This is a genomic window from Paenibacillus ottowii (assembly GCF_050516475.1).
Lineage (GTDB): Bacteria > Bacillota > Bacilli > Paenibacillales > Paenibacillaceae > Paenibacillus > Paenibacillus ottowii.
In genome coordinates this window covers 4,805,726-4,863,396 of the sequence record NZ_CP191577.1, presented here as the reverse complement: position 1 = coordinate 4,863,396, position 57,671 = coordinate 4,805,726, and the positions used below count along the sequence as shown (strand labels likewise).

The following is a 57,671-nucleotide window of genomic DNA, read 5'->3' as shown; positions in this document are numbered from 1 at the left end:
ATTTATCTTTCACCATCGCCGTCAGGTTTTGAAATTTATCGTTTATAGGTTTACCTATATCTGTAGGGACATGATTGGAGAATTGTTCCATAATATGATTAAATGATTCCTTTGACTGGGCAAAAGAAGTACAAGAGTTAATTGCAGGAAGCTTAAGAATTTGAGCAAGCAAACGTCCACAACCAAACATGGAATCATGGATGATGTAATCAAAAGGCTCTCCTTTAATCTGTTCGAGAACGCTCGGAATGACGATATCTGCTGTAAGTAAAAGACCGTTGATTCTTTCCAGCAAATAATCTCTTCCACCTGAGATAAAAGCTTTTATAAATTTTTGATCATCAAATGTTCGTACTGAAGCTCCCGTTCTCTCCATACGCTCCCTAAAAGCTTCAATAGAAAAGTACACTACCTCTTCTCCACGCGAAATAAGCTCTTGCACAACTCTAATGGTTGGATTGATATGTCCCTCTGATCCACCATTAATAAATAAAACACGCGCCATTTCTTCCACTCCTTAGTTCATTTTCTTCAGTAAAATTAGCCGCTTCTGGTTCTAATATGTTCTGTTAAATCCGGGTGCTTAGGGTGCTCCTTCTCTAATGAACATTGTAGCTTCTTTTTCAACTTAGTATACTTTTAGCCGTCTCCATAACAAACAAAGCCGCCAATTTAGCGGCTTTGTTTACAGCAAAAAAAGCTTGTTTTCATACTGGACATCGTTGACTATGTTTAATAAATCACGGGTTACTGGATGACTGTTTTTTGTATGAACCATTAAAAACTGTGCTTAATCTCGATGTAGCCCTAATACCATTAGGACCCTCGATGATAATACGACCTTGTTCCGTAAAGCTTGATCCTTGCCAGTCGGTAGCCATATCCAGATAATCGAGACCCGGGCTGTTTCCTTTCCATGACCATGCTAGATAACCTACACCTTTTTGTTCAGCGTAACTCATAATAGTAGCCTCATCCACATCGCCACTCGTATGTTTGATGCCGAATTCTCCAATCACTAGAGCCAGATTTTTATTCAGTACATTATCCATATTGCTTTTTACTGTGGCGGCATTCCCACCGGCATATTCATACATATGAATGGAAAACATCGTATTTTTAAGCGGATCTGCATTAAAAACTTCTGTTCCGTAGTCAAAAATAGATTGCGGATATTGTCCCCATCCTGCACTGTCAACCATGATCGTATTTTTGATGCCAGCATTTCTGAGCTTAGGTATAACGGACTTATAACCTTGCGCCCAACCTCCGCCATCCCATGTTCCATACCATTCGTTCGCGATATTGAGGATAACGGTGCTTTCTTTTCCGATAAGTGCGCTTTTCATTTCAATCCAGTAATTTGAAATATTATTCAATATAGTAGCGCTGTCAGACCCTGTACCATCATGGACTTCAAGAACAACGACTAATTTGTTTTGCTCTGATAAAGTGATTAAATTTTGAATCACTGACAGATCATCTTTCGTCCATTGCTGACCATCCGACAGTACGATTCTAATGGTATTTGCCCCCGTTTTCGCAATGGCAGGGATCGCCACTGACTCTTGTCCCTTATACCATGTATAAGCGTGATTGATTCCCCTCATAACGAACGGATTTCCTTTGGCATCGTAGAGCGTTGTTCCGTTAATATAAAAACCTCTATTTTCAGAAGTAGAATTTGTCGTAATTTTTACGATATTGCTTGCTGCTGAAATGTTTCCTGCTGCATCCCTGGCTTTGACAGTGAAGCTGTACGTTGTATTGGCGGTAAGCCCCGTCACCGTGTAACTTGTCGTGGTGGTTGAACCGACCAATGTTGTTCCATTATACACATCGTAGCTGATAACATCTACATCGTCGGTTGATGCTGTCCATACAAGGCTTACTGAAGTATTTGTTTTAGAGTAGCTTTCCAGGTTCGCTGGTGCTGTTGGAGCCGTCGTATCTGGGCTTGAGTCAACAAGCGTAAACTTCCATTTCTGCTGGTCGTTTCCGTTATCTGTCCATTGCTGTACATTTGCCCCGTCATTAGTATAACCTCCGATTACATCCAGCGCTTTACCGCTAGATTGTACAAGCAACTTATAATATCCACCGCCGACGTCAATGATTTTCCATTTTTGATTGGACGAATCGTTGTCTGTCCATTGCTGTACATCGGCACCATCTTCTAAAGAGCCTCCGGCTACTGTTAATGTTTTACCGCTGGATTGCACAATCAATTTATAATATCCGTTGCCAACGTCAATCACTTTCCATTTCTGCCGAGCGCTGCCGCTGTTCGTCCACTGCTGCACTTTCGCTCCATCAGCAGTGAAGTCTCCTGCCTCCAGATTTTTCCCACTATGCTGTGCCGTTAGTTTATAGGTTTCACCTGAAACAATACTTGTGTCAGCGGCGCTGGTAGTAACATCAATCACATTGCTTGCATCTGACACGTTGCCTGCGACATCTCTGGCTTTCACGTAAAAGCTATATGCCGTGTTGGCTGTTAAGCCAGTAACGATGAAGGATGTCGATGCACTGGACCCTATGAGATCTGATCCTTTGTAGATGTCATAACTGGAGACACCTACATTGTCTGTAGATTCCGTCCACTGCAAGCTTACCGTCGTATCCGATACTGAAGAACTAGTCAGATTGGAGGGGGCTGTTGGAGGTGAGTTATCCTCCGGTTCGTCAGCTGAATGCACTTCCAATTCCCAGAGGGAATATCCGTAATTGGTAGCCCTTTCAATGCCGTTCATTCTTACATATCTTGCGTCTGTTGCTTCGAAAGATATCTTATCGATTCCTCCGTCTCCAGTCGTGGTGGAATAGATGGTAGTCCAATGCTCATTATCGGTCGCTTTACTCAAATCTTCAATGGAGCTTGCAGTTGCCGACTGGTTGAGCCTGGAATTTTCGGAAGCGCTCACATTTTTGATCGGCAACATACTTATAAGCAATCCAAACAAGATCAAGCATGTTATAGTTTTTTTCATTTCCAAACCTCCTATTGAACATAATAAATAACTAATTGGTTAAGTCTTCTCCTTTCCGGTTATAATTGGGTGAAAAACATACAAACATGGAGCAATCCTCAAGAAACCGCTTTCTTGTACGGCCGCAAAATTAAATCGCTTTAATAAATTTTCTGCATCGTTTCCCGCGATGAAAATTTATCAAAGCGACCTAAGGCATATATATTTTTGTTTTTCAGTACTATTCCTTGATGAGTAAAAAGTTTTAAAATCTGTTTTCCTAACTTCACGGCATAGGTCCTAAAAATGCAAAACAAGACAACTTTCTGCTATCAGTTGTCTTGTCTAACTTTGTTTTATTTATGTAGCTGTCGATTAAACTCGTCAAACAAACAATCCTCTACTTATTCGGTAGAGGATTGTTGCTTTTCAGGCTTCCTATTATGTATCTGTGCGTATATCATCCCACTCCTGTCCCATGTAACCAGTGAGCCATTTTAGCACACGATGACGTTCATACACTACACCATCATCCAGATTTCCAGGGGCGGGCTGTTTATGAATACGGCTATCCACACACAACCAGTCATAACGCCAAATTAAATCGGCTTCATCTAAAATTTCCTTGCTGCTGCGCAGCCTTGAGCTTGACAGAAAAGCTTCAAATGAGTCAAATTGCTGCAGCTTTGAAACAGACAAGGGCACGTCGCAAATCCCAGTTGGGTCACCTAGCTGATCAAGATGGCCCAAAGCCCATAACAGAACCCAAAATCCTTCATAACGCCAAGAGAACTGGATACCTTCCGACTCATCGACGTAATCATTGAATAGGAATCTTTTTTCTTCTGGTGAAAAGAAACGGTCCGCGCCATACTGATCAGTCACTTGATTTATCATCCGTTTCGTGTCTTCCATGCTTTCACCCGCACCGATACACTCGCCTTTCAATGCCACAATACACAAGGCAACGGCTCGGCCAGCCACTTCCTTAAGAGAACGGATGCTGTCCGCGGCTTCATCTCCTAGCCTGCCTGGGATCGGCGGCATTTGCGTAAAGCCTTGATCGACCAATTTCTTTTCCGATTGCAGCTTTCGCTCCATCCCAGATTCGCTAATTCGGTCCTCTCCATGCAAATAACTGACATGAGCAGTAATTGTATAATCTTCCACTTCCGAACGGCCATTGACATCTAATAACAGACTTCCATCAGGTGCAAGCAAACTACCGCCACCCCAGAACATTAGCCCATCCAGCGATTTTATGAAATCAAGCAATTCGGCAAAGAAGGCTTCGGATATATCTTCCTCGGTCTCCACACCAATCACCATATTCAGCGTACTTATCTTGATCAGCAGCTTTTGCTGCAGTTGTTCGTTCTCAGCAGGAATCTGGCTGAAAAAATTTATCATTCCGTTAAGCATGGAGGCAAACTCCTCCGGATTCGTTTTGCTGGTCATTATGTTAAACCCTTTGACCTTCTTATTAAACCAGCCCTTGCTTTTGACCTCAAACCTAGTGTTACTTTCATTCACATGTATCTTGTTATTGGGATAAATCGACTTTAATAGTCTCTCAACCTGACCCAAATCGAAGGTGGAGCTGTATAGCGCACAATTTCTCATGGTGACCTCCTTATGACCACACTACGAATAGTCCATGTTTGTTACTTACACGGTTCAATTAACTCTGCAAAAGCCGATGCAGCAATGCCTCTCCCTCATTCTCAAACCTTCGCTGCGCATTCAGGAATTCAGGAACCTCTTGCAGCCGGGAAGGTCTGTACCCAGGACCGCCACAACCGCAGGAATGGTATGTATATCTATTTTGGTACAGAAGCTCTATCTTTTTCCACTGCTTGATATCCGTTTGCTTCGGGGCTTGAAAATCATGCCCCATGTCATGCATAGGCGCCTGGCATTGCGGACAGACATGGACAATCCCCTCATATTTTTCCTTTGGAATCTCAAAACGGGATGTTTGTTTATATACCTTCCTACATACAAAGCAGGCAAAGATATCTTTGTATGGGCCGTACATTGCGTATCTACACATATTTTCACCCTCTTTAAAAATTATAATTGCGATATTATTCTTTGCTCACATATTAGCAATCTATCAATCTATTATTTTTGAACAATCAAAAATACATTCACAGTGCCGCAGTATTAAGAGTACATAGATGTCGAGCGGGTGTTTCTTTTATATTAGAGCGACATCATAAAAATAATCAAGTTAAACAGTCCTTTCTAGCGCATTCCTCGTGGTGATGCTACTATTTTTTTTTAGCATTAAGATTTTGTTCAAAGGGGGAATTATGTAGCATGTTGTTCTTAACAGTTAACTAAGAAGACTCCAAAGCCGCAGTCAAAGCGGAACTGGAGCCTTCTTTTTAACAGCACTGAAACATCTAGAGCAGAATAAGCAAATCCCAGGCCTGCTATTGGGGCAACCCTCAGTCTTGTAATTTTTATATGCTGCGAATCAGCTTCAGGCTGGTACTCGTCTACACATCTAATGTATATAAGGGTAGATTTTCTGGTAAAGCCGCCGGGCGCTGACATGTACTCTGCATCTGATAAAAGGTCTGCTGATCGGAAGAATCATGAAATGCCCACATCGCCTCCAGCACATGGTAGGCCAGTTCCCCGCTAGCGCGGTGAGGGCGTCCATTCCGGATAGCGTAGGCCATATCAGCAACACCGATACCTCGTGTATTCTCCTGGTAACCTGGCAGCAGCGGGACCTCGGTCCAATTTTGCTCGCCTACCAGCCTGAAGCGAACTGGCCCTCCGAATGTATTCGGGTCAGGTACCTGCAATGTACCATGCGTACCATATACCTCGATCGGTGGCAGAGTACTTCCACCAAAGATGTCAAAGCTGGTAATCAGCGTACCAACAGCTCCCTGCTTGAAACGCAACAATCCAGCCACATGGGTTGGAATATCGACTGAGATGGTCTGGCCTCTCTTTTTCTCGCTCGTAATTGTTCGCTGATCCATCGCTTTGCTAGTCATGCCCGAAATGGCGGCAATCGGTCCCAACAATTGCACCAGAGCCGTCAAATAATAAGGTCCCATATCAAACATCGGACCACCACCAGCTGCATAATAAAATTCAGGATCAGGATGCCAATGTTCGTGTCCACGAATCATCATAAAAGCCGTAGCAGCAACCGGATTCCCAATGACTCCGTCTTCAATCAGTTTCAATGATGTCTGTATACCGGAACCAAAGAAGGTCTCCGGTGCGCAGCCGACAAGCAGTCCTTTTTGTTGAGCAAGATCCAAGACTGCCTGGCCCTGCTCTCGGGTGACAGCAAGTGGCTTCTCCACATAGACATGCTTGCCAGCCTCAAGTGCTCTTAGACACACATCAGCGTGAACGCCCGGGATGGTCAAATTAATGATGAGTTCGATCTGCGGATCAGCCAAAATCTCATCTACCGTATATACGTTTGGAACGTTGAACGTTTTTGCCTGCTCCTCTGCCCGACCTTGGTCCAGATCCGCTACTGCGAACAGCTCCAGAATGTCGAAACGATGGCAATTTTCCATGTAAATTCCGCTAATTTTACCGCAACCGATGATACCCACTTTCATTTTTTTCATGCCTGAACTCCCTTCTCCTTCAGAAAAAATGGATAATGGCATTCTTTTATTGCATCGGATATCCTTTCACGCTACTGCTGCTGGCTGTCTGCCATCCCCGTATATGCCTCTGTCAGGGAGCTATGACGGTTGACCGCCGCCTGTTTGCCAGCTGCAGTCCACAGGAACCCGCTACGCATCATCTCGGTCACTTGAGGTATATCTATGATATCTGCGTGATGACCTAGCGAATTGTAGAACACGCGTCCGTTCCCCCATCGTTTTGTCCATACAACAGGCATATCCACTGGTCCATTGGCCGAATGAGGTCCCGGAACGACTGGGAAGCGTGTGGTTGCTAGCACCTCAACCGCAGGGTCTACATGGAGGTAGTACTGCTCGCTTTTGACTTGAAAATCCTCAATGTGGTCCAGCAACGGGCTGGAGCCTCGCTTAATATTCACACTATATTCCACCCCGTCATTGCCGGGATGTGCAACCCACTGCCCACCTGTCATGAATTGCCAGTCTACGTTGTTCCGAAATGCATCGCACATGCCACCGTGGCAGCCTGCCAGACCTACGCCGCTTTGAACTGCTGCTGATACGTGATTGACCAATTCCTGCTCAATCTGGCCCATAGTCCACATGGGAACGATCAGGTCGAGGCCAAGCAGTTTCTCCGCATCCTGGTAGGCGTCAAGGTTATTAGATACCTCTACCTCGAACTGTTCTTCCTTTAAAATACGTTCAAAAATAGCTGCCACCTGCTCCGGTTCATGTCCGTCCCATCCACCCCATACAATCAGTGCCTTGCGCATCTGTAATCCACTCACCTTTCGGAATGTGTTGTTAACCTACATTTCTTCAATGGATACCCAGCGGCGTTCCTTTATAGATCGTTCTACTGCTTCAAGCACGGCCTGGCAAGCGACCCCGTCATGAAAGTTCGGTGAAGGTTGCCGTCCTTCGGAGATAGCACTCAACATCTCTAGCATCTCGTGGGTGAAGGTATGCTCGAATCCAATTGTATGTCCTGAAGGCCACCAGGCTTCGGAATACTTGTGTGCCGGATCGGTGGCGAGCACGCGGCGGAAGCCTTGAACACCTTCCTCATCCTGTGTGAAATACACTTCCAGCTCATTCATCCGCTCAAAGTCAAACCGTACACTGCCTAGACTACCGTTGATTTCGAATGAATTTGTGCTCCGATGTCCAGCAGCAAAGCGTGTGGCCTCAAAGCTGCCCAGCGCACCTCCGGCAAAACGTGCTAGAAATAACGTGGCATCATCGACCGTTACTTCTCCCATCGGTGCATTGGCCTCAGCACTCCTTTTGGAGCTTAATCCACTCATCTCCAAAGCCAGCGGGCGCTGTTTGATGAACGTCTCGCTCATGCCGATGACTTCGTGAAATTCGCCAACGAGGAACCGAGCGAGGTCAATCAAATGGGCGCCAAGATCGCCATGAGAGCCAGAACCGGCCACTTCTTTTTGCAACCGCCATACCAGCGGGAAGGATGGGTCCATGATCCAATCCTGAAGGAAAAAGGCACGGAAATGATAAATCTTGCCTAGGCGGCCGCTTTCGACTAGCTGTTTCGCCAGTTGGACAGCCGGAGAAAAGCGATAATTGAAGCCAATCATATGACTGACTCCCGCTTTCTCTGCTGCCTCCAGCATGTCACGGGAATCTGCCAGGGAAAGTGCAAGCGGCTTCTCACAAAACAGATGCTTGCCATGGAGGGCAGCTTCCATGACAATTTCCTTATGGGCATTACTCGGGGCGTTAATGTCAATAAGATCAATATCGTTACGTTTCACTAGATCACGCCAATTCGTAACACTCTCGCTCCAGCCGAACTGGTGAGCAGCTGCTTGAACCCCCTGCTCGTTACGTCCACAGATGACGGACATCTCTGGCTGCAGCGGGGCGTCTGGGAAGAACATGGGTAGACTACGATAAGCGTTGCTGTGAGCCTTGCCCATAAATTTGTAGCCAACCATTCCAATACGAAGACGATTAGACATGTCGTGATCCTCCTTATGGGTATGAGTTTCAACGAATTATTGACGAATGTTATTATTGACGAATGGATGACGCCCTGACAATCAGCGCTGTGGATAGGAGTTCTCTGATCGAGTCGCTCCCCGCCAGTTCCAGTGCCGGAATAAGATCCTGAGAACCTGGTATAAGCTTCGAGGCTGCAAGCTCCCCCATCTCATAAAAAGGTACGCGGACACTGCTTAGCGGCGGAACAGCCATCTCAGCTGCATCCGAATCGTCATAGCCCACAAACGCTGGGAATTGCTCAACTGCCAGCCCGCGTTCACGGAGACCCTGCATTACACCGAGGGCCATCCGGTCGTTCGCTGCAAATACGGCATCAATATCATCTAATTTATCTAGAATTGTAGTCGACGCTTCGAACCCACTTCGACGACTGTAATTCCCTTCCAGAACCAACTCGTGGTCATATTCAATATCAGCCTCCTGAAGCGCGATGAGATAACCTTTCAATCGCTCAGTACTGTTGGAATAGGTATCCGGACCGTTGAGAAAGGCTATACGCCTGTACCCCTGTTCAATGAGGTGATTTACAGCCGCTCGGCTTCCTTCTACATGGTCTGCATCCACTTCACAGAACGACTGTCCTTCAAAATGGTGATTCATGACACAGAACGGTCGCCCCTCTTCCTGAAGTTTCCTAAGAGCCTCCACCTCATCGTGGTCATCTTTTGCTCCAAGAATGATACAACTGTCGACCCTTTGCTGGCGGAAAAGACTGCTGTAGTCCATCCGTTCCCCTGGCTTTCGGAACAATAATAGCAGATCGAGCCCGCTGTCTCTGGCCTTGTTGCCAATACCGCTCAGCATCTCGGAGAAAAAATAGGCAGAGAACAGGTGCGCCTTCGGGATATAAGGCATAACCACACCAAGATGGCCGCTTTTGCTTCGGGCAAAGTTGCGGGCCAATGCACTGGGAACATATCCAAGTTGATTGGCAACGTCCAGGACCCTTTTCCGCGTATCTTCCTTGATCGGACCGGTCGCGTTCAATACCCGAGACACCGTCGCTTCTGATACGCCGGCGAGTTCTGCTACTTCCTTGCGCGAAACGATATTGCTCACCTCCAATCATTTTATGTACGCGCGTACATTTTCTCATGCAACCCTACCTCTGTCAATCCCGGAAAGCGTGTCACATTGAAGTTTAAGCTCTTTTTTACTAAGTATTGCTAAATTTACGATCGTTCAATAAAGCAGCGACATTCGTAAGACATTACTTTCTCGTCCATGACCGCCGTCGTTTTCGAATCCCCCTCTAAGGCTTGAGCAAGCTGATCATTCCTACTCCTAACATCAGCACCGTAACTCCCATAAGTATAGCTATCCATCCCTGAGGGCTTTTCTTCTCCTTAACTATTAAAATGCTACCGACACAAGCAATCGCAATGCTTGCTTGAGAGATCGGAAAACTAGCCGCCATGCCAATCCGACTGTTGGAAATAAGTAGTGCTAGATTAGCAATGCTCCAGACCAATCCTGTAGACAAATTGCGAAGCACTGGAGAGAACCGCAGCCGATGCTTGCCTGTCAGAATTATGACCAGGGCCGAGCATATCATTCCGAGCGATTGCGGTAGAATGACGGACAGTCCAGTTGTATGAAAGTACTGATTAATAAATACATAACTACTTAACGCTAACCCCGAGCAAACCATCATCAAGATAATGGGTACCGACAAAGGCTTAGATAGCCCAGCAGACTTGACCTGATAGCTGGTTAATAGAACTCCCGCCAATATACATAGAAGAGAACCAACACCCATCACATATTGGTATCCTGTTATCCATTCACCCAAGATCAGTGTGGCAAATAGCGTCGTCCCTATCAACTGTAGACCGAAAATGACAGGAATGGTGATGGATATGTCCACTTTTTGAAAATAATAAAAATGGAGCAATTGTCCAGTGGTCCAGAAAATACCGAATATAAAACTTACCACAAAAGGAACCAGTGCTATTGAGGCTGGCTGAATGATATACAAGCCCAGGGAAATCAGAACAGCACCAATAACGGTACCTGTCAGTTGTTCCCAGGGACTGGCTTTAGTCATATGCGCCAAAATCGGCATGACTCCCCAGCCGATGGCTGGAATAAAAGCGATTATAAAATCCACGCACGGTTTCTCCTCCCGTAAAGGTAGTCTTCTTACATTCGTTAAAAATACCATGCAGGAAAAAAGCAACAATTTTACAATAGCAAAAAAAATCGCTTTCATATACTAAGATTTTCATAGATTAATATAGCAAAATCAAAGAAATTGTTCCCTTTATATGTTTGCAGTTACGCCCAGCGCTAACTCCCCGTACTTTCCTAATTTATAATCCATGTTTGTTAATTGATCAGTATAGTATAAGTTAAGAATGATAAATATTTAGAAAAAAGATAGAACCTAACTAAAACTTTTTTTAAAAGGTTCTTTGTTTTCCCCATAATTCACTTAAAAAAAGTAATGTATTTTCTATCACTGGCTTTGTTATGCTGAGTTCAATAATAACGCTTTCAACAGGTTTGTCATATTTTGAAAGGGGCTATGTACATGGCTAGTATACAAGTTAACCCAAAAGAACGTACATTTCACTTAACGAACAAATATTGCAGTTATCTTTTCCGTGTCATGGAGAACGGACAATTGGAGCATTTATATTATGGCAAAAAAATAGAGTACCTGGGTCAATATGACCGTTTCATTGAACGAAGCTACCGCTCCGTGTCTGTCGGTGAGTTTGATGGCGACTTGGTCACATCATTGGAAAGCATTAAGCAGGAGTTCCCTTCTTCAGGAAGTGGAGACTATAGAGAACCAGCAGTTGAGATCATACAGGAGAACGGTTCTCATGTAATGGAGTTCATCTTTGACCGTTACGAAGTCGTCACGGGGAAACCTAAAATCCCCCACCTCCCTGCTACGTTTTGTAAGGAAGCAGATGAAGCAGAGACACTCATGATCACGCTGACCGATTCCCTTACAGGAGCGGTTGCCGTGCTTGCTTACACCATCTTTAGTGAACTGCCTGTAATCACGAGATCCGTATCCATTACGAATTCCGGAAATCGTATTCTGAAAGTCAACCGTCTAATGAGCATGAGCCTTGATCTTCCAGACTCTGAATATGAGATTATTCATTTGTCCGGGGCATGGGGCAGGGAACGACATGTAGAACGTACACCACTCAGACCAGGCGTTCAGTCCATTGGGAGCACACGGGGAATTAGTAGTCATATTCATAATCCATTCCTTGCGCTTGCCAAACGAGGGTCTCAGGAACACCATGGAGAAGTTTATGCAGTTAATCTCGTCTACAGTGGGAACTTTCTTGCCCAGGCGGAAGTGGACAGCTACTCAATTACCCGACTGAGCCTCGGTATTCATCCTGATAAATTTTGCTGGACTCTGAAGCCTGGAGAATGTTTTTATTCGCCTGAAGCAGTTATGGTCTATTCACAGAGCGGTTTGAACGGCATGAGCCAGGCATTCCATCGCCTGTACAATAAACACTTAATTCGTAGTAGCTGGGCCGACCGAGAAAGACCTGTATTGATCAATAACTGGGAGGGAACCTACTTTGATTTTACCGAGCAGAAAATAGTGGATATGGCTACAAAAGCAAGTGAACTAGGGATTGAACTCTTTGTCTTGGATGACGGTTGGTTCGGCCAAAGAAACAATGATACCACCTCGCTCGGTGACTGGTTTGAAAACCGTGAAAAGCTACCGAACGGAATCTCGAATTTGGCAAACAAAATCAATGAGCTCGGTATGAAATTCGGTCTTTGGTTCGAACCAGAAATGGTTAACTTCGACTCTCATATTATGAAGGAACATCCGGACTGGGTTGTGGGAACACCCGGTCGCAAGCGCAAGCATGGACGGCATCAGTATGTTCTTGATTATTCCCAACCGCCTGTTGTGGATTACCTGTTCAAGCTAATGGATGACGTGCTCTCTTCTGCTCAAATCGAATACGTAAAATGGGATATGAATCGCTGCATTTCAGAAGCCTATTCATTATCTTTAGGTAAGGAAAGACAGGGCGAGTTTTTCCACCGTTATGTCTTAGGCGTGTATGCTTTGTATGAGAAGCTGATTGCCAAACACCCTGATATTTTGTTTGAGTCCTGTGCTTCCGGTGGGGGACGGTTTGATCCAGGGATGCTTTATTATGCTCCGCAAACATGGACAAGCGACGATAGCGAAGCAATTGAACGTCTCAAGATTCAGTATGGTACTTCCATGGCCTATCCGCTAAGCAGTATGGGTGCTCATGTGTCAACCATTCCAAACCACCAGGTAGGCAGAACTGCACCGCTGCATACCAGATCAAATGTCGCCTACTTCGGTGTATTCGGTTATGAACTTGATCCATTGGCTTTGACCGAGGAAGAGTGCAGTATTATCAAAAAGCAAATACAAGTATACAAACGCTACCGTCGATTAATTACCCAGGGAACGTTTTACCGTCTGCTAAGTCCCTTTGAAAAAAATGAGACAGCTTGGATGACCATTGATGCAGAGCGCGAGCATGCTCTCGTCGGCTGGTACCAGGTGCTATCACGTCCCAATGCGGCTTATGAACGGTTAAAGCTCATTGGACTGGACGAAACGGCAGTATATTTCGTGGAAGAACTGGGTCGACGTTTTACAGGCAGCGAGTTAATGAACATCGGACTTATACTCACCCCACCATGTAGGGTCGACCTGGATTTTAATATTGCGGAGAAATATGATTTCTCATCTCAATTATTTACTTTAACCAAAGAGACTTCCTCGTGATTGAGATATAAGTTTCATTAGGGGATAGACTTTAGTTAGAACGCTATGATTGATGCTATTGATCTTAAATACGTCATACCGGGTAAAATCATTTTCGTATAAATTCGATGATTTTACCTGGTATGACTCTCTGAAAATAAAGTATCCCATCAATTCTTGACTGCATGCCTAATCGCGCAATATACAGTGCCGCCTGGGTAGACATTATCTCCAGCAATAGAAGTCAATTAATGATGTGTCCAGATTTCTTTTTCCGCATCGCAAGCAAAACAACTGCAATTCCTTACAAAATCCCTCTGATGTTAATATCAATCATCATTTCCATTCATCAATTTTCTCCCCCAACTATTCGAATCAGACCATTGAGAATTCTAATCTCAAATCGCATTTGCCTAGGTTCAATTATTTTGTGTCGGCATATGTTGTAACAAATAAAAAAAATTCAATAGAGGAGTGCTACTTATGTACTACAATCTGGTGCCTACGCTAACTCATTCAGCGGATAATGGTATGATATGCCCCGTGGAACGAACAGGGGTAGCGGTATCTTGGGCTTTTCTGTACGATTTGGTGCGAATATTTTGAGGAAAATATCATAGTTGATTAAGGGCACCCGAAAACAGGTCCTTTTACGTTTAACAAAGAAGTAGTTATCCGTTATGCAGCGTCAGCCCGTGGCGGGGCTTATGGAGTGGTGGTTTATGAACGAAAAACCTCTCCCACCGGTCAAGATGGCCGAACAAATCGGCATGCTTTTGGAGCGCAAATTGTGATTCCGGGTCAAATTAGAGTAGCAGACTTATCTATCCGCTACTCTCACATCCATGAGTCAGAAGCAGCTCAAGCGGGTTGCTTCCTCAATTTCAGCTAAAAGCATTAAAGATCGTGTCTATCGGGACCAAATACGAGATTCGCCGACTGTTTGGCCTCCTCAATGACCTTCATAACCTTTTCGCTATGCTCAAGCATATCCGAGACTTTTTCCAAATCATTTTCTCGGATGATACGGTCGAATTCAACAAACTCGTCATACATACGGTGCGAATGATCTTTCAGGTCCACCCGGATGGGCGTTTCCTTTGTAGGCGTGTATTCAAAATAGTCGCATACATTAGCTGAACTCGCCATATGGATATAGCCTTTATTGCCTTGAATGTTCACAGCATTGGGTGCCGTACTATCTTTTGAACCTATGCAAACACACTTGAAATCGCCGTAATCCAGCAGCAGTATACCTGAAGTGTCGATCTCACGCTCCATGTTCGCCCAATACTCCACCTTCTTAGGGCTCCCGAAGAGGCCAACAACAAAATGAATATTGTACAAATTGATATCCATCAAGGCTCCGCCAGACATTTCCGGATTAAACGCAGGCTGGACTACCCCCGATTTAAAAGCCTCATACCGGGATGAATATTGAGAATAGTTGCATTCCACGATTTTAATCTCGCCAAGTTTAGGTAGATGCTCCTTCATGGACAAATAATTTTTCAAATATTGATTCGTAATGGCTTCCACTAATACCAGTTTTCTTTGCTGAGAAATTTCTTTTAGTTCTAGAAATTCTTGCAAATTGGATGTAAACGGCTTCTCACAAATGACATGTTTACCACTCAATAAAGCTTCTTTGACATATGAATAATGAAGATGATTAGGCAACCCAATGTAGACAGTGTCCACGTCATTATTCATCAGCATTTTGCTGTAATCCGAATAAATCTGAGAGATTCCATATCTATGTTGCCAATCCAATAACTTCTCTTCATGACTAGGTCTAGAACAAATAGCCTTTAATAAAATAGTCGGGATTTCCTGAATAAAGCTCAATAGATCCCCTACGATCATTCCTGCTCCGACAATTCCCAAGTTCATTCTAGCTACACTCCTCTATACCCTTCTCAAGTATTTCCATTGAAGTTATGGTTTCTTCATCTTTAATCACTTTTTCTTTGCCATGTATAATCGATTGATAGAGATCGTCATACACCCGGGCATAATCCCCTTTTTCAGAAACGACTTTTTCTTCATGGTACTGACCATCATCACCCAGGTATGTTAAGATGCCATAATGCTTAGGCTGGTCAAGGCCGAAATCAGGGTGTCCCGTAGGCAGATAGAACAATTTAAGATGCTCCTCCTGACGATCCTTTGTCTGCTTTATAAAAACACCTTTTTTGCCGTATACAACAAAACTCGGCCGCTCTTTTAAACGAAAAAAGCTGGATTTGATGGATACCTTGAGTGAGGAATAATAAAAATCCAGATCAAAATAGTCATTCATTCTTCCAGAACCGAGCAATTGGCGAACATCGTAGTGGATCGTGTCAGGCTTCCCAAAATAGGAAAGAACCTGGTCAATGGTATGAGCGCCGTGTCCATACAGGTAACTGTTATGTTTGGAAAAATGAGAGGTGGAGTTAGGAGTCTCAGGGCGATAATAATCGAAATGCATCTCTACCTCCAACAAATCACCGAGTTTTCCTGATTCAATAATCTTCTTAGTAGTGAGGAAATCCGAATCATAACGTCTATTTTGATAGCACTGTATGATCAGATTTTTCTCTTTGGCATATTGGAAGATGGACACAGCTTCTTCTTTCGTCAACATAAAGGGCTTCTCAACAAGTACATTTTTTCCGTGGTCGAGTGCCATTTTCGCATACGTGTAGTGCGATTCTACAGGTGTACAGATAGCAATCAACTGAATTTCCTTATCGTTCATTAGAGATTCAAGATGATCTGTATACTGCACGCCAGGGATTTTCTCCCACTCCCCTTTATCTGGATTACGGGCGTAGATCGTCTTTACCTTCAAATAATCTCTGCTCAATGAAAAAGGAAGATGATACCGATTGGTGCTTTTGCCATTCCCAATGTAACCGATGGTAAGCATATTAATTCCCCCTAGGCTCTTTTTCATTTATTATAGTAAAAGAACGTCGATCGTAAAGAATTTGCCATCAAAATGGTACATTCAACCGAATAATTGTAAGCAAGACGGTTTGTTTTTAAACAAAATGTTCACTTTACATCTTTTGTAAAATGCTATTTCTATTGAACCGGGGGGAACCTGTTGAAAATACTGATGCAATTGTCTGAAATGAAAAACTTTACACCAAACGAAAGAAGCATTGCTTCCTATATTTTGGCCCATAAGGAAAAGATTCTGCATTTAAATATTCAGGAGCTTGCCAAAGCTACGTATACTTCACACTCAGCCATTAATCGATTAATTCATAAACTTGGGCTATCCGGCTTCAAGGAGTTTACAATTAAACTTGCTCTGGAATTTCAGCAGGATACCCAGAATATTTCCAATGTAGACCCCAACTATCCATTCGGATTTGATGAAACCCCACTACAAGTGGCCAAAGAAATTGCAGAGTTAATGAAGGAAACGATTGAAAAAAACTTTACCTTCATGGATGATAACTTGCTGTCACAAACGGCCCATTTGCTGAATCAAGCGGATAGGATCTTTATATATGCGTTAGGCGATTCACAAATCCGAGCGAAAAGTTTTCAGAATAAATTAATAAAAATCAACAAATACGTGGTTATAGCCACGGAGCTGTCTGAATGGGCTTACCATACGGCTAATCTAACGTCGCAGGATTGCGCTATTTTTTTAACTTATCATGGCAAGTCACCGATTTTCTTAAAAGCGGCACGACATTTTGCGCGGGAGAATATCCCATTTATCACAATTACAGCTACCAATCAAAGTGAATTGGCCAAACTAAGCCATATCTGTATCCAGGTGCCTAATGACGAAGTAAAGCATGCCAAGATTGGTACATTTTCGTCGCAAATTGCCTTTGACTATGTATTAAATGTGATATACTCCTGTATCTATAAAATCGACTACTTGAAAAATATGAAAACCCTAACACAATCGTTGGAGAATTCGCATCTCAATGACATGATGAATGACGTATAGAAGGACTAGCTTCCCTCTAGCTACAAAATAAGCGTGTAGGGTTGTCCTTCAACAAATAAGGTCTAGTTAGTATTATGCTAACTAGACCTTTGTCTTTTATCGCTTCAAGCCCGTCAGTACAGCCGACAGCAAGCTAGGAAAGCGTTCATTCAAATCATTGTAACGGATAGAGATAAAGCGTTGGGTTCCCTCTATTCTCGTATGAATAACCCCTGATTCCCGAAGAACCTTGAAATGATGAGACAAGGTTGACTTTGGGGCTGAAATATCTATCGAGCTACAGGATTGCTCCCCTTTTTCGTCTAAAATCTGGATGATATTAAGCCGAATGGGGTCACTTAGAGCATATAAAACTGTAGGTAGAGTAATTTCAATTACGTTAGGATGATACAGCGTTCTCAAGATCCGTTCACCTGCCTAATAAAGAATTATAGTTGCATTATAGCATATTGGAATGCTATATTTCTATTATTCGAAAATATTCGAACAATAGAACAAATGGAGGGTTTCGTTTTGAATAAAATCATCACCTTGTTTTTCTTGATTATGTTTTTCATTGGTACGGATACATTCATTGTGTCGCCTCTTCTACCTATTCTTCGTGAAAGCTTCGGCATTTCTATCGAACAATCGGGCTGGATCGTTTCAGCCTATGCTTTAGGGTATGCTCTGTTTGCCTTAATTGCAGGTCCGTTGTCAGATGCATGGAATCGAAAAAAAGTACTGCTGTTCGGTTTGCTTGGTTTCGGTATCTTCACTCTACTTTGCGGCTTTGCCGTTGATTTTTGGACCATGTTTGCTTTTCGCTTATTGGCTGGCATTAGTGCCGCTTTTGCCTCACCTCAAGTTTGGGCAGCCATTCCTCAGTTAGTTCAACCACATAAAGTGTTAAAAGCCATGGGAGTTGCCACCGCAGGATTAGCCTTTTCCCAAATGCTAGGCGTCCCCATTGGCAGCTATCTCGCAACCGCCGGGTGGCATACACCCTTTATTGTGATTGGTTGCTGCACCTTCCTGATCGTTATTTGGACTGCTGTTCTCTTGCCCGCCTTGCCTCCTTCTATGCAGAAGCAAAAGGCTCCCTCGATTAGGAACAGATATCGTTCATTGCTGCAGGGGTCAACACCTAAGGTCGCTTTTCTGGCCTACTTCCTGTTCCAACTCGGAAATTTTGCTGCCTTCTCTTTTATTGGCACATGGCTGTCCGACAAATTCAGCCTCAATGTTGCAAATATTGGTACGGTGATATTGTTCCTTGGTTTAGGAAATACGATCAGCAGCTTATTTGGGAGCAGCCTAGTTAACAAAGTGGGGCCTAAGCACTCTTTGATCTATGGCGTAATTTTCATCGGCCTGCTTTATTTGCTTCTGCCCTATTTACCTAGTGTGACCTATGTCGAAATTACATATTTTCTGATCTTCCTTATCCTTGGAATGATTTTTCCGCTTATGATGAGTATGCTTCAAACCTTGTCTGCCACAGCACGCGGAACAGTTTCATCACTTGCCAATTCTTCTATGTATTTTGGAACGATGATTGGCTCTTTCACAGCAGGATTGCTATACGCGCACAGCGGTGGTTTTATTTCCGTTAGCCTGTTTTCTGTGATTTGTTTCGGTGTGTCACTGATCTTGTTCCTACGCAGCGGGGTTTTACTAGGTCTAAGACTAAAATAGAAACGAGTAACCTTAAAAATTGACATAAGTGCTATCTTTCGGCCAGGAAAAGAAACTTATATTATTAGAAAAGCCGCCAGTATGGCGGCTTCTTATGCTATCTAATGTTGTCTACCTTGGAGAATCAATTTTCATCAATAGTATTTCGAATATCATAATCATCGATGTTGATATCCAAAGCCATCCCAAGTGCTAACTTTGCCAGTTGGCTTCCAATAAAGGGCCCCATGGTCAGCCCGGATGCTCCAAGCCCATTGGCAGCTATAAGGCCGTTCCAGCCAGGAACAGCTCCAAGCACCGGTAGAAACCCGGGTGTAAAAGGACGGAAACCAACTCTTACCTCCTGAAAAGTACTATTTGCTAAATCAGGTGCTAATTCTAAACCTTTATTTAGGATTTCCTGCATCCCGCCTGCTGTTACTCTTGTATCGTATCCTTCGATTTCATTTTCGTGAGTCGCCCCTATGACGATCTTCTGTTGATCAAACGCCAACAAATATTGGTCAGAAGGTGGCATGATTACAGGCCAGGTGCCTGTATCTTGCCCAGCAGGGATCTGCAAATGCATGATTTGTGCTTTTTGAAAGCTAACCTTAAAGCGAATGCCCAAAGGCAGCATCAGTTGATTTGCCCATGCACCAGCACAAACAATGACTACGTCAGACGAAAAGCTGTTTCCACCAACCGTTACTCCGGTTACATGATCGGAATCATATTGAAGCACAGCATCCCCATGGATAAGGGTTGCCCCATTTCTTTGTGCTGATCGGATCAACGCATCACGCAGCGCACGACCATCTATACGTGCGGCACCGCTAATATGAACAGAATGATATCGATCTACTAATAAAGGAAAACGTTCATGGGTTTCCTTTTCATTGAGTTGCGTAATTTCACCGATTTCCGGTGCATCTGTATGTCGTAAGTGTGCCCGTTCCTGCATTTTTTGGATTTTCTCTATATCATCATGAATACTGAGAGCCCCAACTTGAGCATAGCCAGTTTCTGTTTCTCCCTCGCTTTTGAGTTCTTCAATCAGCTCGGGGTAAAAACGTGCGCCCGCTTTGGCTAGCTGGTACCAAGCTTTATTACGTCGCTGTGATAGCCAGGGACAGATAATGCCAGCAGCTGCATCCGTAGCCTGTCCTTTATCTTTGCGGTCTACCAGAATGACATTAGCTCCCATTTTTGCTAACTGATATGCTGTCGATGCCCCCAGAATTCCTGCTCCGATTACGATAACCTTTTTCATGATTACATTCCTTTCCTACATCACTGTATCCATTATAGCGAATACTGCTTGAATGCATAAAGTTTGAAACATTAATATTTCAATCCTTATAAAGTTCTTAGAATTGATCTGTAAAGTAGTTGTCAGAACGAATGAAAAGGATGAAATGATATGGATAACATTATTTTACAGACAAAAAATCTCTGCAAAACCTTTGGACGACAGCAGGCAGTGAACAACGTCGCGTTGTCTATTCAAGAGAATTCCGTTTATGGACTGCTCGGTCCAAATGGGGCAGGAAAATCAACCACCTTAAAAATGCTAACCGGCATGCTGCGCCCGACAGCTGGTGAGATTTTTTTTCAAGGAAAACCTTGGTCGCGGAAAGATCTCGCTCAGATCGGCGCGCTGATCGAATCCCCTCCACTCTATGAGAATTTGACAGCTAGAGAGAATCTTAAGGTTCGTACAACATTGCTGGGATTGCCTGATTCACGGATTGATGAAGTATTGAGTATTGTTGATTTGACCCATACCGGAAAAAAGCGTTCTGGTCAGTTCTCGATGGGGATGAAACAGCGACTAGGCATTGCCATTGCGCTCCTCAATCATCCCAAGCTATTGATCCTAGATGAGCCAACCAACGGACTAGACCCTATCGGCATTCAGGAGCAACGCGAGCTGATTCGCTCCTTCCCGAAGCAAGGAATTACCGTAATTCTTTCCAGTCATATCCTATCCGAAGTCGAACAAATTGTTGATCATGTCGGTATCATTGCCGGCGGCGTATTAGCTTATCAAGAGGCCGTCACTCCTGGGCAAGACCTGGAATCATTGTTCATGCAGATTGCACAGGAATACCGAAAAGGAGGTGAGTAGGATGCAGCAATACATAGCCGCTGAACATCTCAAATTAAAGCGCACCTTTACGAAAAAGCTGGTCTGGCTGGCCCCCATCGTTACTCTTCTTCTATGTACCGGACTCATGGGAGGACATATGTTCCAAAGCGCCAGCTACAATTGGTGGTATATCATGCTACTACCAGGTGCCCTAACCTTAATGTGTTCAGGAGTAATTCAAAAGGATGGCAAGAAGTTGAAATACCATGCTATCCTCGGAATGTCTGTGGATTCAGCTCAGGTATGGTACGGTAAAATCGGAGTTTGTGTAAGACTCTTAATGTTTTCTTTTATTATCCTATTTATAGGCATAACTCTCGGCGGATTCGTGTTTTCAACTTCCGTGACACTAGCAGGAAGCGTCGCTGCAACTCTGATACTCTTCATCACCTTTTTGTGGCAAATTCCGCTTTGCCTGTTTCTAACGGACCGAATAGGCATGTTTGCCACTCTTATCATCAATATGCTGGGTAACGTAGCTTGCACGATCTTGTTCGCAACATCTTCTGTATGGTGGGCCGTGCCCTATGCTATTCCAGCGCGATTGATGTGCGCCGTCATTCAAGTGCTGCCTAACGGGCTTGCTGTGCCTTCAGGAGATCCACTTTTGGATCGAGGCGTAATTGCGCCCGGACTAGTGATCACAGTTTGTCTATTCATGATTCTGTCCGCACTGACGGCCATGTCTTTCCGCAAACGGGAGGCTAAATAAGATGATATCTTTCTTCCGCAATCTGAAATCTGATGTACTTAAACTAAGAAGGCAGCCCTTATTGCTGGTACAGCTGCTTGTGCCGCTTTTAGGCATAGCAATCTTTCTAGCCTATTATTCCTTTACTCCGTACTCACCGATTTCGAAGGTGGAGGGCTATTTGCAAATCCTGGCAGTGGCTCTTCCTACCATGATCGGTATTGTCTGCTCCATTGCTGTTGAGCAGGAATCAGTCGCTGGGAACTTCCAGCAGCTCTTGACCTCGCCAATGAAGCTGTTACCTTTTTTGAGTAAGCTTATCCTGCTACTGATCTTGGGATTTGGTAGTGTGCTGCTTGCCTCCGGCGGCTTTGGGGCTGGCTATATCTATTTTATGAGAGAGTCGCCGTATGGCTTGAAATTTTATGTGTTGGCTGCCTGCATTCTGTTTATGTCCAGTGTATTCCTTTATATTCTGCATTTTTTCATTAGTTTGCGGTTTGGCAAGGGAGCTTCCATCGGTCTGGGCATCATGGAGAGTCTATTGTCCGCTTTGCTTCTTACAGGGCTGGGTGATCATAATTGGATATTCATTCCCTCTGCTTGGGCGGCCCGGTTCATTACGATTTGGGTGCAATACGGTGTAAGCTCAACAGAATTTATTCCTGAAGCTATACAGCTTGATTGGGGAATCAGATATTGCGTAGTAGGGACCTTAGTCATCATGGTATTATTAGGGTTATGGATTTGTCGTTGGGAAGGACAAAATTCGTCGGAATAAAGATTAGAGTAAAGAAAGCAAGGGAAGTGAACTAAACATGGCAAACTTGTTGGCCGTTGATGATGAACCCGCCGTTTTGGCACTCCTTCAAAATATTTTGCAGAAAGATGGCCATGTTGTCACGGTGGTCTCCAACTCCCCACAGGTTCTCACCATGCAGCTTGGAGCCTTTGACCTCATACTGCTTGACGTGATGATGCCTACCATGGATGGGTACGTACTCTGTCGGGAAATTCGCAGCAAGGTAGACTGTCCCATCCTGTTCCTCACAGCAAAATCCATGGAAAACGATGTGATGTTGGGTCTTGGGGAAGGAGCAGACGATTATATTGTCAAGCCGTTTGGGGCTGGAGAGCTGCGCGCAAGAATCAATGCCCATCTCAGACGGGAGAATCGCGAACGACGTAATGTATTCTGCATTGGGGAAGTTCATTTCAACCTGTCCGGCAAGGAAATCACTGTTCAAAATGTAGTAGTCCCATTTACCAAAAGTGAATATGAAATATGTAAATTTCTAGCTTTGAACTGGGGCCAGGTATTCTCTAAAGAACAAATTTACGAAGCCGTCTTCGGCTTTGATGGGGACAGCGATTCCGCCACCATCGTGGAGCATATCAAAAATATCCGGGCCAAGCTTGGCAAAGTAGGGGTTTCGCCAGTGGAGACAGTTTGGGGGATCGGGTACCGATGGAAGTAACCAAAGTACAGCAAGCACGCAAAACAACCAAACTGCGAAACATTTTCCTGGGTTATTTAGTTATGTTTTGTACTGGCACGATTGCACTCGCACTCATCCTGGTCCTCATCTTCTATGTCCTGATGTCTTGTGGGATCATTCTCCCCGCAAACTATGCTGAGAATCAGGTGCGTGAGGACAAGACAATCATTGAAGCCGGGAAAACCCTGCAGCCGGATTCTCGGCAGAAACTATATAAATACGCATTATTTACTTCAAAAGGCCGCCTCGTTGAGGGTAATCTTTCTGAAAAACAGGCTCAAGCCGCTTGGAATGTGACGCAGCAAAAGGATACTACTTATCAATTTCCCTATAACTATGTAAAAGTCTCACATCATGATAAAGTTACTGTGATGCGCTATTCGGTCTCGGCTCAGTTTGAACCTCCTATCCTGCGTCAATATCTGCCGAACGCGGAATTGTCCTTTTTTGCCGTGTTCTGCATCGCCTTCCTGGGAGGAGGTGTCTTACTGGCTTCCAACTTCGGACGAAAGCTGACACACAAAATGAATGGATTGCAGCAGGCTACAAAGCAAATTCAAGCGCAGGATCTGGACTTTTCAATTCAGCTCAGTGGCGTGATGGAGATCGATCAGGTCCTTCATTCCATGGATACAATGAAAGAAACATTAAAGACTTCGCTTCAGAAACAATGGAATCTCGAAAGATCACGTCGTGAGCAAATATCCGCCCTGGCACACGATATCAAAACACCTCTCACTATCGTTCGCGGAAACGTAGAGCTTCTGACCGAAACCGAGCAATCTGAGGAGCAGAAGAACTATACTGATTATATAGCGGAGAGCATCAGGCAAATGGAGCAGTATATCAAGACGCTTATTGAAATGTCAAAAGCGGAAACAGTGGCCACTCTGCAGACGGAAACAATAGATACTGACTTCTATCTAACGAAGATAAAAGATCAGGTAATGGCTCTGGCTGCTGTCAAAAAAATTTCTGTCGTATTTGCTGCATTTAACCTTCCTAAGACGCTGTATATAGACCCAGTTCTGCTTGAGCGGGCCATCATGAATGTTGCTTCTAATGCGGTGGATCAAACGCCAGAATATAGCGAGATCCGGCTGACTGTGGAGTCTGTGGGAGACTGTATTCAGTTCAGCATCGTAGACGAAGGCCCAGGTTTCTCTGCGGAAGGCCTTAAGCAAGCAGCCGAGCAATTTTATATGGGCGACTCGTCCAGAAGATTAACTGGACATTACGGTATGGGCTTGTACATAACAAAATCCATTGTGAACCTGCACGGCGGAAAGCTGATCACTACCAACTCCACCCGGACAGGCGGCGGACAAGTAAGTATTGAGATACCAATCCGTGTATCATCGACGTCATGATAAATTCCTAACAAAAAGAGTTCTAAAGTTTTTTACTTTAGAACTCTTTTTTTACAGAATATTTACTTGGTAATCGTAATCTGTTTGGATGCTGCATTATAGTTTACCTGATAACCCGAAAGCTCGCTGATGACTCGTAATGGAACCAGCGTATAGCCGTTAACAATAACCGGAGCAGTGATGCTCGTCGAATAATTCCGAGAGTTGTTTAACTCATATACAGCAAGGGTTGAATTCTTGACTTGAAGTACTATTTGTTTGCCGTCTGTAGGACGATTCAGAATGATCTTTTTGGTCCCTTTTTCATAGTTTACATCATAACCCACCCGTTCACTGATAAAGCGTAACGGGACCATCGTTACCCCATTTATGATTTTTGGCGCCTGAGCTATCGTTGTAGCCCGACCATCAACATAAGCTGTTCTAGCTCCTTGTGTCAGGGTGAACGATGTTGAATATGAAGCCACCGCATTGTTCGTGTAACTCGTCGTAGTGCCTGAAGTCGTTGTAGTTGAACTCGTCCCGGACGATGTACTACTGGTGCCTAATGCTCTATTGCGAATAGCCTCTAGTCGGTCCAGCAGATCGCTTTTACGTGTACCAGTTGGCAGATCACTAATCGCATCTCTGGCAGAACGCCAGTCGGACGCATTTAGACTGTTTTCCGCAATTCGCATTAAATCTCTCGCTTTCTCATAGTTTGATGAACTAGAGGACGAAGAGTAGTAACCATCCGAATTCGTGCGCTCAGATATCTTTACACCACTTGATTCCCTTCCACTACTATTTACGGTTATGACCTTAATCTCATACCAGCGTCCTTCTCGTAAATCCGTTATTTTATAGGATTCTGAGGTTGTAGTTCCTTTATAATCACCATCAACATAGATTTTTACCCTCTCTGCTCGACTTGGCATATCATAGGTAATTTTGATCCAGGTGTCGCTTTTGCTATCGACTTCAAGATTGGACACTTCTGACGAATTGGAGGATGTACTGTTCGTTGTGGCGGTCAACTTCACACCGGAGGACAACGCACCTGTGCTTCGCTTGGATTTTATCGTGAACGTGTATGTCTGGCTTGCCGAAAGATTATTAAATGTATAGGATGATCCTGTTGAATCAGTTACCAGCTGCCCATCCTTATACAGACTGACCGTACTAATTCCGCTAGGTTTTGTCCAGGATACAGTAACGCTATAGTTATTTACTGATGTCACTGAAGCACCTGTCACCTCGGGCACGATATCGGTAGAGACTGAAGACGTTGTAACCGGAATACTAACTCCTTGAGATATGTTTCCGGATTTGTCTATCGTTTTGACCATTACAGTGTAGGCTGTAGCAGCATTTAAGACATTAAACGTGTAAGACGTGCCTGTGGTTTTCTGAATTTCTGTACCATTTAAATAAATAATCGCTTGGCTTAAGTCAGCATCTTTAGGCAATATGTAATTGATGGTAAATCCATTATATCCTATATTCGTCGCTGCCAGCCCGCTTACTTCTCCTGGGGGTGTCTTATCTACAGGAACATCAGTAGAGGCTGTTTTTACAGTTATTGGCTTACCTTGAGATTCGTTGCCGCTCTTATTCACCGTTTTCACGAGAAAGGTATATGTCGTATTCGGCTGTAAACCGCTCATCATATAAGAGTTGCTTCGAATGTTATCTTCATATACAGCGTTAGTGACATTAACCACTTTTACGTGGTCAAAATTGATGTCCGTTGGATTGGTCCATGACAAATTCACTTTTGTTGTTTCTGTAGGAATCGCTGTCAGATTGCTTACCTCTACTGGCGCAATATTCGCAGTAACCAATTGGGTCGACATTAATTTCATCACTTGGTTAATATTAGGCTTCTGACCGGTTAATGTAGTCAATTTCGTGCTAGAAGTGATCGGTATATGGCGTCCTTGAACGGTCGCTAATTTGGTATGTGATTGTGGTATGTTCAAACCTGTCAGATTTGAGTTATGCCTTTCAGTCGGCAACGCGCTAGCTACTGTATCGGGTACCAAAATGCCATACCCCGTATTCAAAATCAGCGTAGCCGTTGCGAACGGAGCCATCCATTGACGCAAACGTTTTTTATTCATGTTTTATGCTCTCCTTGATACCAGTATTGAAATTTTATGTTGTCAAAATAAATAAGTAAACTCACAAACCCTTCTGCTGTAATCCAGCTTTTAAAATAAATACCATAACGTACAGACGTTCATTTAACTGTTATCGGAATTTCCATACAAAATGTTTAGACCTGACACTAGCATTCTTTAGTAATTGGGTACATGTTAACCTAGAAATGTCCATATACACAAAGCCTTTGAGCTTGGCTAACTAGACATTTTTTTCTTACGCTAAGCCATACAAACCAAACGTTGTTGCCCTAGTATTAGAGGAAATATTAAAAGCTAGCTGTAAATATTCGATATATCGTAACTTTCTACCGTTCAATAGTATTACATTATAGGATATATTAAATTTTAAGTAATAAAAAAGGAGATGTACCTATGTTCAAAAATGCTTTTAAGACGTTTGGGTTCATTGGTAATGTTGAAGCGATTTCTTATCTGCTGCTTGTATGTATTGCCATGCCACTTAAATACGCAGCTGGAATGCCGCAAATGGTAAGCTGGGTCGGTATGATCCATGGGGTGCTGTTTGTGGCTTATGTGGTTGCAATTGCAGTCATGCTGATTTTACGTAAAATTACACTATTACAAGGTCTTACAGCCTTGATTGCCTCGCTGTTGCCGTTCGGCCCCTTCATTTTCGATCGTAAGGTGCTTAAGAAAGCCGAAGCACGTGCCAGTCATGCCAGCCCGATCAAAGCAACATAAACAGATACGAGGCCCAGGTCGATGCATCAATGCGGCGCTCTTTCACCACTTATACTGCAAAATATTAAAAAAAACAACCGAGTGGTTTACAACCATCGGTTGTTTTTTATTCACAAATAATAATTTTTAGTTCCCGATATTTTCCAAAAATTCATAATAGCCATCATTTGACGGGTCATCCTGGCTGGTACGTTTGAGATATCCTACTATAGCTAAATAAGCAAAAAGTCCGTAAAAATACCGATTGTAAGGGAGACGCCTAACTTTGACATTCATTCCATCCCCTTTTGCTATATTTATGTAATCACAACTAATCTCTCGGGTAATTTACACTCATGATATCCATAAAAGGAACTTTATCCGTTTCTCCATTACTCTCTACATGAACCTTGCCTGTTCTCGGGTCCATTTTAACGATTTGTCCACGGGTTGTTTCTTCGCGTCCCCATACGGTCAATACAACTTCGGATTGCTCTTGTTGTGCTTCTACAAGCTGATTCCCGATTTCCTCCAGTACAAATTCATCCCGAGTAGGCCGTTTGGGTACCTTCGCTTTTGCCACTTGCTATCACTCTTCCTTTCGTGCAAAATCAAATTCATTCTATTTTACCATACTTTTCATCATTTGGAACTGGTAATGCGAGTAAAATTATGTCCGGGGATGCACCAAAAAGCCGAGTTTTCAAAAATGAAAACATCGACTTTCTAAAGTCACTGTTGGTGGCTTATTAAGGTGCTTGAAAACAGAAAGCTAAAATGATTTGACCAACTGTGGAATGTAATCCACGATATTGTAAATAGGAGCGCTACTCTGTTGTGTAACGGCTAAAATTAATGCCCCTTCGAGCATCGAAATGATCAGTACCGCCAGACTGTGTGCCTTTTCCTCGTTCAAACCCGATTCCTGAAGGCGCTCCATATAGATATGCTGCCAATCTGTAAACGTATTCACACAGGCATGACGTAGTGATTCACTAATACAGGAAGTTTCCGCAGCAGCCCAGAAGCCAATCGGCATGAAGCTGTCAAAGCCGAGACGGTCTGCCTCCTCAGCTGTATGACGAATAAAATCCTGAATGGCTAGTACAGGATTTTCGTTTCCGTTCAGTGCCTGTTTCAATTTTTGCTTAATAAACTCATTTCCTCTTTTTATACACTCCAAAGCCAACTCTTCTTTACCCTGCGGAAAATAATAATAAAGTGATCCCTTCGGTGATCCACTCTCCGCAAGAATCTGATTCAGTCCGGTCGCATGATACCCCTGGTGAAAAAAGAGCCTCGACGCCGTTTGTACGATATTCTCATATGATTCGGGTTTAGCAGCCATATACAGCATCCTTCATTATATAATATTTAAACATTTACTTTGACAAAAAAATAATAGCATGTTTATTATATATAGACCGATCGCTATAATTCAATACCCATTAATTTATTGGAGGAACAAAAACAACATGAGTACAATGAGTCAAACAAGTTCACCCTCTGAACCCAAAACGTTCAAGGTGCTACCTATTATGATTGCCCTGCTCCTTAGTGGCTTTATTGGGATGTTCAGTGAAACGGCACTTAACATTGCGTTGAATGATTTAATGCAGATTTTGCATATCACCACAGCGACAGCTCAATGGCTGACCACCGCTTATCTGCTAACACTCGGTATTTTAGTGCCTGTATCGGGATTGCTGCTTCAAACCTTTACAACAAGACAGTTGTTTGTTACATCGTTGCTGTTCTCAATAGCTGGTTGTCTCGTTGCGGCCCTTGCCCCTACCTTTTCGGTGTTATTGATTGCACGCATTTTGCAGGCTATGGGTACAGCGCTGTTATTGCCATTGATGTTTAATACGATTTTAATTATCTTCCCGGCTGAAAAGAGAGGCGCGGCTATGGGAATCATCGGACTGGTTATAATGTTTGCACCTGCGGTAGGGCCTACCATTGCTGGACTGGTACTGCAAAATTTATCTTGGCACTGGATCTTCTGGATCTCCCTGCCGTTCCTGGTTCTCTCTCTGATCTGTGGTATTTTATTTATGCAGAATGTCTCAGAACCAACCAAGCCCAAGATTGATCTTTTATCTATTGTTCTGTCTTCCATTGGCTTCGGCGGTGTCGTGTTTGGTTTCAGTAAATCCGGTGAAGGTGGCGAAGGCTGGACCAGCCTGATTGTTTTGCTTCCTGTGATCATCGGTGGGTTATCGTTAATTCTGTTCTCTGTACGACAGTTGAAAATGAAAGCACCTATGCTGAATTTGCGTGTATTTAAATATCCAATGTTTGTGATCGGCGTTATCATGGTGTTCTTATGTATGATGACGATCCTTTCTACCATGCTGATTCTTCCACTCTTTTTGCAAAAAGGGCTGGCCTTATCTGCTCTAACAGCAGGTTTGGTGCTTCTGCCAGGTGGGATTATCAACGGTCTCTTGTCGCCTGTTATGGGCTCCTTATTCGATAAATTCGGTCCCAAATGGCTTGTGATTCCAGGACTTGTGATCGTGGCGGCTGTGTTGTTTTTCCTGTCCGGCATTACAACGACATCCACGCTTGTACTCATTATTGTGCTGCATAGCTGCTTGATGATCGGTATTTCCATGATTATGATGCCAGCTCAAACGAACGGCCTCAACCAGCTTCCTATGGATTTATACCCAGATGGAACGGCTATTATGAGTACCCTCCAGCAAGTCGCTGGTGCAATCGGTACTGCCGTAGCGGTAAGTATTCTCTCCAAAGGCATGGATAGCTATTTGAGCCAATCCAGCATGCCTCAGTCCGTAAATGAAGTGGCCAATGCCATGGTAATCGGATCTCAGCATTCATTTTTCTTTGCGATGATCATCAGCGTGGTCGGTCTGATTCTTGCGTTTTTCATCCGCAGAGTTCATGTTGAACATGGCACTGCCAAAGCACCGATGCATTAATTCATAAAGATGTGTCATCCGAAATTACAAATATCTGAATAAAACTAAAAGGCTGCTAACCATTTTATTTATGGTCAAGCAGCCTTTTGGTTTAAGCTGGAAAATAAATCTATTCGCCTTGCGGAACAGTCAAGCCCAGACCTTCAGCTACACGGCGTCCGTATTCAGGATCCGCTTTATAGAAATGACCGATCTGACGCAGTTTGATTTCATCACTTTCTACGGGCTTCATCGCATTTACAATGTTTCGAACCAGACGTGAGCGCTCTTCTTCACTAAGCAAGCGGTACAGATCACCTGGCTGTGTATAGTGATCGTTATGATCGTAAGCTACACTTTGTGCCTCGCCAGCCACCTCAAATGGAGCGATTTTGTGAGCTGGTGTTTCTTTCGGTCCACCGAGACTATTCGGCTCGTAATAGACAGATCCCCCACCATTACCGTCACTGCGCAATGCGCCGTCGCGTTGATAGTTGTGTACTTCCGCATGCGGACGGTTGATCGGCAACGAATTATGATTTGCACCTACACGGTAGCGATGCGCGTCGCCGTAGGCAAACAGGCGTCCTTGCAGCATCTTATCTGGGGATGCCTCAATACCAGGAACAAATGAACCCGGCGAGAATGTCGCCTGCTCTACCTCAGCAAAGTAGTTTTCAGGATTGCGATTCAGCACCATACGCCCTACCTCAATCAGCGGGTAATCCTTTTGAGACCATACTTTGGTCACATCGAACGGATCAAAACGGTACGTATCTGCGTCTTCTAAGGGCATAATCTGCACATAAAGCTTCCATGCCGGAAAATCACCCTTTTTAATCGCATTAAACAAATCTTCTATATGATAATCCGGGTTTTCACCGGCAATTTTCGCAGCTAAATCTACATCAAGATTTTGTATGCCTTGTTCTGTTTTAAAATGATATTTCACCCATACGGCCTGCCCCTCAGCATTTATCCACTTGAACGTATGGCTGCCGAAACCATGCATATGTCTCAGTGTAGCGGGAATACCGCGGTCAGACATCAGGATACTTACCTGATGCAGCGATTCAGGAGACAAGGACCAGAAATCCCAGACTGCATTCGGGTTTTTTAGATGCGTTTGGGGATGACGTTTTTGCGTATGAATAAAGTCAGGAAATTTAATGGCATCTCGAATAAAGAAAACAGGCGTATTATTGCCCACGAGATCATAGTTCCCTTCTTCTGTATAAAATTTCACCGCAAAACCACGTGGATCACGTACAGTATCAGATGAACCTAGCTCACCGGCCACAGTAGAAAAACGGATAAACATCGGAGTACGCTTGCCTACTTCAGACAAAAAACTTGCTTTTGTATATGAAGACAAATCATTAGTGACTTCAAAATATCCGTGTGCCCCCGCACCTTTGGCATGAACAACGCGTTCCGGCACACGCTCCCGGTTAAAATGCGCCAATTTTTCTAGCAGATGCACATCCTGAATTAGTACAGGCCCCCGTGAGCCAGCTGTAATCGAATTCTGATTATCTCCAACAGGAGCGCCCCAGCTTGTAGTCAGGTTCGTTGGTTGGTTACTCATAATTGAAATCACCTCTTGATTGAATTGGTTGACCATGTGCCTTTCACTATAAATTGCCCACAAACAAAAATCAATACTTTTTTATAATAATTATAATTTAGGATTTAGAATTAGTTTAAATTAAAACAAAAAAGCAAGCCCAATAAGGCTTGCCATAGTACAGTACTGTAATTATTTACAATAAAATCACTTCAATTTTTACGTTCTATAATGATTTTATTGATACTTCTTCAGGTTTGGCTATAAAGGCTTTCAGACAATATTCATCTGGATTTCATCATAAAATCATAATAGCAACTGCTTCCTATCGAGAAAATCCAGAATATCCTGTACCGACTGACTCACCTCCCGGTCTTCAGTCGATACGATTAAATCAGGTTCCAGTGGCGCTTCATATGGAGCATCAATCCCCGTGAAATGTTGAATTTCCCCGGCTCGTGCTTTTTTGTACATTCCTTTTGGATCACGTCGCTCACATTCCTCCAGACTGCACTGTATATAAATCTCGTAGTAGCCTTCCTGTTGTAAAATATCCTTTACCATTTCACGATCCTCACGATATGGCGAAATGGTAGCGCAAATCGTTAGAATACCCGCATGGGCCATCAGCTTGGACACTTCTGCAATGCGACGAATATTTTCTTTGCGGTCAGTGGGCAGGAAACCCAAATTGCGATTTAAACCATGCCGAACATTATCCCCATCCAAAATAAACGTACGTATGCCTCGTGCATATAACGCTTTTTCGAGAGTAGAGGATACCGTTGACTTTCCCGAGCCAGACAGCCCCGTAAACCAAAGCACCGGGCTTTTATGTCCGTTCAGAAGCTGCCGAGCTTGCTTATCAACTTCTGATACATGCCAAGTAATATTGGAAGATGGCTTCATTCAGCACTCTCCTATTTTATTTTAATTGGTCTCTAGTATCAGGATAAAGCATTTTTAAAACTGTTTAAAGTACGCTGCTCTGCTTTGTGGTCCAATACTGCAAAGACAATCCGCTCAAACAGCAGTCCATATCCTTCAGCCACAAGCACTTGCTTAAACCATTCTGCAACCTCTTCCGGCTTATTACGAAATACCCCGCAGCCATAAGCACCAAGCACAAGATGTTGTACACCGTTTTGCATGGCCATTCCCAATATGTAACGAATGCGTTCCAACATGACTTGTCCAATCCGGTGCACTTGCTCTGGCTCACGCTCACGCACGATTCCAGCATTTACAGCAGGCGCAGTCAGGAAATCGACTAGATACGGATTTTCCAGCAATGCTCCCTGATCATCACGAAAAACAGGAACCTGCGGAGAATAAATCATATAATCTGAATAAAAGCAGCTGCGCAGCTTCCGATTATGTTGGTACATTTCCTCCATTTGTGAAATACACGGATACAGCGCTGATGAACGAGCCAAGCTTTCCTCTTGAGCCTGACTGCCTCCAAGGAATCCGCCCCCTGGGTTTTTGGCTGATGCAAAATTTAAACATGCTACATATCCCCGCTTCTCCTCAACCTGGAGTCTATGTGCGGCCTGCAACGTACTTTCTCCCGTAACTTCCATCTTTCCAATGATCGCCTGTTCGCCTACATGGGAGGAAGCCCCCCATATATTTTTTATTTTTTGCTCTGCCTCTTGCTTTATAGCCACCAGTTGAGCAGGCTTGTATAATTTCGAGCCTGTGACCGCATTCTCTACCTCTTTTGCTATATTTACTTGTACCTGTTTGGTATTCGTATAATGCCCATTCTCCAAAATGGACAGTGTTTCATGCGCCATATGTGACCTGGTATCCCGATTACTTCGGGAAGTCATTGTATTTTTCATGACGAAGAGTCCTCCTTTTGCAATAAATCCTCACGTAAATTCGTTAATATTTCCCCCAGCCAGTTCGTACCACGCCATAACTTACGGTGCTGTATACGTGCATCGTTTTCCGCTAAGCCTACCCCCCAAATGGTGTCTGTTGGACTAGCCTCAACTAGGGTAGTTCCTTTCGTTTTAAGCAGGTGCTTGAGCAAATTCACATTTTGGGTGAACTTGGCATAATTGCCGGCATACACGAATTGCCGGCAATTTGCTTCCCACAAGGATTGGTCAAAGCCACGCACACTGCGACCACGGGCTTTTTGCTCCCTTGGGGTGGAGGCTTGCAAAATTTTCTGTGCTACCTCTTCATCCCCAAAAAGCTGTGCTTTTTTTAGCATCATATACTGCTCGGCACAGTTAAACTCCAATCCGTCCACGACAAATTCACAAGGGTACCATTGTGAAAAGGGCGAATGACTGCGATAAAAAAATGTAAACTTTTCCACGAATAATCCTCATTTCTTCTTCCTTATATGCTATATAAAACGTGACCGTGGTTTAAATCGGTATAACTTGGACGGACGATGTCCGGCCGCTTTCCTGTACTCATTGGTTTCTTCCACGAGATCTGCTATTTTACGACGAAAAGCTGCGGCTAACAGCTCCTTACCTAAAATAATTTCATACACTTGCTGAAGCTCACTCAGTGTAAATAGAGCCGGCATCAGGTGAAACGCGATATCTGTATATTCAATTTTGCTGCGTAGACGCTCAATACCGTACGCGATAATTTTGGCATGATCAAAAGCAATTCCCTGTGAATCCAGCACTTCTCGCTTCATTTCTATGGTTTTCCCCTTAAGAATTTCAGTTACTTTCACTTTGGCTGACAGAAGGATGTCCGCATGCTTCAATGTAATGTTAATGCTCTGCTCCCATGTGTAACCTTCCGGTTGATTCGTCCGCGTCTCCTGAGCCACAGTGTAATCCAGTTCAAACCATTGAGCATCTGCTGCATCATCCCCTGCCTGTACCTCCAAGGATTCATGGTCGACTAGTGCCATGTAAGCACAGCTGATTACCCGCATACGCGGATCACGTGCCACATCTCCCCAAGTATACAGCTGCTCCATATAAATCTGATCCACATTGGTTTCGGTTTTAAGCTCGCGTCGTGCAGCTTCTTCCAGGCTTTCATTCATACCCACAAAACCGCCAGGTAATGCCCATTGCCCTATAAAAGGGTGCTCTCCTCTTTGGATCAATAGGAGTTGAAGTGTTTTCTCCGGCAGCTTGCGGTAATTCTGCTGGATCTGGTCCATTACAGTAAATAGCAGCATATCCACCGTTACGGACGGACGCTCATATTGATTCGCATCATAAAGGGCCAAAAATTGTTCTTCCGTCAAGCCACTGTGGTTGTGTTTCGATCCATCTGTCACTTGTGTCACCTACCTGCTTCTATTTGGGGCATCATCGCTTTTGGTTCAAAAGCAACGAATGCTTTATATATTTTTTAATTTTAATCAATTGATAAAAACAAAATGATAATATCAATACATTAATACATAATCAATGCTTCGTCAATAGGGTGAATAGACCTATTTCAGGTCAAATGATAGTACTATTAGACTGTTTAGTGAATTTTACTTGTTGCTTATTGTCATATCATGTATGATGTTCTGGACAATATAGGAAACACAACATACTAAACACGTAAGGAGAAGATCCAATTGTCTAACTCGTTAAATCCGCAATACAACCAACAAGGAGCACCATCCAGACCAGCGCCTGTTTACCCACCACCTGTTTCATTCAAGGAGTGGATGATCAGTTTACTCCTGATGGCTATACCGGTAGTTGGACTTGTTATGCTGTTTGTGTGGGCTTTTAGTGGCTCGACGAATCCGAGCAAAGCGAACTATGCTAAAGCAGGCCTGCTTTGGGCCGCTATTGTAATTGTTGTCTATATCATTTTGGCTGTCGCTCTATTGCCTGCTATCATAAGCTCTTTGAATTCAAGCAGCTACTATTGATTTCAAGTACATAGCAAAATAACCTTCTGATGAATCCAATTGAACCATCAGAAGGTTTTTAAACTAAAACTGCCGATCCTGTGAACTGCACCCCAGATGTTAGACATATCTAACAGCTGGAGGTGCAGTTTTTTTCACTTCACTTTACTTGTACCAAAGATCATCGGTTTCAAGCTCCTGTAGACTGCTCAAAAACGATTTTGAGTTATCAACATAAAGTTCAGTGTCGATATAGTACAGCTTTTTATCATGTAAGCATTGATCAATATACTCTGCATTCAAAATACTTTTATCTTCCACATTGGCGGCAAATGCTTGCAGTTTGGGAAGTGCTGTTTTCTGATATTCAAGCCACGAATGATGGAATCCGGCTGGCTCCTCCAGACAATAAATATCATCATATAAAGCTTCTGCAATCCCCTTTTTCCTGAGATAATCAGGTGTGAAAGGCATACTTTTGAAGTAGCGTCCGGTCATAGCGAACACGCGATAGCTCCAATGAGGAGCACCATGATTAGATTGGCAAAACAGATTCAGAAAAAATACAGAATAGTGCATTTTTATCGTAATAATATGATGCTTCTTCACTTCCGCAACAATACGATCTGCCATCCGGCTGTCAATGATCTCATCGAAATCAGCCAATATGATCACATCATCATCCTCAACCTTATCCTGCAAAATAGAGGTGCTTCTGTTTCTTTGGCAAGCCTCATTATAAAACGCACTGTTATGACTGAGCAGACGCCAGTACCAGTGGTCAAAGTGATCCGCGCCGCAGCGATCCACATCAAAGTACAACGAATGCTGCTCAGGTTCACGAAACATTTGATCCGCATGAAATGGATGATGAATGACCTTGGAACCAACATAATATGGATTAAAGTTGCGTGGCTTATCCAAATAGCTGAATGTCTTGTTAGCTTCGATCACATGCAGTTCGTCGATCCAGCTGGCATTTTCTTTTATTTTAATCTCTGCAACGCGATTTTCATTGAAAAAGGGGCAAAATTCATATATTTTCATAATCTGAGGTTCCCTCCACTATCATGGTATATGGTCGAACACCGATGCTTCGATACAGATATTCGGATATAAAACGTACTAACTTAGCGATCGTCTGATCCTTATAATGCAGTGAACTATAATAGCAGGTTAAACTTAATCTATCGCGTCTAAGATCTGCCGTCATATTTAACTTGTAAGCAGAGGGGTTGTCCGCAGCATTCGTATTTCCGTAAGAAATCGATAAAGGCTCGTACAAATCATCAGCAATTCCGTTCATTTCCTCTGATTGGTAATGGAAAAGCATATGTGTTCCGTCCCTTAGTGATTTCGTATTTGGATAAATATCCTGTATCATATATCGTAAAAGAAAGTAATCCATGCCTTCAGATGGAAGATGCTGCAACATGTGTATGACATGACCCAGTGCCTTTTCCCAATTGTCCGACTGGTCTTCTTCCGGGATCTGAATACGAAGAGGATATGCTCCAGCAAAAAAACCAATAGTACGATCAATCACAATACCCGGCAAAAAAGACTCACGTTGATAGGACATGACATGCAGCAGCAAATCCAATTGGTTTTTCAATTGAAAACAAGCCTGTGATAGTGCCGTTAGCAGGATGCTCAGTGGTGTCGTTTGATGATTTATAGCCAATGCCTTTAATCGCTGGAGATGCTCTTCTCCTTCAAGTAAATCATGCGTTATAGTTCTCATGTGGCGATGAAGAGGTTCTACCTCAGATTCCGTGTCAACCTGCAAAGATTGCCCGCCTTCTACAACCCTGTTCCAGAAAGTGAATGCTTTAGAAAAAGTGTTTTTCGCCGCATATTGGGTCAACGCGATGCACCAATCCCGATAACTGCTTTCCTCCTCCGCATGTAGCGCCAGATCACTCCCTTGTCCCGGCAAGAGAAGATGTCTCAAATCCTCTAAAAAAATGTTTATGGAGATTCCGTCAAAAATCAAATGATGGAACAGAAGTAATATCACCTGTTGCCTCTCTCCGCAATAGTGATCAAACAACACTACTTTCCATAAAGGGCCTTTCTTGATATCGAATTCATACTGTACTTTCGAGCAGTAGTCCGAAATATAGACATCATGTGAACCCGGGACCATGTGAAGATCTACGTAAGAGACTACCTGTTCTGCACTTATTTGCTGCTCAAACTGATACCATTCTCCATCCTCCAGTTGAGCAAAAGATAGTCGTAACGCCTCATGTTTACTCAATAGTTGTTCAATCGACATGCTCAGTAATTCAGTAGGAATGTAATTTTTGAGCAGGGCCAGGTAAGGAACATTAAACATGTTGCGATTCACAAGATCTCTTTGGAAAAAACGTTTTTGTACAGCAGACAGTGGAAATCCGTCATCCGGATATGCTTTTCTTATAGATTGAATATACGAGTTATCCATATTCGGACAGAGGGCAGGTGCTGTATTCGTCGATGCTTTGCTCAAGGAAATAGCCAAACGTTCGATCGTCTGTTCGCGAAATATCTGATTGACCGTAACTGGATATCCGCTTTTTTGTAGCAAGCTGGCTATGCGAAGCGCATGGAGTGAATGTCCTCCCAACGTGTGAAAGTATTCATTCTTGCCGATGTAATCCAGCTTTAGGACCGTGCTCCAAACTTCTTCTATGGTCTGCTCCAATTCAGTCTTCGGTCCGGCAATTGCTTCTTTCTCGCTAGGGATTTCAGGTAAAGGAAGCCTTTTCCGATTGATTTTCCCGTTAACCGTTAACGGGAACGACTTTAGCCAAATATAACGAAACGGCAGCATATATGATGGAAGGCCATTAGCCATAAAGGTATGAAGCTGCTCCTCTCGTTCTTCCTCTTCCGCTGTATAGTAAGCGAACATCCGTAGATCACCATGAACCTCCCGGACAAGGACCAGGCATTCTTTCACTGTAGGATAGCTGCCAAGACGGAACTCGACTTCTCCGAGTTCGATTCGATAACCACGGAGTTTTATCTGATCGTCAACCCGTCCGATATACTCGATATTCCCGTCTGGGAGCCATCTTACTCGATCACCCGTACGATATAATACTACATTTGTACCTCTTTCACGATCTTTGGCAGAGCGATGTGGATTTGAAATAAACGCCTGCTCTGTCAATTGGTTTTGCTGCCAATATCCCCTCGCCACCCCGTCTCCTCCCACGTATAATTCTCCGACTGCTCCGACAGGCTGAACACGGCCCCGTTTGTCCAAAATGTAACAAGTTGAATTACTTATGGGCTTACCGATAGGAATATTCTGCTCAAATGGCTCTTCGATCCGGTAACTCGTCGAAAAGGTGGTGTTCTCCGTAGGACCATACACATTGAGAATCGAAAGTTCCGGATAGGCGAGCCGGATACGATTGATATGCTTAACCGACAACATTTCCCCACCTACAACCAACCATTGGAGTTCAGCAAATAGCTTTTCATTTTCTTCAATCCATTGATTACACAGTGCGGAACTTAACCATAGGGTATTAATTCCCCACTCCTTCATCCGCTGCTCAATCAGGCGGATATTCAGAAGATCATCTTTGGAAACTACAAACAGCTGACCGCCATTCAGCAACGTTCCCCAAATTTCAAACGTCGAAGCGTCAAAAACAGGCGAACCCGTATAAAGTAATCTGACGTCAGTGGAAAATGGGAAATAACAAGTGTTTTGGACCAAGCGAATGACATTGCGATGTTCCACCATAACGCCTTTCGGTTTTCCCGTCGATCCGGACGTATACATGAGATAAGCAAGGTCATTGGGAGCAACCCTGTTTCTCTTCTCTTCCTGTTGTACAATTCCATCTGGGTCAAAATGCTTTGTATCAATCAAGATTAAACGGATTCCTTTACTGACTTCTGAGATACGTTCCGCTCCTTCCTGTGAAGTGAGGATGGTGTCCAGTCCAGTGTCCTTGATTAATTCACGGGTTCTTTCTGCAGGAAAATCAGGGTCAATAGGAACATAGGCATATCCCGCTTTCATAATCGCCAGAATAGAGACAATGAATTCAAGAGAACGCGGCAAATAAACTCCGATAAACTTTCCATGACGATCATTGGCATTAGCATCATCCGTTAATTTATTGGCAATGTGCTGAGACATGAGGTCCAAGCTTTGGTAGGACATAACCTGATTGTGCGCAATTATTGCCGGCTGTGAAGACCGCTGCTTGGCTTGCTCCTGAAATAAGTCAACAATCGAACGATCTCTGGGATATGCTGTATACGTATTGTTCCATTCATAGACGATTCGATCATATTCATCCCTGTTCATAAAGCAGACATCTGCAGGGGTATGATTCGGATGTTCCAATACATATTGCACCGTATTATGCAGATGCTCTGCTAATCGGCTAACCGTTTCTTTTTTCAGTCGATCTGCATCATATATAAACTTGATGATCATCTGCTCCCCATCATGGGCCACGGTGATCGTCATTGGATAATTCGTTTTTTCTCGTTCCTCCATAGATGACATCTTCAATTCATTTGCAGGCTGCCGATAATCGTTCAAATAATTTTCGAATGCCACGATGCTGTAAAACATGGCATGTCCCTGAATACCAGACCAGCTCCTCAATTCGTTTAGACTCACATAACTGTGGTCGTTAATTTTCTGAATGGTTTGGTGCAGCTGTTGTACATACTCCGTGATGGTTTGCTCCACATTCCAGTGCATGACTAAAGGCAGCGTATTAATCAGCATGCCTGTGATCCGATCCGCTTTTGCAAGATCCGATCCTCTCCCGGACACCACCATGCCAAAAATGGTTGTATCGGCATCATGATAGACTTGTAGCACTTTGCCCCATGCGAACTGTACCAGCGTATTTAGTGAAACTTGTGCTTGCTGTACAAAATCAGCAATTTGCTTGGTTCGTTTTGAATCAAAAATAAGAGTTTCGATCTGCTGGTTCTCGATCGGTTGATGTACATCGGGAAGTGTACCCTTCTCTATCGGCAGTCGTGTTGGCTCCGTTACTTCGGCCAAATACGTCTTCCAGAATGTCTCGGCCTCCGTGCGATCTTTAGAGTTTAACCAATGAATATAAGATTCAAAAGAACGGGTCAAGCTGCGCTGTGGCATCCGATTTTGCAGGCTGCAAGCATAGAGCTCATGTACCCGATTCAGCAGCAGCGGTAGGCTCCAACCGTCCAGCAAAATATGATGGTAACTCCAAATCATCGTCCATTCGTTCGAAGCAATCTGAATCAAGGTTAGGCGAAACGCGGGCTGAGTTAGATCAAAACGGTGATTACGATCCGCTGCCATCCAGCATTCGATATACTCCTGCTGCCGCACTGGTTGCTCTGCTTCAAAATCCAAAAAGGTCCATGCCCATTCTGCATTTCGGACAATACATTGTATGGGCTTGTCCAGCGCCTCCCAAATGTAGCAAGTCCGCAAGCTATCATTTTCGGCAATGACACTGTTCCAGGCTTCACGGTAGTGATCTACCTCTAGCCTGCCATGATATTTCCAACGAACCTGTACGAAATATTGATCGGAGGCGGGATGGTCCAAGTAATGGAACAGTAGTCCTTTCTGTAAGGGAGTTAGATACAGCATTTTATCCAGACCATACTGCAAGTGATATGTCTGTACGATCTGATCGAGCGGTTGCTGTTCCAGGGACACGGATGGAAAATCACTAGGGGTGAATTCTTCGTGTTCAGCCTGGCTGCAATGCTCGATAATAGCAAGCAGACGTGTTACAAAAGCATCTAGCAATTGAGTTATAGTTACTTCTTCATAATGACACTTGCTATATTTCATAAACAGATGCAGCTTGCCATGAACAATGGAACAATTGAGTTCCAATAGGCTTGTTCCATGATTAAGCGGTGAGCTATAATCCTGTGCTGCGTCACGTGTAAACTCTAGCCAACCGTTTGACTCATTCATATTCCCCTGATCAAATTGGCCCAAGTAATTGAAAAGAGCCTGAGGTTCGGAAGCTGCTAACTCGGAACGAACTTCTTCGCGCGGGTGGCAGTATCTTAAAGCACCATAGGACATGCCGCGGTGAGGAATATAGCGCAATTGCTCTTTGACAGATTTAATCGTCGCTCCCAAAGAGCAACCATCCGGAATCTGAATGCAAACTGGAACCATGGAGGTAAACCAACCGATAGTCCTTGTCAGGTCTATATCGGATACAAAGTGCTCACGTCCATGACCTTCTAAGCGAAATGCAATCGTTGTCTGTCCAGACCAATCGGAGAGCGCTAGAGACCAAGCTGTAAGCAGCAAATCGTTGATCTCAGTATGGTAAGCCTGGGAGCAATGGTGCAAAAGCAGCTCCGTCTCGTCCGAAGCAAGTATCGTAACCAATTCTGAAGATTCCCTGCTCTTTTTATGAGCCGGATCATGGTCAACTGGCAGCACAAAAGCTGCAGCTTGGTGCTGTACTTTTTTCCAATGTTCAATATGACTTAAAGTATCCTCATGTACAGAATAACTCATCAATGCAGAATTCCACTTTTTGTATGGATTCAAAACGGGGGGCAGCGCGATCCCCTGATACAATTGATACAATTCCTGAACCAATATTCTCCAGGACACTCCATCAATGACCAGATGATGTATAGTCATAAATAAACGAGCTTTACCGTCAGGATGACCTTGGATTACTCCTGCATACATCATGTTTCCCGTCTCATAATTCAATTGTCTGCTCCATGTATCACATATGCTTGAAATTTCGGAATCAGGATATTCAATTTGTTGAAGGGTATAGCTAGCCAGTTGGATGGAGGCATCCGTTTGGTAGCGCTGCGAATACTCATGTTCCCTGACCACAATCTCCATCGAAAGCTCTGGATGTAATCGAATCAATTGATTAATGGCAGTTTCCAACCTCACAGGATCGAAATCATGGAGCACAAATAGCTGGGATTGATTGAAATAATGCGGCTCTACAAACGGTTGCTCGAAAAACCAGTGTTGGATTGGTGTCAAGCCAAATTCGCCTGTCAAATCAACCATAAGCTCTTCCGTTTGACTACTGTCTATCCAAGCAACTACAGTAGCTAATTTCTTAATGGTTGGATGCTCTGCCACTTGTCTCGGAGTAAGTATCATACCGTGATCTCTGGCCATAGATACGACCTGAATGGCAAGAATTGAATCTCCCCCAACAGCGTAAAAATGGTCGTTAACTCCGATATCTCCCCTTTTTAAAATCTGTCGCCAAATCCAAAGCAAACGCTTTTCGAGATCATCCTCATCTGCTTCCACAGCTTCATCAGCATGAAGAAATAAGGTACTCTTCGGATCGGGGAGAGCCCCACGGTCGACTTTTCCGTTTGTATTTACTGGAAATGAATCCAGATGACAAAAATACGAAGGAATCATATATGCTGGTAACATAGCATTTAAGTGCTGCGCCAGTTCCGCCTCTTTCAGTTCTTCTCCAGCAGTATAATAGGCAACCAGTTTATGGTATGATCCGTCTTTCCAGGCTTGAACGATACATTGGCCGATGTCAGGATGCTGGCGTAGCTGATATTCGATTTCACCCAGTTCGATACGATACCCTCTGATTTTAATCTGTTCATCACTGCGTCCTATAAATACCAGTTCTCCATCCGGCGTCCATTTCACAATATCCCCGGTTTTATATAACCGCTCACTGTGCGACGGATACTCACTGCTGATTGCAATCTCTTTTTGAACGAACCGTTCTCGAGTCAGTTCCTCACGATTCAAATATCCTCTGGCAAGCCCAATGCCCCCTACCCATAATTCGCCGGGAACGCCGACAGGCACAGGATTGCCGAATGAGTTTAAGACGAATAACCGTTTGTTATAGACGGGTTGACCGATCGTAATTTCTTTTCCTGGCCGGCAGACAGAAGTAGCACAAATTATCGTAACTTCGGTCGGCCCGTAAGCGTTCACAAATTGTCTTCCTCTACCCCAATAATCGACAATGTCAGGAGTACAGGGTTCTCCAGCAGATATAAGTGTATGCAATTTCGGCAATTCTCTATGTTTCATTGTTCGAAGCACTGATGGTGTCAGCATGGCAATGTGGATGTTCTTCTCTGCAAGAATATCTGAAATATCAACATAAGGTGGTAGTTCATCATCTGATAGAACAACCAATGTCCCGCCTACTGATAACGTGCCGATCCATTCGTAGACCGAAGCGTCGAAACTCATGGAGGCGAATTGCATGACTCTTGAGTCAGAGGTAATACCAAACTTTTCAACCAGATAAGGGACCAATGCGACCAAGCCAGCATGTTCAATGAGAGTTCCCTTCGGTTTTCCGGTAGAGCCGGAAGTGTAGATAACATAAGCCAGATCATTCTGCTTCAGCCCGATCTGCAAATTTTCGTTGGGATTGCAGTCCTGCTGCACCGAGCATTCATCCACACAAATCAGTGAATGTGGTTTCATACCCAGTTGAGAAATATATGGATGTATCCTGCTTACTAATTGACTGTGCGTTACAATCATTTCAGCCCGTGCATCTTCTAAAATAAATCGCAGCCGCTCCCCAGGATATTGGGGATCAATCGGAAGATAAGCAGCTCCCGCTTTCATAACTCCGAGCATTGAGGGAACCACATCTGCGCTTCTGTCCATAATGATAGCAATCAGCGTACCAGTCGGCAGCGAGCCATGTCCTTGTAGCAAATACGACTCTCTAATCATGTGGCTGATTTGATTTGCCCGGTGATTTAACTCATAATAGGTCAGCCTCTGCTCACCAAACTCCAAGGCAATCGCATGGGGTGTTCGATCAGCCTGCTCCTCGATCAATTGAACCACCGTTTTATCCTTAGGATAGGCTCGTTCTGTATTATTCCATTGTTGCATCTGTGTGCGTTCTTTCGTGGTCAGCATGGGATGAAATAGTACCTTCTTCTTTGGAAGAAGGAGCACATTTTCCAGCAATGTTTGAAAATGGCCTGCGAAGCTAGCGATTTGTCTTTCTCCAAAACGATTTCCATCATACTGGATTGCGCACTCCAATACATCCGCATCATAATGGTAGCAGAGTGCGATTTCTAGCTGATCTATACTGTATAAGAGAGCCGGTGCTCTCACATTGGAACTTGGAGATAAGAAATTATCACACATCTCCTTGATACTCACATTGAAGAAATCCTTCTCTGCCCCTGATCGAGAATCGATTTTAGTTTGCTGCGAAGAATCCTCTCTCCAATCGCTGCTGGTACGTCGTTTATTCCATTCCATTGCAACCCTTTGTATCAAAGAGAAAATATCATCTTCTCTCTGTATATGAATGAGTAGCGGATAATCTAGACGACATTCTTTGGCTTCTTTGTCGGATATCACAGAATATACAACAGGCAAAGCATATTGATTAGCGTAATGGGATAGCAGTACGGACCATATGGATGTTATAAAGGAAGGCATACCTATCTGGTGATTCTGTACAAATTTTAAAATCGCTTGAACCTGCCTTGTCTCCAAACGAATGTTGTAAAGCACTCGGTCATTCCCCGCGGGTTGTTCGATATTTCTACTGTGGTGAGAAAATAAAGGCAAATAACGTTGTGACCTATCGGACCCACTCTGACTAGGTGTAGTGGATGACTCTATCACTTATTGTACCTCCCCAATCCGAGATGCCATACCGGCAGCTTGATAAAAAGCGGCCCTGACTTCCTCTACTTCTATCTCATAACTGCATCGTATAGAAAAAATAAGACCGTCCGTGTAGGAAGTAGCAATGCAATTGAACAGTGAATGGATCGGCAGCGGATTCGGTTGCTTTACAACAGTATCATCATAATAAGTACTGTATTTTGTGCCTGCTTTCGTGCTGTTTCCTAAATAGTTAAACATGAATAAATCTAGTTGCTCATACTGTTTCCCCAATTGTACAAATGTTCTGGTCTGTTCCCACTTGTCTTTATAATCAGGACTTGTAAGAAGATGCATGAAATTGATTGTATGGTGTTTTAGTACATCCAGTCTGCTTCTGATAGACAGCATCATTTCATCTGGGTTTTGCTTCAGATCCAACAGCATAGGCACAAAATCAATAAATTCACCAGCCGTGTTATAGTAAGCCTCCTCGTCGTATCTTCTTCCATCATATAAAAATAACAATGGCAGCTTATCCATACCTAAATAAGTTTGCAGACCCCTTGAATAGACAGAAAGCGCCAGCTCTAAAGAAGGATTCTCAGCGGGGATACATACGTTAAACTGATAGGCTTCTGTGCTCGCTCGTAGCTTTGGTGTTTGTAAGATGTTTTGCTTGCTTTTTTGGAACGCTTCCAAATTAAAAGCTGATATCAATTCTTCTTCCGTGATTCCCTTCGGTCCACTTTGGATTTGTCTGACATACTCCACATAGGGCTTCACTTCATCCGTAGGAAGGGGGCGATTTTGAAGTAGACACCTGTAGCAGGCAAGCAACTGTCGTTCGGATACTTCTGAGGTCACCCGGTCGCATATCGTATGGTGATAAATAGTTATGACATAATGTTCACGCAGGTTTCGTTTCAGCACAAACATGTGGAACATCATATGCTCTCCGGCGAACCTGGTATTTGTAATATAATCATTTATCATTTCCATAAGGGAGCCACATGGATTGTGAGCTGACACGTCAATAATGTTAAGCTTTGACACAGTATTGCTAGGAAGTACGTATTCCCTCCAATAAGTCCATCCATCTCTTGGGGTCGCTACGCTCCTCAGTAATCCTTGACTTTGGACAAAGTGATTGTAAGCCTGATTCAAAAAATCATAATTTACACATTCATCCAGCCTAAATACATCTAAGCTTGGTGGTGTTTGAAACGAAATTTGCATTTGTTGAATTCCACTTAGCGGATATTTTTGAGCCACTTCCCCTCTTTTAAGAAACTGATCTTTTTTCAAATAATCCTCTTCCAGTTGCTTGCGTAAACTTTCCACATGATCCGAATTCATGCTCTTTAAGCCCAGACGCTGGAAGAATTCCTCTTCATCCATCGTCCAGTATTGATCAGCCATTTCCGCTTTTAGTTGCAGTGGTACAATATAATGTGGCAGTAACTCTGGAGCTACTTTTCCGTCCATAATCCGCATGATATGGTTAACGTCAGCCACCATGTCGGAGTAAAGTACCTGAATATCTCTAACTTCGTGAATAAAATCCCTTACTTGGTATTTCACCCACTCAAAAACACCACCCGTTTCTTGGTGAAGCCAAGACATCAACTGTTGTGCTGTTTTAATGATGCCCTGCTGCTTTGGGGACCCTATAGCACTATTCTGTGTTGAATGAAGGTAATCAGCGAGGGCCCGAATCGTTTTATAGTGATAAATGTCTGTTAAAGTGACGTGATATCCCGCACACTCCATCCTTGACATTAAAGTAAGCGCATGAATAGAGTGTCCACCGAGGTCGACAAAGCTATCTAAAACACTGAGCTGCTGTAGTCCCAATACATCCTGCCAGATTTCCATCAGCTTCGTTTCCAGTCCCGGCTCAGGAGACACATATTCTGCTCCAGCATGTATATTTTCACCAAGAGCCAACAGTGCTTTACGATCCAGCTTACCATTCAATGTCAGTGGCAATTGCTCTAATTGAATAAAAAAAGAGGGGATCATGTAGTTCGGCAGCTTGATAGAGAGAGCCGTTTTAATTTCACTTGCTGTCAGATTGGTGGTCGCTGTAAAATACGCTTCCAGCTGCTTCTGACCGGCCTCATTTTCACGAACAACAGCTGCCGCTTCTTGTATATCAATTAATTTTAATAGATGCGACTCTATTTCCCCCAGCTCAATTCGATAGCCCCGTATTTTCACCTGGCCGTCGATTCGGCTAATAAATTCGATGTTTCCATCCGATTGCTCTTGTACCCAATCTCCGGTACGATACAACCTGCCTCCAGGTACCCATGAAGACTGAATAAACCGCTCCGCTGTCAACTCTGGTTGATTCAAATAACCTTTAACTAATCCGTCGCCAGCGATGTACAATTCACCTGCAACTCCCTGCGGCAAAGGATGCTGCTCCTGATCCAGGATATAAACCTTCGTGTTGCTGATTGGTTTGCCGATTGGCACGCTATTTGCATTATCGTCCAAATGATTAATCGGGTAGTACGTAGCAAATATCGTGCTCTCCGTCGGTCCATAGACATGAATTAAACGACCTGGACCCAGATATGCAAGCGCTTTACGTACATGACTGACCGACGCCTTCTCACCACCGAATAGCAACGTTTCAATGGTTGCAAAGCAGCTGGGATCAATATCCACCAATGCATTAAAAAGAGCCGTTGTCACAAAGCATTTTGTAATCTGTTGTGTACGAAGTATATTGGATAGCTCACGTGCATTCACAGTTTGATCTTGAGTGCTCAAAACAAGAGTACCCCCATTAAGCAGAGCCCCATAAATACCAAATGTAGAACCGTCAAACGAAAAGCTGGACACTTGCAATATACGATCTTTTGTCGAGAAATGGATGTAATTTGTCTTTTTAACAACACGTGTAATGTTGTAGTGCATCGTTAAGGTTCCCTTAGGCTCGCCGGTAGAACCAGACGTATACATAATGCATGCTAGCGCATCGGAACTTTGACTAGAAGTGAGATTCCCCGTTTCTTTCCCGTAGTTTCGTTTATCTGTCAAATCCAGTGCAAGATTGTCGAGTTCCATTGAGTTGGGGATTGGAAGCTGGGTCAGCAGGAGAGTTGCGCCAGAATCTGTTAGCATATAGCGTATACGTTCCTCTGGATATTGCGGATCAATCGGCACATAGGCTCCCCCGGCTTTTAATATTCCGAATATCCCGATGATCATTTCTAATGAGCAATCGCCCATGATTCCGACGGGCCTATCTTTATCTACACCTTTGTTCCGCAAAACATGTGCAAGCTGATTGGCCTGTGTGTTCAGATCGGCATACGTCAAGTGCTTGTCCCGAAATACGACCGCTACGTGATCCGGTGTGCGCTCAACCTGCTCTTCAAACAATTGATGAATCGTTTTCTCCCGCGGGTAATCCGCTAACATACCGTGTAACATACTTGACTTCATCTCCTTCTCCTGTCATCCATAATCCAGATATTACAATAGGTTGGGGATTTAACAGGAGAAAAAGAAATGACATGAGAGCTTGTTTTTTGACCGAAAATTTCTTTAAAATAAGTATATAGCTACTTCTTGCTCTACAATAAAATACCACAGATTGGTTACTCGACTGGAGGAAAAGAAATGACATCGGAGTGGCAGAGATTACAGACCAAACTGCCGGAATGGGTAGAACAAAGCCGTCATGAATATATCCATGGCAAGGTAGCAGCATATATTCCCGAACTGTCCAAAGCCCCGGCTGATGCGCTGGGTATTGTGGTAATGAATGGTGCGGGTGAGACCGTGGTAGCCGGAGATACGGAAATTCAATTTACGATGCAAAGCATCTCCAAGGTATTTACACTCATTCTGGCCTTGATGGATAATGGAGAGGATGTTGTCTTCTCTAAGGTGGGGATGGAGCCTACCGGGGATCGATTTAATTCCATGCTCAAGCTAGAACTGGTCGAGCCGGGGATTCCATTTAACCCACTGATTAACGCCGGAGCAATTGCAGTCTCCTCTCTGATTCGCGGAAACAGTCCAGAAGAGAGATTTGCCCGTGTTCTTCAATTTTTCCGCCTGCTTACTCATAATGACAAACTGGAATATGATCAGGATGTCTACGATTCAGAATCAGCCACAGGCCATTTAAATCGTTCCCTTGCTTATTTTCTAATGGAAAAGGGCATTTTAAGAGGTCATGTGGAGGATGTGCTTGACGTCTATTTCAGACATTGCGCTGTCAAATTGAACTGTACAGATTTAGCACGCATGGGACTCGTACTAGCCTTCAACGGCCGTGATCCAATCACAGGTATACCGCTGATTCCCCGTCGCTATGTACAGATCGCCAAAACATTTATGACAACATGTGGTATGTATGACGCCTCCGGTGAATTCGCCATTCAAGTCGGACTCCCTGCCAAAAGCGGCGTATCTGGAAGTATAATGACAATGGTACCCGGACGATATGGTATCGGGCTAGTAGGGCCTTCATTGAATCGTATGGGCAACAGTACAGCGGGTGTGCACTTGCTGGAGACGATGTCTCGGGATATGGATTGGAGCTTGTTTTAGTATATCAAAAAGGGTATTCCCAGCCTGTACGGCTTATAGGAATACCCTTTTCTGTTACGTTCCAAAACATTGCTAAATGGTTTAATCATGAACCAATTTGATTTGAATGCGGAACGGGTCAGTCACATATATGGCACTATCACGTTCTTGCCATCCATAACCTGCCGCAGCCAAACGAGCGGTTATGGCATCCAATTCTTGTTGATCTGGAACAACCAATTCAAAATAATTTAATCCTGCCGCCTGCTCAGGAGCTGGTGGTGCACCTTCACCTGCCCATATGTTCAAGCCCATATGGTGATGGTAACCACCTGCAGAAACGAACAAGGCTGAAGATCCATATCGGCACGTAATGTCAAAGCCAAGCACATCACAATAAAATTGCTGTGCTGTGAGCAGATTAGACACATGGAAGTGAACGTGACCAATTACCGTTCCCTGCGGCAGTCCCTGCCAAGGTAGATTTTCAGAAATGGCAATCAGACCTTCTGCATCCACGGGATCTGTTCCCATCATGTAATAACCATTTGCATCCTTCTTCCATTGATCACGAGGACGATCCGCATAGATTTCAATCCCGTTATTATCGGGATCATGAATGTATAGTGCTTCACTTACATCATGGTCTCCCTGTCCAATTTCAATCTCATGGGCCAGCAGATTGCGTAAAGACAAACCGAGAGCTACACGATTCGGTAGAAGAATAGCAAAGTGATATAGTCCAGCCGCGGATTGGCGCGGCAGAATCACTGCATTTTCAACATAATTAAGGATCAGGAGCGGATGTTTTCCGTCGACAGTCAATTCAGCGGTATCCGCCGTTTGACGCAGAAGCTGCAGACCAACAACCTCAGTGTAAAATTGAATAGAACGCTCCAAGTTACTCACTTTTAATGAAACCTGCCCGATTTTGGTTTTGTCATGAAGATGTGCTGTCATGAGATTTCCCTCTTTCTACATGGATTGGATGACTAAGGTTAAATCAAAATTATTGCTCTGTTGACTTACGACGGCTAAACAAAGAATCCAAAGAAAAGCGAGTAGTAGGCGCAAATACGAGGTGAAGAGCTACCAGAATAAAAGCAATATCCAGTTCATAGCCTGCACCTTGACCATTTCCCATCAACCCGCCAGACAATTTGGCTGTAAAAATGGCACCGATCAACACAATAACAAAAAGGCCAGATACATAACGAGTAAGCAATCCAAGAATCAATGCAATCCCGCCGACCAACTCAATCACCGCAACCACATAACCTAAAAATCCTGGGACGCCAATACTGGAAAACCAGCCTGCTACATTACCCAGCCCCATTTGGAATTTAGCTATTCCATGTGCCAGGAACAAAATCCCCAGCGCCACCCGCATAATTGTAGAAATGTTTCTGCTTGCTGAACTCATATTTATCTCTCCCATTCTGTTTGTTTTATTACACTCATACAAGCGTATATGAATAATTAATTTATATTACTAATAATTTGCTTAAAAAAAGAGACTCGTCTGAATCTATACCGCAGCACATAGGTGTGAATCAAACTCAAATTATTAGTAATAGTAATAATTATTTTGTAATGTGAATTTAGCATAAGAAAGTATAGTCTGTCAACAAACTATTTGGTATGATAAATAATAAATTAGTATAGATTATAATTTTAAAAAGGAGGAATGCTCAATGGGTATAGGATGCAACATTCGCGCGGCTCGTAAACGTAAAAATTTATCCATCCAGCAAATATGCGAACGAACCGGACTATCTCAAGGGTTTATGAGTCAAGTAGAAAATAATAAAACCTCCCCTTCCATCGCTACATTGGACAGCATCGCTAATGCGCTGAACGTCCCCCTTGCTTTCCTGCTTCTTAAAGAAGAGGAACGGATGCAAGTAATTCGCAAGGATGAGCGCCGTAAAACGTTGTATGGTAAAAACAACCTCCAGGTTGATCATTTGGGTGGTCAGGGGAATGTCAAAATGATGCTGGTGGACATGCCGCCAGGCTCATCTACAGAAGAAGAGCATGCTCATGCCGGGGATGAGATTCATTTTATTTTGGAGGGTACTGTATATGTGGAGCAGGGCGAGGATTCAGCTACGCTGGAAGCAGGAGATTCCTTTAGCTGGAGAGCAGCCATCCCCCACTATGCCAAAAACGTAGGAGAAAACAATGCGCGTATTCTGATCGCCGTATTTCTCGAAGCAGATCATGACGTCTAATAAAAGTTTGAGCTCCCTTCAATGTCAAATACTTATTTCATTGCAAAAAGCGTGTACCGGGAAGTTAGATTAACTTCAACGATACACGCTTTTTTGTAGTAGTTGTTTTACTTATTCCACTACCTGTTGGACATCGGTCCTCGATTCCCATGGAAGCTTGAAGGTTTTCATGATCTGCTTGGCATCGGCTCGGAGTCCACTTACCGGATCGCCCGTCGTACCCAGCAGCTCATCTTTTTTATCCATAGTAATACGCCCATAAAAAGTAGTGCTGCTGTCTCCCCATCCTGTAGTATACTCATAGATCAGCGGCTTATTAAGTTTCGGATAGGTTCCCCACTGATCTTTGGCTTTATTGGCCAAAAACAGCTCCAGTGGATCGTATTCCATCGTAAAGGTATTATCAAAGGGAGCTCCCACATACCCTTGGTAGGTGACCATCGGAAAACCGTCCTTCACTTCAACCAGACTCAGCACATCCCCGTTCACTGTAAAATACCGTAATGCTTCACCTTGAGGAAACATGTAGACACTAGACAAAAGCTCAGTGTTGGGACGGTGAACTTCTATATATGGATGAACAGAATGTCTTTCTAAGCGGATGAACGCTTCGCGTGCTGCTACGAGATCCCCCTCATACAATTGTTCTTTTAGTTTACCGTGAATCGGTGGCTCGATCTGAATCTGTGTGTTTGTATTCTCCAACGTATAACCTAATTCAAGCGACACATCTCTAAGAGGTACATATACGTCTTTGCCTACAACCTTAAAGGTCAGTTGATGCTGGTTCTTACGTAATCGCTCTTTAAGTATTAAAGGCTCTGCCCACTTTTGCAGCGTGATCTGCTTTTGTTTAGCGTCCCAATGGTAGCTTGCACCCACAGCTTCAGCGTATGGTTTGAGCGGTACCATCAGCTTACCGTCGATCAATAGCGGTTTGATTTTGTTGTTTAAGGGCTGACCGGCTATAACAATATCGGTTAGCTGCGTTGATTGAGATGCCGGGGTTCCCTGCTTAACTGCTTCAGCTTCTCCTTGGTGCGTTGTTGTCAACAATAATGATAACATGAGCAAGGCGACAAACCATCGCTGAAATCCTGTTCGATCTAGCTTCATTATTAGTCTCCGTTCACTGAATAGACTTGTTCATCCCGGCTTTATCTCTTTTTCGCTGCGTCAATGTTTTCGGGTTTCATTCCTGCCCATATGTTCGGGATACTGACGGTCTCTGGATGCTCAAATACGAGAAACGCAGTCGGCAAATATCGCTCTCCGTATTCAGAGGAAGGCTTGTTGACAATGGTGTTGTCCTTGACGAGTACCGTGGATGAACCTCCATCCAGATTAGCACCGATAACCGCTCCATGTTTAAGTAAAATATTTTGCATATCATACAAGTTGGCACCGATGCTGTACCCAGGCTGGCGACCGTCGACGGTAACGAAAATAATTGCCCCGTCTGCTCTCTGCCCCATTGCAGTACGGGGAGCAATTCCCCATCCCTCGCTCGCATTGCGAATCAGACCTTTTCCATTCACGATTAGCCGTGGTTGGAAAGTAACCGCTTCTTGCACATTCATTTTGGACAACTCGGACAACGAATAGTGACCGGCTATCATTTTTCCCTGTTTATCAATACCTACGATTTGAACCGAGGCATCTTTACCCATATCGTTGTAGTATATCTGGCCCTGAGAAATGACAACACCAATCGGTTTAAAGCCATTCCCGTTCCAGTTGGGATCAGCGAATCCACCGCCATTTACGCCAGCAACAGCCCCTAAACGCTCGACCATGCTTGATACCCGTTCTCCCCGACCGACTTTAGCAGGAACGCCGAGCCTAATTTTAGTGGGGTCATGCACGGTCATAACATAGCCATGATAATTGCGTCCCGACACCTCTTCCACTTCTACCAACGGCGTTTGTTGTACCTTGGTGGGAACCAGATCAGGTAGCTTGATAGTATGTCTGTCCTTCTCCTCGCCCATCTCCTCGAACCGGGCCGAATATTCAGCCACGCGTTTCTTCGCTTCTTCTTCCCCGATAAAATATTTCGCCCAGTGACGATGCTGAGTTGTAATTAGTGTGTCCGCAGCCAAATAGCGCATATCCTTGCCAGATGGGGTTAAAAACAACCATGCGCCACCCCCAATTCCGGCTAATAGGAATACAATAAAAAGTCGCAGCATAAAGCGACCAAATCTTCCTTTTCGTTTCTTTTTCTTATTTTTCTGCCTGCGAGCTGCTGCCCGCTGTGGCAAGACTTCCGGTTTCATTCATCATCTCTCCTGTATGGTGTCTTCTATCGTATTTCATCACTATTGCCCATCAAATGATCCGTAATGATAGGCTGCGACATCTAACGACAATATCATAAACTAATTTTGTAGAATGATAGTGTCAATTTTTTAACAGATTCATCCACTCTGAAAAATAAAATAACAAAAAGCCCTTCACTTAAAATGTGAAGGACTGCAAATATAAGAACAAAACTCATTTAAGGAGCCGCCTCTGGTTCGAGCAGCATGAACAGTTCTTTCATCTGCTGTCGCTTGAGTTTTGGACTAAGCACGTACAAAGTATCGCCAGGTTCAATTACAGTCGTGCCTCTCGGAGCAATAATTTGCTCGTTCCGAATAATAGCTGTGAATAAAATGTCCTCAGGCAGCTGTATATCCTGGATCGCCTTGCCCGCTATCGACATCCCCTTTTGTACCTGAATGTGATTGATTTCCGAAGTGGTTTTTCCCAGAGAAACTAATTCTAGCAGTGAAGGCGACGACGTCTGGTTAGGGTCCATCAAGCCAAGCTTCACTGCTAACCACGAAATCGTAGTACCTTGAATAATCGCAGAAGTGAGCACTACGAAAAATACAACATTAAAAAACAAGGGTCCTACATCCATTTCATCCAGTAATGGATAGGTTGCTAGTACAATGGGTACCGCTCCCCGCAGTCCTGCCCAGGATAACAACGTCTTCTCGCGGACAGAGTATCTGGAAAATAACAAGCCTAGGAACACGCCTATTGGACGAGCCACAAGCATGAGGATGAAGGAGAGCGCCAAGCTTTGCCACGCAATGCCCAGCAATTGGTCGGGAAAAACCAATAGTCCAAGCAGGACAAACATCATGATCTGCACCATCCAGGCGAAACCATTGTTAAAATGAATAATGGATCGCTTGTAGGTCAAATCGGAATTCCCCAATACAATAGCCATGACATACACGGCCAGCAATCCGCTTGCCTCTAATAACGATGCCGCCGCATACGTCAGGACTGCAAAAGCCAATGCCATCACAGGATACAAACCGGATGAATCAAAATTCATTTTATTAATCGCGTATACGCCCAGGCGTCCAAGTACAAAACCAACAACTAAACCAAAACCCATTTCCCATAAAAACAACAAGATATGTATCCAGATGGATTGCTCAGGGTGATGTATTAGCTCAATCAATGTTACTGTGAGAAATACAGCCATCGGATCATTACTGCCGGATTCAGCTTCGAGCGTTGAGGTAATTCGTTTTTTGATATTTTTACCGCCTAAAACGGAAAACACGGCTGCCGCATCCGTCGATCCGACGATAGCGCCGAACAACATCGATTCCATCCAGCCAACGCCTAAAATAAACTTGGCGCATACACCGATGACTACAGTCGTAATGATGACCCCTAGCGTTGATAATGACAATGCAGGTCGAATAACTGGCTTAATATCAGTAAACTTTGTCTGCATCCCACCTTCAAACAGAATGACAATGAGCGCGAGGATGCCCACCAGCTGTGTGATAAAGGCATTATCAAAATAAATAAACTGACTGAGCACCATACCTACAGCAATAAATAAAACAAGCGCAGGCATGCCAAAACGGCTGGAAAATTTGGTAGTCAGCACACCGACCAGCAGCAAGCCGGACAGCAAAAGCACAATCAAATTAATCACGGTTGTCTGTTCCATACGGCTTCTCCTATCTTGAAAATAAATGTTCATTTTTTCGCCTTTTAACTATATACCCTCAAATCACACAGAATACTAATCTTAAGTAAAAAAATTATGGGAAAATTAAAAAATCCAGCTCATGGTCTGTGCTGGATCGGCACTCCACAAGCTGGTTTGTAAATTTTGTAGGTCTTAAGCTACGACCATCGTCATGCTTTATGCTTTAGGATGAATCATATGCGCAGGTACAACATATTGGTCAAACTGCTCTTCCGTCAGCAGTCCACTACGAAGTGCCGCTTCCTTTAGAGACAGTCCTTCTGCATGTGCAAGTTTGGCGATTTTAGCAGCATTTTCATATCCGATATGTGGATTTAATGCTGTCACCAACATCAGTGAATTATTCAAATTGTGCTCAATTTTAGCAAGATCGGGCTCGATGCCAACAGCACAGTTGTCATTAAAAGCAATGATGGAATCGGCCAGCAGATGAACAGATTGCAAAAAATTGTATATGATTACTGGCTTGAAAACATTCAATTCAAAATTGCCTTGACTTGCTGCAAAGCCAATAGCCGCGTCATTACCCATGACTTGCGTAACGACCATCGTCAGTGCTTCACTCTGGGTTGGATTCACCTTACCAGGCATAATGGAGCTCCCCGGCTCGTTAGCTGGAATCGTGATTTCCCCCAAACCGCTCCGCGGACCACTTGCCAACCAGCGAACATCATTGGCGATTTTCATCAAATCTGCAGCTAGTGCTTTGATTGCTCCATGTACAGCCACCACCTCATCGTGACTGGTCAGAGCATGGAATTTATTAGGTGCGGAAGTGAACGTTTTGCCAGTGAAGTCGGAAATTTCTGCAGAGGTTCGTGAGCCAAACTCTGGATGAGCATTAATTCCTGTGCCCACTGCTGTTCCGCCAATCGCCAGTTCCTTCATATATTGAACCGTATCGACGATCATTCGCTTGCTTTTATCCAGCATGGCATACCAGCCGCTAATTTCCTGACCCAGTGTAAGTGGTGTCGCATCCTGTAAATGGGTTCGGCCAATTTTGATGATATCCTTAAATTGTGCTGACTTCTGTTGAAAAGTCTCTTTCAGCTTATCAATGGCAGGCAACAAACGGTCCTCGACGGCAATAACACCCGCTACGTGAAGCGCTGTAGGAAACGTATCATTGGAGCTTTGCGACATATTCACATCGTCATTTGGATGCAGCTTCGCATCTTTTCCCTGTTCTTGTAACCATTGACTGCCCAGATGAGCAATCACTTCATTGACATTCATATTGGACTGCGTACCGCTCCCTGTCTGCCATACAACCAATGGGAAATGGTCATCGACGCGTCCAGCTAGAATCTCGTCCGCTGCATAAATAATGGCGTCCTGCTTCTCCTGAGATAGCTTACCCAACTTATAGTTGCTGATCGCCGCACTC

The 57,671-nt window shown here is 43.9% G+C and carries 44 protein-coding genes (2 of these 44 running past the window's edge); 14 read left to right on the top strand and 30 right to left on the bottom strand.

Annotated elements, in window-relative coordinates; translation table 11 throughout:
• The 9 genes from ACQQ6X_RS22645 to ACQQ6X_RS22605 all read right to left on the bottom strand — a co-directional run.
• Positions 1–505: the beginning of a macrolide family glycosyltransferase gene (locus tag ACQQ6X_RS22645; protein ID WP_305167138.1), read on the bottom strand. The gene continues 698 nt to the left of window position 1, outside the view; only the first 505 of its 1,203 coding nucleotides appear in the window; the start codon lies at positions 503–505; the stop codon falls past the left edge of the window.
• A 235-nt stretch (positions 506–740) separates the two neighbouring features.
• The gene (locus ACQQ6X_RS22640; RefSeq protein WP_305167137.1) at positions 741–2,990 is read right to left on the bottom strand and encodes a cellulase family glycosylhydrolase; all 2,250 of its coding nucleotides are present in this window, start codon (positions 2,988–2,990) and stop codon (positions 741–743) included.
• Between the two features lie 420 nt (positions 2,991–3,410).
• Positions 3,411–4,592 (bottom strand): DUF4272 domain-containing protein, encoded by a 1,182-nt coding sequence (locus tag ACQQ6X_RS22635; protein WP_305167136.1) that lies wholly within the window; start codon positions 4,590–4,592, stop codon positions 3,411–3,413.
• Between the two features lie 58 nt (positions 4,593–4,650).
• Complete coding sequence (locus tag ACQQ6X_RS22630) at positions 4,651–5,022, bottom strand: hypothetical protein (RefSeq protein WP_305167135.1); 372 nt, start codon at positions 5,020–5,022, stop codon at positions 4,651–4,653.
• Between the two features lie 451 nt (positions 5,023–5,473).
• Positions 5,474–6,580: a Gfo/Idh/MocA family protein gene (locus tag ACQQ6X_RS22625; RefSeq protein WP_305167134.1), complete on the bottom strand. Its 1,107-nt coding sequence runs from the start codon at positions 6,578–6,580 to the stop codon at positions 5,474–5,476.
• A 71-nt stretch (positions 6,581–6,651) separates the two neighbouring features.
• Positions 6,652–7,380, bottom strand: coding sequence for a ThuA domain-containing protein (locus ACQQ6X_RS22620; RefSeq protein ID WP_305167133.1), 729 nt, complete (start codon positions 7,378–7,380; stop codon positions 6,652–6,654).
• Between the two features lie 36 nt (positions 7,381–7,416).
• Positions 7,417–8,589 (bottom strand): Gfo/Idh/MocA family protein, encoded by a 1,173-nt coding sequence (locus tag ACQQ6X_RS22615; protein ID WP_305167132.1) that lies wholly within the window; start codon positions 8,587–8,589, stop codon positions 7,417–7,419.
• Between the two features lie 52 nt (positions 8,590–8,641).
• Positions 8,642–9,697, bottom strand: a complete 1,056-nt coding sequence (locus tag ACQQ6X_RS22610) for a LacI family DNA-binding transcriptional regulator (protein WP_305167131.1) — start codon at positions 9,695–9,697, stop codon at positions 8,642–8,644.
• Between the two features lie 187 nt (positions 9,698–9,884).
• Entirely contained in the window at positions 9,885–10,742 is an 858-nt protein-coding gene (locus ACQQ6X_RS22605) for a GRP family sugar transporter (RefSeq protein ID WP_305167130.1), read from the bottom strand.
• A gap of 423 nt (positions 10,743–11,165) precedes the next feature.
• Here ACQQ6X_RS22605 and ACQQ6X_RS22600 point away from each other — a divergent pair, with 423 nt between their 5' ends.
• Entirely contained in the window at positions 11,166–13,400 is a 2,235-nt protein-coding gene (locus ACQQ6X_RS22600) for an alpha-galactosidase (RefSeq protein WP_305167129.1), read from the top strand.
• A 462-nt stretch (positions 13,401–13,862) separates the two neighbouring features.
• On the top strand, positions 13,863–13,985 hold the full coding sequence (locus tag ACQQ6X_RS22595) for a hypothetical protein (RefSeq protein WP_305167128.1): 123 nt from the start codon (positions 13,863–13,865) through the stop codon (positions 13,983–13,985).
• 291 nt (positions 13,986–14,276) lie between these two features.
• Here the strand turns inward: ACQQ6X_RS22595 and ACQQ6X_RS22590 are convergent, their stop codons facing one another.
• Together ACQQ6X_RS22590 and ACQQ6X_RS22585 are read right to left on the bottom strand one after the other, a co-directional pair.
• Positions 14,277–15,272 carry a Gfo/Idh/MocA family protein gene (locus tag ACQQ6X_RS22590; protein WP_305167127.1) on the bottom strand — a complete coding sequence of 332 codons (996 nt, stop codon included), beginning with the start codon at positions 15,270–15,272 and terminating at the stop codon, positions 14,277–14,279.
• A 1-nt stretch (position 15,273) separates the two neighbouring features.
• Positions 15,274–16,293, bottom strand: a complete 1,020-nt coding sequence (locus tag ACQQ6X_RS22585) for a Gfo/Idh/MocA family oxidoreductase (RefSeq protein WP_305167126.1) — start codon at positions 16,291–16,293, stop codon at positions 15,274–15,276.
• Positions 16,294–16,473: 180 nt separating this feature from the next.
• Here ACQQ6X_RS22585 and ACQQ6X_RS22580 point away from each other — a divergent pair, with 180 nt between their 5' ends.
• A complete protein-coding gene (locus ACQQ6X_RS22580) occupies positions 16,474–17,340 on the top strand; it encodes a MurR/RpiR family transcriptional regulator (RefSeq protein ID WP_305167124.1) in 867 nt (288 codons plus the stop codon).
• Between the two features lie 96 nt (positions 17,341–17,436).
• Here ACQQ6X_RS22580 and ACQQ6X_RS22575 read toward each other — a convergent pair whose 3' ends face one another.
• Entirely contained in the window at positions 17,437–17,742 is a 306-nt protein-coding gene (locus ACQQ6X_RS22575; RefSeq protein WP_305167123.1) for an ArsR/SmtB family transcription factor, read from the bottom strand.
• 111 nt (positions 17,743–17,853) lie between these two features.
• On the opposite strand from ACQQ6X_RS22575, the gene ACQQ6X_RS22570 reads away from it, so the two are divergent.
• The gene (locus ACQQ6X_RS22570) at positions 17,854–19,017 is read left to right on the top strand and encodes an MFS transporter (RefSeq protein ID WP_305167122.1); all 1,164 of its coding nucleotides are present in this window, start codon (positions 17,854–17,856) and stop codon (positions 19,015–19,017) included.
• A gap of 124 nt (positions 19,018–19,141) precedes the next feature.
• On the opposite strand, the gene ACQQ6X_RS22565 is transcribed toward ACQQ6X_RS22570, so the two are convergent.
• A complete protein-coding gene (locus ACQQ6X_RS22565; RefSeq protein WP_305167121.1) occupies positions 19,142–20,269 on the bottom strand; it encodes an NAD(P)/FAD-dependent oxidoreductase in 1,128 nt (375 codons plus the stop codon).
• Positions 20,270–20,419: 150 nt separating this feature from the next.
• Between ACQQ6X_RS22565 and ACQQ6X_RS22560 the strand changes: the two genes are divergently transcribed.
• The 5 genes from ACQQ6X_RS22560 to ACQQ6X_RS22540 are packed head-to-tail and all read left to right on the top strand — an operon-like array spanning position 20,420 to position 24,708.
• On the top strand, positions 20,420–21,127 hold the full coding sequence (locus ACQQ6X_RS22560) for a lantibiotic protection ABC transporter ATP-binding protein (protein WP_305167120.1): 708 nt from the start codon (positions 20,420–20,422) through the stop codon (positions 21,125–21,127).
• Between the two features lies 1 nt (position 21,128).
• A complete protein-coding gene (locus tag ACQQ6X_RS22555) occupies positions 21,129–21,860 on the top strand; it encodes a lantibiotic immunity ABC transporter MutE/EpiE family permease subunit (RefSeq protein WP_305167119.1) in 732 nt (243 codons plus the stop codon).
• A 1-nt stretch (position 21,861) separates the two neighbouring features.
• Positions 21,862–22,620 carry a lantibiotic immunity ABC transporter MutG family permease subunit gene (locus tag ACQQ6X_RS22550; protein ID WP_305167118.1) on the top strand — a complete coding sequence of 253 codons (759 nt, stop codon included), beginning with the start codon at positions 21,862–21,864 and terminating at the stop codon, positions 22,618–22,620.
• A gap of 37 nt (positions 22,621–22,657) precedes the next feature.
• The gene (locus ACQQ6X_RS22545) at positions 22,658–23,317 is read left to right on the top strand and encodes a response regulator transcription factor (protein ID WP_305167117.1); all 660 of its coding nucleotides are present in this window, start codon (positions 22,658–22,660) and stop codon (positions 23,315–23,317) included.
• Entirely contained in the window at positions 23,308–24,708 is a 1,401-nt protein-coding gene (locus ACQQ6X_RS22540) for a HAMP domain-containing sensor histidine kinase (RefSeq protein ID WP_305167116.1), read from the top strand. Before ACQQ6X_RS22545 ends, ACQQ6X_RS22540 begins: the two co-directional genes overlap by 10 nt.
• Before the next feature lie 62 nt (positions 24,709–24,770).
• On the opposite strand, the gene ACQQ6X_RS22535 is transcribed toward ACQQ6X_RS22540, so the two are convergent.
• Entirely contained in the window at positions 24,771–26,810 is a 2,040-nt protein-coding gene (locus ACQQ6X_RS22535; protein WP_305167115.1) for a fibronectin type III domain-containing protein, read from the bottom strand.
• Positions 26,811–27,224: 414 nt separating this feature from the next.
• Here ACQQ6X_RS22535 and ACQQ6X_RS22530 point away from each other — a divergent pair, with 414 nt between their 5' ends.
• Entirely contained in the window at positions 27,225–27,554 is a 330-nt protein-coding gene (locus ACQQ6X_RS22530; protein WP_305167114.1) for a DUF3817 domain-containing protein, read from the top strand.
• Positions 27,555–27,864: 310 nt separating this feature from the next.
• Here the strand turns inward: ACQQ6X_RS22530 and ACQQ6X_RS22525 are convergent, their stop codons facing one another.
• Together ACQQ6X_RS22525 and ACQQ6X_RS22520 are read right to left on the bottom strand one after the other, a co-directional pair.
• A complete protein-coding gene (locus ACQQ6X_RS22525) occupies positions 27,865–28,116 on the bottom strand; it encodes a YolD-like family protein (protein WP_063210480.1) in 252 nt (83 codons plus the stop codon).
• 189 nt (positions 28,117–28,305) lie between these two features.
• Positions 28,306–28,881, bottom strand: a complete 576-nt coding sequence (locus ACQQ6X_RS22520) for a TetR/AcrR family transcriptional regulator (RefSeq protein WP_149033205.1) — start codon at positions 28,879–28,881, stop codon at positions 28,306–28,308.
• A gap of 136 nt (positions 28,882–29,017) precedes the next feature.
• Between ACQQ6X_RS22520 and ACQQ6X_RS22515 the strand changes: the two genes are divergently transcribed.
• A complete protein-coding gene (locus ACQQ6X_RS22515; protein WP_305167218.1) occupies positions 29,018–30,481 on the top strand; it encodes a DHA2 family efflux MFS transporter permease subunit in 1,464 nt (487 codons plus the stop codon).
• A gap of 109 nt (positions 30,482–30,590) precedes the next feature.
• On the opposite strand, the gene katA is transcribed toward ACQQ6X_RS22515, so the two are convergent.
• From katA to ACQQ6X_RS22490, 5 genes are all read right to left on the bottom strand, one after another.
• On the bottom strand, positions 30,591–32,048 hold the full coding sequence (gene katA, locus ACQQ6X_RS22510; RefSeq protein WP_305167113.1) for a catalase KatA: 1,458 nt from the start codon (positions 32,046–32,048) through the stop codon (positions 30,591–30,593).
• 285 nt (positions 32,049–32,333) lie between these two features.
• Positions 32,334–32,936 carry an adenylyl-sulfate kinase gene (gene cysC / locus ACQQ6X_RS22505; RefSeq protein ID WP_305167112.1) on the bottom strand — a complete coding sequence of 201 codons (603 nt, stop codon included), beginning with the start codon at positions 32,934–32,936 and terminating at the stop codon, positions 32,334–32,336.
• 38 nt (positions 32,937–32,974) lie between these two features.
• Entirely contained in the window at positions 32,975–33,874 is a 900-nt protein-coding gene (locus tag ACQQ6X_RS22500) for a TIGR02452 family protein (RefSeq protein WP_305167111.1), read from the bottom strand.
• Positions 33,871–34,362, bottom strand: coding sequence for an NADAR family protein (locus ACQQ6X_RS22495; RefSeq protein ID WP_305167110.1), 492 nt, complete (start codon positions 34,360–34,362; stop codon positions 33,871–33,873). The genes ACQQ6X_RS22500 and ACQQ6X_RS22495 overlap by 4 nt, the downstream gene beginning before the upstream one ends.
• Positions 34,363–34,392: 30 nt before the next feature.
• Positions 34,393–35,298, bottom strand: a complete 906-nt coding sequence (locus tag ACQQ6X_RS22490) for an NUDIX hydrolase (protein WP_305167109.1) — start codon at positions 35,296–35,298, stop codon at positions 34,393–34,395.
• A gap of 291 nt (positions 35,299–35,589) precedes the next feature.
• On the opposite strand from ACQQ6X_RS22490, the gene ACQQ6X_RS22485 reads away from it, so the two are divergent.
• Entirely contained in the window at positions 35,590–35,892 is a 303-nt protein-coding gene (locus tag ACQQ6X_RS22485) for a hypothetical protein (RefSeq protein WP_305167108.1), read from the top strand.
• 144 nt (positions 35,893–36,036) lie between these two features.
• Here ACQQ6X_RS22485 and ACQQ6X_RS22480 read toward each other — a convergent pair whose 3' ends face one another.
• From ACQQ6X_RS22480 to ACQQ6X_RS22470, 3 genes are all read right to left on the bottom strand, one after another.
• A complete protein-coding gene (locus tag ACQQ6X_RS22480) occupies positions 36,037–36,918 on the bottom strand; it encodes a hypothetical protein (protein ID WP_305167106.1) in 882 nt (293 codons plus the stop codon).
• Positions 36,905–45,127 (bottom strand): amino acid adenylation domain-containing protein, encoded by an 8,223-nt coding sequence (locus tag ACQQ6X_RS22475; RefSeq protein ID WP_430493496.1) that lies wholly within the window; start codon positions 45,125–45,127, stop codon positions 36,905–36,907. The genes ACQQ6X_RS22480 and ACQQ6X_RS22475 overlap by 14 nt, the downstream gene beginning before the upstream one ends.
• Positions 45,128–45,499: 372 nt before the next feature.
• Positions 45,500–48,943, bottom strand: a complete 3,444-nt coding sequence (locus ACQQ6X_RS22470) for an amino acid adenylation domain-containing protein (RefSeq protein WP_305167104.1) — start codon at positions 48,941–48,943, stop codon at positions 45,500–45,502.
• Positions 48,944–49,120: 177 nt separating this feature from the next.
• Between ACQQ6X_RS22470 and glsA the strand changes: the two genes are divergently transcribed.
• Positions 49,121–50,059 carry a glutaminase A gene (gene glsA, locus ACQQ6X_RS22465; protein ID WP_063210499.1) on the top strand — a complete coding sequence of 313 codons (939 nt, stop codon included), beginning with the start codon at positions 49,121–49,123 and terminating at the stop codon, positions 50,057–50,059.
• A gap of 81 nt (positions 50,060–50,140) precedes the next feature.
• Here glsA and ACQQ6X_RS22460 read toward each other — a convergent pair whose 3' ends face one another.
• Both ACQQ6X_RS22460 and ACQQ6X_RS22455 read right to left on the bottom strand, forming a co-directional pair.
• A complete protein-coding gene (locus ACQQ6X_RS22460; protein WP_305167103.1) occupies positions 50,141–50,998 on the bottom strand; it encodes a VOC family protein in 858 nt (285 codons plus the stop codon).
• 49 nt (positions 50,999–51,047) lie between these two features.
• A complete protein-coding gene (locus ACQQ6X_RS22455; RefSeq protein WP_305167102.1) occupies positions 51,048–51,461 on the bottom strand; it encodes a DoxX family protein in 414 nt (137 codons plus the stop codon).
• Between the two features lie 271 nt (positions 51,462–51,732).
• Between ACQQ6X_RS22455 and ACQQ6X_RS22450 the strand changes: the two genes are divergently transcribed.
• Positions 51,733–52,272, top strand: a complete 540-nt coding sequence (locus ACQQ6X_RS22450) for a helix-turn-helix domain-containing protein (protein ID WP_063210505.1) — start codon at positions 51,733–51,735, stop codon at positions 52,270–52,272.
• Between the two features lie 111 nt (positions 52,273–52,383).
• Here the strand turns inward: ACQQ6X_RS22450 and ACQQ6X_RS22445 are convergent, their stop codons facing one another.
• From ACQQ6X_RS22445 to fumC, 4 genes are all read right to left on the bottom strand, one after another.
• Positions 52,384–53,388, bottom strand: coding sequence for a stalk domain-containing protein (locus tag ACQQ6X_RS22445; protein WP_305167101.1), 1,005 nt, complete (start codon positions 53,386–53,388; stop codon positions 52,384–52,386).
• Positions 53,389–53,429: 41 nt separating this feature from the next.
• Entirely contained in the window at positions 53,430–54,551 is a 1,122-nt protein-coding gene (locus ACQQ6X_RS22440) for a phosphodiester glycosidase family protein (RefSeq protein ID WP_063210507.1), read from the bottom strand.
• A 221-nt stretch (positions 54,552–54,772) separates the two neighbouring features.
• Positions 54,773–56,239, bottom strand: coding sequence for a potassium/proton antiporter (locus ACQQ6X_RS22435; protein WP_305167100.1), 1,467 nt, complete (start codon positions 56,237–56,239; stop codon positions 54,773–54,775).
• 198 nt (positions 56,240–56,437) lie between these two features.
• A protein-coding gene (gene fumC / locus ACQQ6X_RS22430) for a class II fumarate hydratase (RefSeq protein WP_305167099.1) crosses the window boundary here: on the bottom strand, positions 56,438–57,671 show its 3' portion. It continues 155 nt past the right edge of the window; only the last 1,234 of its 1,389 coding nucleotides appear in the window; its start codon lies off the right edge, out of view; the stop codon is at positions 56,438–56,440.

What these genes read in the sequence shown, in the direction of transcription:
- cysC (WP_305167112.1), bottom strand. Translation starts at nt 32,936, where the DNA reads ATGAAGCCATCTTCCAATATTACTTGGCATGTATCAGAAGTTGATAAG.
- ACQQ6X_RS22600 (WP_305167129.1), top strand. Translation starts at nt 11,166, where the DNA reads ATGGCTAGTATACAAGTTAACCCAAAAGAACGTACATTTCACTTAACG.
- ACQQ6X_RS22500 (WP_305167111.1), bottom strand. Translation starts at nt 33,874, where the DNA reads ATGAAAAATACAATGACTTCCCGAAGTAATCGGGATACCAGGTCACAT.
- ACQQ6X_RS22450 (WP_063210505.1), top strand. Translation starts at nt 51,733, where the DNA reads ATGGGTATAGGATGCAACATTCGCGCGGCTCGTAAACGTAAAAATTTA.
- ACQQ6X_RS22470 (WP_305167104.1), bottom strand. Translation starts at nt 48,943, where the DNA reads ATGAAGTCAAGTATGTTACACGGTATGTTAGCGGATTACCCGCGGGAG.
- ACQQ6X_RS22435 (WP_305167100.1), bottom strand. Translation starts at nt 56,239, where the DNA reads ATGGAACAGACAACCGTGATTAATTTGATTGTGCTTTTGCTGTCCGGC.
- ACQQ6X_RS22550 (WP_305167118.1), top strand. Translation starts at nt 21,862, where the DNA reads ATGATATCTTTCTTCCGCAATCTGAAATCTGATGTACTTAAACTAAGA.
- ACQQ6X_RS22445 (WP_305167101.1), bottom strand. Translation starts at nt 53,388, where the DNA reads ATGAAGCTAGATCGAACAGGATTTCAGCGATGGTTTGTCGCCTTGCTC.
- ACQQ6X_RS22515 (WP_305167218.1), top strand. Translation starts at nt 29,018, where the DNA reads ATGAGTCAAACAAGTTCACCCTCTGAACCCAAAACGTTCAAGGTGCTA.
- ACQQ6X_RS22480 (WP_305167106.1), bottom strand. Translation starts at nt 36,918, where the DNA reads ATGAAAATATATGAATTTTGCCCCTTTTTCAATGAAAATCGCGTTGCA.
- katA (WP_305167113.1), bottom strand. Translation starts at nt 32,048, where the DNA reads ATGAGTAACCAACCAACGAACCTGACTACAAGCTGGGGCGCTCCTGTT.
- ACQQ6X_RS22460 (WP_305167103.1), bottom strand. Translation starts at nt 50,998, where the DNA reads ATGACAGCACATCTTCATGACAAAACCAAAATCGGGCAGGTTTCATTA.
- ACQQ6X_RS22540 (WP_305167116.1), top strand. Translation starts at nt 23,308, where the DNA reads ATGGAAGTAACCAAAGTACAGCAAGCACGCAAAACAACCAAACTGCGA.
- ACQQ6X_RS22545 (WP_305167117.1), top strand. Translation starts at nt 22,658, where the DNA reads ATGGCAAACTTGTTGGCCGTTGATGATGAACCCGCCGTTTTGGCACTC.
- ACQQ6X_RS22640 (WP_305167137.1), bottom strand. Translation starts at nt 2,990, where the DNA reads ATGAAAAAAACTATAACATGCTTGATCTTGTTTGGATTGCTTATAAGT.
- ACQQ6X_RS22625 (WP_305167134.1), bottom strand. Translation starts at nt 6,580, where the DNA reads ATGAAAAAAATGAAAGTGGGTATCATCGGTTGCGGTAAAATTAGCGGA.
- ACQQ6X_RS22475 (WP_430493496.1), bottom strand. Translation starts at nt 45,127, where the DNA reads ATGGAATGGAATAAACGACGTACCAGCAGCGATTGGAGAGAGGATTCT.
- ACQQ6X_RS22560 (WP_305167120.1), top strand. Translation starts at nt 20,420, where the DNA reads ATGGATAACATTATTTTACAGACAAAAAATCTCTGCAAAACCTTTGGA.
- ACQQ6X_RS22440 (WP_063210507.1), bottom strand. Translation starts at nt 54,551, where the DNA reads ATGAAACCGGAAGTCTTGCCACAGCGGGCAGCAGCTCGCAGGCAGAAA.
- ACQQ6X_RS22620 (WP_305167133.1), bottom strand. Translation starts at nt 7,380, where the DNA reads ATGCGCAAGGCACTGATTGTATGGGGTGGATGGGACGGACATGAACCG.
- glsA (WP_063210499.1), top strand. Translation starts at nt 49,121, where the DNA reads ATGACATCGGAGTGGCAGAGATTACAGACCAAACTGCCGGAATGGGTA.
- ACQQ6X_RS22455 (WP_305167102.1), bottom strand. Translation starts at nt 51,461, where the DNA reads ATGAGTTCAGCAAGCAGAAACATTTCTACAATTATGCGGGTGGCGCTG.
- ACQQ6X_RS22555 (WP_305167119.1), top strand. Translation starts at nt 21,129, where the DNA reads ATGCAGCAATACATAGCCGCTGAACATCTCAAATTAAAGCGCACCTTT.
- ACQQ6X_RS22520 (WP_149033205.1), bottom strand. Translation starts at nt 28,881, where the DNA reads ATGGCTGCTAAACCCGAATCATATGAGAATATCGTACAAACGGCGTCG.
- ACQQ6X_RS22615 (WP_305167132.1), bottom strand. Translation starts at nt 8,589, where the DNA reads ATGTCTAATCGTCTTCGTATTGGAATGGTTGGCTACAAATTTATGGGC.
- ACQQ6X_RS22530 (WP_305167114.1), top strand. Translation starts at nt 27,225, where the DNA reads ATGTTCAAAAATGCTTTTAAGACGTTTGGGTTCATTGGTAATGTTGAA.
- ACQQ6X_RS22630 (WP_305167135.1), bottom strand. Translation starts at nt 5,022, where the DNA reads ATGTGTAGATACGCAATGTACGGCCCATACAAAGATATCTTTGCCTGC.
- ACQQ6X_RS22565 (WP_305167121.1), bottom strand. Translation starts at nt 20,269, where the DNA reads ATGAAAAAGGTTATCGTAATCGGAGCAGGAATTCTGGGGGCATCGACA.
- ACQQ6X_RS22635 (WP_305167136.1), bottom strand. Translation starts at nt 4,592, where the DNA reads ATGAGAAATTGTGCGCTATACAGCTCCACCTTCGATTTGGGTCAGGTT.
- ACQQ6X_RS22535 (WP_305167115.1), bottom strand. Translation starts at nt 26,810, where the DNA reads ATGAATAAAAAACGTTTGCGTCAATGGATGGCTCCGTTCGCAACGGCT.
- ACQQ6X_RS22595 (WP_305167128.1), top strand. Translation starts at nt 13,863, where the DNA reads ATGTACTACAATCTGGTGCCTACGCTAACTCATTCAGCGGATAATGGT.
- ACQQ6X_RS22590 (WP_305167127.1), bottom strand. Translation starts at nt 15,272, where the DNA reads ATGAACTTGGGAATTGTCGGAGCAGGAATGATCGTAGGGGATCTATTG.
- ACQQ6X_RS22585 (WP_305167126.1), bottom strand. Translation starts at nt 16,293, where the DNA reads ATGCTTACCATCGGTTACATTGGGAATGGCAAAAGCACCAATCGGTAT.